Annotated in this window: 56 protein-coding genes and 1 tRNA gene; 40 read left to right on the top strand and 17 right to left on the bottom strand. The window is 64.7% G+C overall.

All coding sequences use genetic code 11. The annotated features are described in order from the left end of the window. The first annotated feature begins 138 nt into the window (after positions 1-138). Genes K414_RS0122280 through K414_RS0122270 form a run of 3 tightly spaced genes read left to right on the top strand, consistent with a single transcriptional unit; the run spans position 139 to position 3,001 of the window. Positions 139-1,257 carry a Re/Si-specific NAD(P)(+) transhydrogenase subunit alpha gene (locus K414_RS0122280; protein ID WP_027497944.1) on the top strand — a complete coding sequence of 373 codons (1,119 nt, stop codon included), beginning with the start codon at positions 139-141 and terminating at the stop codon, positions 1,255-1,257. Next, positions 1,257-1,580 carry an NAD(P) transhydrogenase subunit alpha gene (locus tag K414_RS0122275; protein ID WP_027497943.1) on the top strand — a complete coding sequence of 108 codons (324 nt, stop codon included), beginning with the start codon at positions 1,257-1,259 and terminating at the stop codon, positions 1,578-1,580. Before K414_RS0122280 ends, K414_RS0122275 begins: the two co-directional genes overlap by 1 nt. Next, positions 1,580-3,001, top strand: a complete 1,422-nt coding sequence (locus K414_RS0122270; RefSeq protein WP_027497942.1) for an NAD(P)(+) transhydrogenase (Re/Si-specific) subunit beta — start codon at positions 1,580-1,582, stop codon at positions 2,999-3,001. The genes K414_RS0122275 and K414_RS0122270 overlap by 1 nt, the downstream gene beginning before the upstream one ends. Before the next feature lie 37 nt (positions 3,002-3,038). Here K414_RS0122270 and K414_RS27725 read toward each other — a convergent pair whose 3' ends face one another. Next, on the bottom strand, positions 3,039-3,752 hold the full coding sequence (locus K414_RS27725) for a hypothetical protein (RefSeq protein ID WP_152530465.1): 714 nt from the start codon (positions 3,750-3,752) through the stop codon (positions 3,039-3,041). Positions 3,753-4,339: 587 nt separating this feature from the next. Between K414_RS27725 and K414_RS27720 the strand changes: the two genes are divergently transcribed. Then, positions 4,340-4,654 (top strand): hypothetical protein, encoded by a 315-nt coding sequence (locus tag K414_RS27720; protein ID WP_141214498.1) that lies wholly within the window; start codon positions 4,340-4,342, stop codon positions 4,652-4,654. Positions 4,655-4,761: 107 nt separating this feature from the next. Continuing rightward, positions 4,762-5,787, top strand: coding sequence for a phosphotransferase family protein (locus K414_RS0122255; protein WP_027497941.1), 1,026 nt, complete (start codon positions 4,762-4,764; stop codon positions 5,785-5,787). 2 nt (positions 5,788-5,789) lie between these two features. Here K414_RS0122255 and K414_RS0122250 read toward each other — a convergent pair whose 3' ends face one another. Further along, positions 5,790-6,266, bottom strand: coding sequence for a thioesterase family protein (locus K414_RS0122250; RefSeq protein WP_027497940.1), 477 nt, complete (start codon positions 6,264-6,266; stop codon positions 5,790-5,792). 177 nt (positions 6,267-6,443) lie between these two features. On the opposite strand from K414_RS0122250, the gene K414_RS0122245 reads away from it, so the two are divergent. Then, positions 6,444-7,187: a GntR family transcriptional regulator gene (locus K414_RS0122245; protein ID WP_094732969.1), complete on the top strand. Its 744-nt coding sequence runs from the start codon at positions 6,444-6,446 to the stop codon at positions 7,185-7,187. 2 nt (positions 7,188-7,189) lie between these two features. On the opposite strand, the gene K414_RS0122240 is transcribed toward K414_RS0122245, so the two are convergent. Beyond that, complete coding sequence (locus K414_RS0122240) at positions 7,190-7,654, bottom strand: PTS glucose transporter subunit IIA (protein WP_027497938.1); 465 nt, start codon at positions 7,652-7,654, stop codon at positions 7,190-7,192. Then, positions 7,651-7,881, bottom strand: a complete 231-nt coding sequence (locus tag K414_RS0122235) for a PTS glucose/sucrose transporter subunit IIB (protein ID WP_027497937.1) — start codon at positions 7,879-7,881, stop codon at positions 7,651-7,653. Before K414_RS0122235 ends, K414_RS0122240 begins: the two co-directional genes overlap by 4 nt. A 177-nt stretch (positions 7,882-8,058) precedes the next feature. Here K414_RS0122235 and K414_RS0122230 point away from each other — a divergent pair, with 177 nt between their 5' ends. Genes K414_RS0122230 through nagB form a run of 3 tightly spaced genes read left to right on the top strand, consistent with a single transcriptional unit; the run spans position 8,059 to position 11,282 of the window. Next, positions 8,059-9,306: a PTS transporter subunit EIIC gene (locus tag K414_RS0122230; protein ID WP_032365561.1), complete on the top strand. Its 1,248-nt coding sequence runs from the start codon at positions 8,059-8,061 to the stop codon at positions 9,304-9,306. After that, the gene (locus K414_RS0122225) at positions 9,303-10,487 is read left to right on the top strand and encodes an amidohydrolase family protein (protein WP_027497935.1); all 1,185 of its coding nucleotides are present in this window, start codon (positions 9,303-9,305) and stop codon (positions 10,485-10,487) included. The genes K414_RS0122230 and K414_RS0122225 overlap by 4 nt, the downstream gene beginning before the upstream one ends. Beyond that, positions 10,488-11,282 (top strand): glucosamine-6-phosphate deaminase, encoded by a 795-nt coding sequence (gene nagB / locus K414_RS0122220; protein WP_027497934.1) that lies wholly within the window; start codon positions 10,488-10,490, stop codon positions 11,280-11,282. Position 11,283: 1 nt separating this feature from the next. Here the strand turns inward: nagB and K414_RS0122215 are convergent, their stop codons facing one another. The 3 genes from K414_RS0122215 to K414_RS0122205 form a co-directional block, all read right to left on the bottom strand. Further along, positions 11,284-12,111 (bottom strand): shikimate 5-dehydrogenase, encoded by an 828-nt coding sequence (locus K414_RS0122215; RefSeq protein ID WP_027497933.1) that lies wholly within the window; start codon positions 12,109-12,111, stop codon positions 11,284-11,286. A gap of 36 nt (positions 12,112-12,147) precedes the next feature. Beyond that, positions 12,148-12,816: an HNH endonuclease family protein gene (locus tag K414_RS0122210; RefSeq protein WP_048320686.1), complete on the bottom strand. Its 669-nt coding sequence runs from the start codon at positions 12,814-12,816 to the stop codon at positions 12,148-12,150. Between the two features lie 143 nt (positions 12,817-12,959). Next, the gene (locus K414_RS0122205; protein WP_027497931.1) at positions 12,960-13,859 is read right to left on the bottom strand and encodes an NADP-dependent oxidoreductase; all 900 of its coding nucleotides are present in this window, start codon (positions 13,857-13,859) and stop codon (positions 12,960-12,962) included. Positions 13,860-13,970: 111 nt separating this feature from the next. Between K414_RS0122205 and K414_RS0122200 the strand changes: the two genes are divergently transcribed. The 7 genes from K414_RS0122200 (at position 13,971) to K414_RS0122170 (ending at position 23,027) form a co-directional block, all read left to right on the top strand. After that, complete coding sequence (locus K414_RS0122200; protein WP_027497930.1) at positions 13,971-16,814, top strand: DEAD/DEAH box helicase; 2,844 nt, start codon at positions 13,971-13,973, stop codon at positions 16,812-16,814. Continuing rightward, positions 16,814-17,566, top strand: a complete 753-nt coding sequence (locus K414_RS0122195) for an SWIM zinc finger family protein (protein WP_027497929.1) — start codon at positions 16,814-16,816, stop codon at positions 17,564-17,566. Before K414_RS0122200 ends, K414_RS0122195 begins: the two co-directional genes overlap by 1 nt. A gap of 73 nt (positions 17,567-17,639) precedes the next feature. Further along, entirely contained in the window at positions 17,640-19,148 is a 1,509-nt protein-coding gene (locus K414_RS0122190; protein WP_027497928.1) for a CoA-acylating methylmalonate-semialdehyde dehydrogenase, read from the top strand. A 6-nt stretch (positions 19,149-19,154) separates the two neighbouring features. Then, positions 19,155-20,294 (top strand): isobutyryl-CoA dehydrogenase, encoded by a 1,140-nt coding sequence (locus tag K414_RS0122185; RefSeq protein WP_027497927.1) that lies wholly within the window; start codon positions 19,155-19,157, stop codon positions 20,292-20,294. Further along, the gene (locus tag K414_RS0122180) at positions 20,291-21,349 is read left to right on the top strand and encodes an enoyl-CoA hydratase/isomerase family protein (protein ID WP_027497926.1); all 1,059 of its coding nucleotides are present in this window, start codon (positions 20,291-20,293) and stop codon (positions 21,347-21,349) included. The genes K414_RS0122185 and K414_RS0122180 overlap by 4 nt, the downstream gene beginning before the upstream one ends. Further along, entirely contained in the window at positions 21,346-22,254 is a 909-nt protein-coding gene (gene mmsB, locus K414_RS0122175; protein ID WP_027497925.1) for a 3-hydroxyisobutyrate dehydrogenase, read from the top strand. The genes K414_RS0122180 and mmsB overlap by 4 nt, the downstream gene beginning before the upstream one ends. After that, a complete protein-coding gene (locus K414_RS0122170; protein ID WP_027497924.1) occupies positions 22,251-23,027 on the top strand; it encodes an enoyl-CoA hydratase in 777 nt (258 codons plus the stop codon). Before mmsB ends, K414_RS0122170 begins: the two co-directional genes overlap by 4 nt. 116 nt (positions 23,028-23,143) lie before the next feature. Here K414_RS0122170 and K414_RS0122165 read toward each other — a convergent pair whose 3' ends face one another. The 8 genes from K414_RS0122165 to K414_RS0122130 form a co-directional block, all read right to left on the bottom strand. Further along, positions 23,144-23,968 (bottom strand): hypothetical protein, encoded by an 825-nt coding sequence (locus K414_RS0122165; RefSeq protein ID WP_027497923.1) that lies wholly within the window; start codon positions 23,966-23,968, stop codon positions 23,144-23,146. A 102-nt stretch (positions 23,969-24,070) separates the two neighbouring features. Continuing rightward, positions 24,071-24,604: a MarR family transcriptional regulator gene (locus K414_RS0122160; RefSeq protein WP_027497922.1), complete on the bottom strand. Its 534-nt coding sequence runs from the start codon at positions 24,602-24,604 to the stop codon at positions 24,071-24,073. Positions 24,605-24,639: 35 nt separating this feature from the next. Next, positions 24,640-25,983 (bottom strand): DUF2254 domain-containing protein, encoded by a 1,344-nt coding sequence (locus K414_RS27715; RefSeq protein ID WP_051365411.1) that lies wholly within the window; start codon positions 25,981-25,983, stop codon positions 24,640-24,642. 72 nt (positions 25,984-26,055) lie between these two features. After that, positions 26,056-26,643 (bottom strand): class I SAM-dependent methyltransferase, encoded by a 588-nt coding sequence (locus K414_RS0122150; protein WP_037219488.1) that lies wholly within the window; start codon positions 26,641-26,643, stop codon positions 26,056-26,058. Between the two features lie 14 nt (positions 26,644-26,657). Beyond that, entirely contained in the window at positions 26,658-27,578 is a 921-nt protein-coding gene (locus K414_RS0122145; protein ID WP_027497920.1) for a hypothetical protein, read from the bottom strand. A 60-nt stretch (positions 27,579-27,638) separates the two neighbouring features. Continuing rightward, positions 27,639-27,711: transfer RNA gene (locus tag K414_RS0122140), tRNA-Arg, on the bottom strand. Between the two features lie 69 nt (positions 27,712-27,780). Then, the gene (locus tag K414_RS0122135) at positions 27,781-28,497 is read right to left on the bottom strand and encodes a DUF305 domain-containing protein (RefSeq protein ID WP_027497919.1); all 717 of its coding nucleotides are present in this window, start codon (positions 28,495-28,497) and stop codon (positions 27,781-27,783) included. Continuing rightward, positions 28,497-29,420, bottom strand: a complete 924-nt coding sequence (locus K414_RS0122130; protein WP_027497918.1) for a DUF3105 domain-containing protein — start codon at positions 29,418-29,420, stop codon at positions 28,497-28,499. Before K414_RS0122130 ends, K414_RS0122135 begins: the two co-directional genes overlap by 1 nt. Before the next feature lie 232 nt (positions 29,421-29,652). Here K414_RS0122130 and argS point away from each other — a divergent pair, with 232 nt between their 5' ends. The 22 genes from argS (at position 29,653) to K414_RS0122020 (ending at position 52,367) form a co-directional block, all read left to right on the top strand. Continuing rightward, complete coding sequence (gene argS / locus K414_RS0122125) at positions 29,653-31,305, top strand: arginine--tRNA ligase (protein WP_027497917.1); 1,653 nt, start codon at positions 29,653-29,655, stop codon at positions 31,303-31,305. Continuing rightward, positions 31,302-32,723 carry a diaminopimelate decarboxylase gene (lysA, locus tag K414_RS0122120; protein ID WP_027497916.1) on the top strand — a complete coding sequence of 474 codons (1,422 nt, stop codon included), beginning with the start codon at positions 31,302-31,304 and terminating at the stop codon, positions 32,721-32,723. Before argS ends, lysA begins: the two co-directional genes overlap by 4 nt. After that, on the top strand, positions 32,720-34,021 hold the full coding sequence (locus tag K414_RS0122115) for a homoserine dehydrogenase (RefSeq protein ID WP_027497915.1): 1,302 nt from the start codon (positions 32,720-32,722) through the stop codon (positions 34,019-34,021). The genes lysA and K414_RS0122115 overlap by 4 nt, the downstream gene beginning before the upstream one ends. Continuing rightward, positions 34,018-35,085, top strand: a complete 1,068-nt coding sequence (gene thrC / locus K414_RS0122110; RefSeq protein ID WP_027497914.1) for a threonine synthase — start codon at positions 34,018-34,020, stop codon at positions 35,083-35,085. Before K414_RS0122115 ends, thrC begins: the two co-directional genes overlap by 4 nt. 19 nt (positions 35,086-35,104) lie before the next feature. After that, positions 35,105-36,037: a homoserine kinase gene (thrB, locus tag K414_RS0122105; RefSeq protein WP_027497913.1), complete on the top strand. Its 933-nt coding sequence runs from the start codon at positions 35,105-35,107 to the stop codon at positions 36,035-36,037. Between the two features lie 310 nt (positions 36,038-36,347). Beyond that, positions 36,348-38,495, top strand: coding sequence for a transcription termination factor Rho (gene rho / locus K414_RS0122100; protein ID WP_237606331.1), 2,148 nt, complete (start codon positions 36,348-36,350; stop codon positions 38,493-38,495). Positions 38,496-38,695: 200 nt separating this feature from the next. Then, complete coding sequence (gene rpmE, locus K414_RS0122095; RefSeq protein ID WP_008715081.1) at positions 38,696-38,929, top strand: 50S ribosomal protein L31; 234 nt, start codon at positions 38,696-38,698, stop codon at positions 38,927-38,929. Between the two features lie 96 nt (positions 38,930-39,025). Next, entirely contained in the window at positions 39,026-40,102 is a 1,077-nt protein-coding gene (prfA, locus tag K414_RS0122090; RefSeq protein ID WP_027497911.1) for a peptide chain release factor 1, read from the top strand. A 106-nt stretch (positions 40,103-40,208) separates the two neighbouring features. Next, positions 40,209-41,003, top strand: coding sequence for an SHOCT domain-containing protein (locus K414_RS0122085; RefSeq protein ID WP_027497910.1), 795 nt, complete (start codon positions 40,209-40,211; stop codon positions 41,001-41,003). 34 nt (positions 41,004-41,037) lie between these two features. Further along, a complete protein-coding gene (gene prmC / locus K414_RS0122080) occupies positions 41,038-41,922 on the top strand; it encodes a peptide chain release factor N(5)-glutamine methyltransferase (RefSeq protein WP_027497909.1) in 885 nt (294 codons plus the stop codon). 66 nt (positions 41,923-41,988) lie between these two features. After that, positions 41,989-42,651 (top strand): L-threonylcarbamoyladenylate synthase, encoded by a 663-nt coding sequence (locus K414_RS0122075; protein WP_027497908.1) that lies wholly within the window; start codon positions 41,989-41,991, stop codon positions 42,649-42,651. 18 nt (positions 42,652-42,669) lie between these two features. After that, positions 42,670-43,878: an MraY family glycosyltransferase gene (locus K414_RS0122070; protein ID WP_027497907.1), complete on the top strand. Its 1,209-nt coding sequence runs from the start codon at positions 42,670-42,672 to the stop codon at positions 43,876-43,878. Positions 43,879-43,972: 94 nt separating this feature from the next. Beyond that, positions 43,973-44,404, top strand: a complete 432-nt coding sequence (locus tag K414_RS0122065) for a hypothetical protein (protein WP_045840958.1) — start codon at positions 43,973-43,975, stop codon at positions 44,402-44,404. Positions 44,405-44,794: 390 nt separating this feature from the next. Next, on the top strand, positions 44,795-45,571 hold the full coding sequence (gene atpB / locus K414_RS0122060) for a F0F1 ATP synthase subunit A (RefSeq protein ID WP_141214497.1): 777 nt from the start codon (positions 44,795-44,797) through the stop codon (positions 45,569-45,571). Positions 45,572-45,649: 78 nt separating this feature from the next. Beyond that, positions 45,650-45,889, top strand: coding sequence for an ATP synthase F0 subunit C (locus tag K414_RS0122055; RefSeq protein WP_027497904.1), 240 nt, complete (start codon positions 45,650-45,652; stop codon positions 45,887-45,889). A gap of 7 nt (positions 45,890-45,896) precedes the next feature. Continuing rightward, complete coding sequence (locus K414_RS0122050) at positions 45,897-46,466, top strand: F0F1 ATP synthase subunit B (RefSeq protein WP_027497903.1); 570 nt, start codon at positions 45,897-45,899, stop codon at positions 46,464-46,466. An 8-nt stretch (positions 46,467-46,474) separates the two neighbouring features. Beyond that, positions 46,475-47,302, top strand: a complete 828-nt coding sequence (locus K414_RS0122045; RefSeq protein ID WP_027497902.1) for a F0F1 ATP synthase subunit delta — start codon at positions 46,475-46,477, stop codon at positions 47,300-47,302. A gap of 88 nt (positions 47,303-47,390) precedes the next feature. Then, on the top strand, positions 47,391-49,034 hold the full coding sequence (gene atpA, locus K414_RS0122040; protein WP_027497901.1) for a F0F1 ATP synthase subunit alpha: 1,644 nt from the start codon (positions 47,391-47,393) through the stop codon (positions 49,032-49,034). A gap of 52 nt (positions 49,035-49,086) precedes the next feature. Continuing rightward, complete coding sequence (locus tag K414_RS0122035) at positions 49,087-50,058, top strand: F0F1 ATP synthase subunit gamma (RefSeq protein WP_027497900.1); 972 nt, start codon at positions 49,087-49,089, stop codon at positions 50,056-50,058. 3 nt (positions 50,059-50,061) lie between these two features. Further along, complete coding sequence (atpD, locus tag K414_RS0122030) at positions 50,062-51,510, top strand: F0F1 ATP synthase subunit beta (protein ID WP_027497899.1); 1,449 nt, start codon at positions 50,062-50,064, stop codon at positions 51,508-51,510. A 30-nt stretch (positions 51,511-51,540) separates the two neighbouring features. Continuing rightward, positions 51,541-51,900 (top strand): F0F1 ATP synthase subunit epsilon, encoded by a 360-nt coding sequence (locus K414_RS0122025; protein WP_027497898.1) that lies wholly within the window; start codon positions 51,541-51,543, stop codon positions 51,898-51,900. Positions 51,901-51,929: 29 nt separating this feature from the next. Further along, positions 51,930-52,367, top strand: coding sequence for a DUF2550 domain-containing protein (locus tag K414_RS0122020; RefSeq protein WP_027497897.1), 438 nt, complete (start codon positions 51,930-51,932; stop codon positions 52,365-52,367). Between the two features lie 19 nt (positions 52,368-52,386). On the opposite strand, the gene K414_RS0122015 is transcribed toward K414_RS0122020, so the two are convergent. After that, positions 52,387-52,980: a cob(I)yrinic acid a,c-diamide adenosyltransferase gene (locus K414_RS0122015; protein WP_027497896.1), complete on the bottom strand. Its 594-nt coding sequence runs from the start codon at positions 52,978-52,980 to the stop codon at positions 52,387-52,389. 53 nt (positions 52,981-53,033) lie between these two features. Here K414_RS0122015 and murA point away from each other — a divergent pair, with 53 nt between their 5' ends. After that, positions 53,034-54,287 carry a UDP-N-acetylglucosamine 1-carboxyvinyltransferase gene (gene murA / locus K414_RS0122010; RefSeq protein ID WP_027497895.1) on the top strand — a complete coding sequence of 418 codons (1,254 nt, stop codon included), beginning with the start codon at positions 53,034-53,036 and terminating at the stop codon, positions 54,285-54,287. Here murA and K414_RS0122005 read toward each other — a convergent pair. Beyond that, the gene (locus K414_RS0122005; RefSeq protein WP_237606321.1) at positions 54,280-55,683 is read right to left on the bottom strand and encodes a PLP-dependent aminotransferase family protein; all 1,404 of its coding nucleotides are present in this window, start codon (positions 55,681-55,683) and stop codon (positions 54,280-54,282) included. The genes murA and K414_RS0122005 overlap by 8 nt on opposite strands. A gap of 92 nt (positions 55,684-55,775) precedes the next feature. On the opposite strand from K414_RS0122005, the gene K414_RS0122000 reads away from it, so the two are divergent. Further along, complete coding sequence (locus K414_RS0122000; protein ID WP_027497893.1) at positions 55,776-56,459, top strand: pyridoxamine 5'-phosphate oxidase family protein; 684 nt, start codon at positions 55,776-55,778, stop codon at positions 56,457-56,459. The last annotated feature ends 221 nt before the right edge of the window (positions 56,460-56,680 follow it).

Below are 56,680 nucleotides of genomic sequence, written 5' to 3'. Positions count from 1 at the left end.
GTTCTGGGTTACCCGCGCTCCATTTGCTGTGGCTACTATCAGGAACCTCGTGCCTTGTCGCATGGGTTCGTCCACTCGTCGCAGATTTCGAGCCATTGGCCGATCGGTGGGCACCATTCAACGCAGGAAGACGGAGATTTGGATACATCGCAGAGCACTGAAAAGGGTTCGGGATCCACGACGGTCGTCGGTGTGGTCCGCGAATCGGGGGAAGGTGAGCGACGTGTCGCTCTGGTCCCGAAGATCGTTGCCGCGCTCACGGGCAAGGGCGTCGAGGTCGTCGTGGAATCGGGTGCCGGACTCGGCGCTCTGATCCCGGACGAGCTCTATGTCGCAGCCGGGGCCACGATCGGCGATCCCTGGGGCTCGGAGGTCGTGGTCAAGGTCGCGCCGCCCACCGAAGCAGAGATCTCGAGGCTGAAGTCGGGCTCGACGCTCATCGGTTTCCTCGCCCCACGCAATGCCGAGAACAGCATCGGCGCGCTGAAGGCCGCCGGAGTACAGGCGTTCGCGGTCGAAGCCATTCCGCGTATCTCCCGCGCTCAGGTGATGGACGCCTTGTCTTCTCAGGCGAACGTCGCCGGGTACAAGGCCGTTCTGTTGGCCGCGTCGGAGTCCACGAGGTTCTTCCCGATGCTGACCACCGCCGCCGGAACGGTCAAGCCGGCGACTGTGCTCGTTCTCGGTGTCGGTGTGGCCGGCCTGCAAGCCCTGGCCACCGCGAAGCGTCTCGGTGGTCGACCCACCGGCTACGACGTGCGACCGGAGGTAGCCGACCAGGTCCGTTCCGTCGGCGCGCAGTGGCTCGATCTGGGGATCGATGCTGCCGGCGAAGGCGGCTACGCGCGTGAGCTGACCGAGGACGAACGCGTCCAGCAGCAGCGTGCCCTGGAAGAGGCGATCAAGGGATTCGACGTCGTGATCACCACGGCGTTGGTGCCCGGCCGTCCCGCACCGCGTCTGGTGACGGCCGCGGCAGTCGAGGGCATGAAGCCCGGCAGCGTCGTGGTCGACCTGGCCGGCGAGACCGGCGGAAACTGCGAACTCACCGAGCCCGGCCAGACCGTCGTCAAGCACGACGTCACCATCTGCTCGCCGTTGAACCTGCCTGCCACGATGCCCGAGCACGCCAGCGAGCTGTACTCGAAGAACATCTCGGCTTTGCTCGAGCTCATGCTGGTCGACGGCGCACTCGCTCCGGATTTCTCCGACGAAGTGCTCGCCGGTGCCTGCGTGACACGTGAGAAGGAGAACTGATGTACACCCCGCTTCTCGCGAACATCGCGATCCTGGTGTTGTCCGGGTTCGTCGGTTTCGCGGTGATCTCCAAGGTGCCGAACACCTTGCACACCCCGCTGATGTCGGGAACCAACGCCATCCACGGCATCGTCGTGTTGGGCGCGTTGGTCGTCCTCGGAAAGGTGCACGACCCGTCCATCGGACTGCAGGTCATCCTGTTCGTCGCGCTGGTGTTCGGAACCGTCAACGTCATCGGTGGCTTCGTGGTCACCGACCGCATGCTCGGCATGTTCAAGTCCAAGCCGGTGCCCGCCAAGACCTCGAAGGGTGCTGACTCCTGATGGACAATCTCGTCAACATTCTCTACATCGTCGCCTTCGGCATGTTCATCTACGGTCTGATGGGTCTGACCGGACCGAAGACCGCCGTGCGGGGCAACCAGATCGCCGCCGTCGGCATGTTCATCGCCGTGGTGGCCACGCTGATATCCATTCGTGACACCGGTAACTGGATCCTGATCATCGTCGGACTCGTCGTCGGCGTCGCGCTGGGAATCCCGCCTGCGCGACGGGTGAAGATGACGGCGATGCCGCAGCTGGTGGCTCTGTTCAACGGCGTCGGCGGTGGCACGGTCGCACTGATCGCGTGGGCCGAGTTCCTCGACACGTCCGGATTCTCGAACTTCAACCACGGAGAGTCGCCGACGGTGCATATCGTCATCGGCTCACTCTTCGCGGCGATCATCGGTTCCATCTCGTTCTGGGGCTCGCTCATCGCCTTCTTGAAGCTGCAGGAAACTCTGCCCGGCTCGCCCATCACCATCGGTAAGTTGCAGCAGCCGCTCAACGCTCTGCTGCTGATCGGCGCTGTGGCCGCTGCAGTGGTCATCGGCATCAACGCCACTCCGGGCGGCGGCGTGTCGCAGTGGTGGATCGTCGCGGTTCTCGTACTGGCAGGCATCCTCGGTCTCACGGTGGTACTGCCCATCGGCGGCGCGGACATGCCGGTCGTCATTTCGCTGCTCAATGCTCTGACCGGTCTGTCTGCTGCGGCTGCGGGTCTGGCGCTCAACAACACCGCGATGATCGTGGCGGGCATGATCGTCGGTGCGTCCGGCACGATCTTGACCAACCTGATGGCCAAGGCCATGAACAGGTCCATTCCGGCGATCGTCGCAGGTGGATTCGGCGGCGGCGACGCGGCTGCAGGCCCGGCCGGTGCAGGCGGGGGAACCGCCAAGGCGACCTCGGCGGCAGACGCAGCGATCCAGATGGCCTACGCCAACCAGGTCATCGTCGTGCCCGGCTATGGCCTTGCCGTCGCTCAGGCACAGCATGCCGTCAAGGACATGGCCAAGTTGCTGGAGTCCAAGGGTGTCGAGGTCAAGTACGCCATTCACCCCGTCGCCGGTCGCATGCCGGGACATATGAACGTGCTGCTCGCCGAGGCCGACGTCGCGTACGACGCGATGAAGGAAATGGACGACATCAACGACGAGTTCTCACGCACCGACGTCACGTTGGTCATCGGAGCGAACGACGTGACCAACCCGGCGGCGCGCAACGATCCGTCGAGCCCGATTCACGGGATGCCGATTCTCAACGTCGATCAGTCGAAGTCGGTCATCGTCCTCAAGCGGTCGATGTCGTCCGGCTTCGCCGGAATCGAGAACCCACTGTTCTTCGCGGAAGGCACGTCGATGCTGTTCGGCGACGCAAAGAAGTCGGTGTCCGAGGTGACCGAGGAGCTCAAGGCCCTCTAGTCGGTCGCCATCTCGGCCCGGATGGGACGCTTCCGTGTCAACGGAAGCGTCCCATTCTGCGTTGGGCTACGAGGGCAGCGGTATCGAACGGGTTTCGAGCCTCGCGGGCAGCGGCTGCGGGTGAGAAGAGCATCACCACCGAGCACGCCGGCCACCACACGCCCGTGATCAGCAGTGCGCTGACAATCCCGACGGGGGAGACGGACCCGACGGCCAGTTGTGCCACTCCGACAGCGAGGGCGGCGACGGTCCCGAGCCCGAGGATCATCGGCCGCCACGTGGCCGATGCCACCATCGACGCGGCCCCCACCAGCGCTGTGACAGCGACGAGCTGCCCGCTCGGAAGGTCGGTGGCCGTTGTCGACGACGCCGCGAGGTGACGCACCAGAGCTGTGGTCACTTCCGCGCCGACGACGCAGGCAATCACCACTCCGATGCCGTAAGGCAGTTTTCGGACCAGGGCGACAACGGTGAGGGCGGCGAGGACGGTCAGCACGGCGGTGACGTCGATCGTGCTCAGCGCTCGCGAGGCCAGGGCGGCGGCCGGGCTCGTGGAGACGGGCCACACCGGTGCCATGTTCGGCACCCACATCAGTAGTACCGACAACAGCACCGCGCAGAGGCCCGACACCGTCAGCCGGGTACGGATCGCCCGTCGGTGCGCTCGCTCGCTTCTGTTCGCCGAACGGCTCTCGTTGCCGGCTCCACGGGGTGACCGGATCGGTCCGCTGTCGAGACTCGGTGATCGCATGGACGCCAGACTGCCGCAGTCGGCTGAGCGTGAGGTGTGAGCATCGTGGGAGCCGGCTGAGCATCTGCGGTAACGGTCGGATCACGACGAAGAAGCGTCGATTCCTTGTTGTAGCCGCAACCTAGTAATGGTGATCTGTCAAATTCCTGGAGTCTGCAAACAGCCGAAAAACCGAACCAGAAGTAGAATTTGACCCTGCAACCAACCGATCGGTCGGAGTGTGTGGTCCAGTGCGGTGTAGAGGAGGCTACTCGACTGCGGCTCCGGGTAGTTGCTCTCGAGTGTCGCACTTCGCCTACCTGGACTTTTGTGCGGAGTTTGTCTTCTGTCACAGTATTTTGAAATGCGAACTATGAATTCGTTGCAAGTCGTTGATCGGATGGGACGATCTGTGTGACTATGGTCACATAGTCCAGTTCACCCTGGGCGAGACCGTCGAAAAGGGCGTAGTTTCAGCCGCATCGGAAAACCGTATTCCCCCGTTACGGCCAAGTTGGTAACGATCTGAACACGGTCTGGTCGGCTCATCGCAACTCGTGAACGGGCATTCGGCACCAACAGAAGTCGGAAACTCGAAGGAGAAGAACATGACCACAATGTCGCAGGGGCAGCTCGATATGGTCCGCGCGTTCTTTTGCAACGAGTTCCAAGCGGACTCGCTGGACCGTACGGTGATGCCGGAGCCCACGGCCGATGCCGTTGCCGAATGGATCGACGCGCTGTCCACCAGTGGACTGTTCGCACCCGCGGAGGTGCACAACATCTCGTCCGTCTGGTGTGCCGAGCCCGAGTCGATGACCGCACTGCTCGTCGGCGAAATCGACGAAATCGCTGTCAAGCGGCACGAGGCCGCTGCCGTTGCTACTCCGGCGCTGATCTCCGCGTTCGGTCGCGCCAGCTGACCGTCTGTGCTCGTGCCACCGGCATCCGTTGGCACCGCTTCGTTACGATCACCCGAACCGGTGATGTCCGTCGGCAACGGTGCCGCACAACGAAGTGAGGGTTTTGTATGGGCGTGGTGGGCTTGGACGAAGACGCAGTGTCGACGTGGATCGCGGAGCTGGGGATAGGCGCGACATCGCCGCTCTCGTTTCAGCGCATCGGTAACGGCCAGTCCAACCTCACGTATGCGGTTCGCGACGCCGGCGGCAGTGCGTGGGTCCTTCGCCGGCCGCCGTTGGGCAAATTGTTGGCGTCGGCTCACGACGTCGTGCGCGAGCACCGGATTCTCTCCGGTCTGCAGAATTCGCCGGTCCCTGTGCCGAAAATGATTGCGATCACGCAGGATCCAGCCATTTCCGAGGTCCCGTTGGTCCTGATGAGTTTCGTCGACGGGGTCGTCGTCGACTCGGTGTCGGCTGCCGAACAGTTGGCCCCCGATCAGCGTCGACGTGTCGGACTCGGTCTGACCGCGGCGTTGTCCGGCATACACCGTGTCGACCTCGAGTCGTCGGGTCTTGCCGACCTCGCCGGCCGCAAGCCCTACGCTGCGCGTCAGATCGCGCGGTGGACCACGCAGTGGGACTCCTCCCGAACCCGGGAGGTTCCTGGAATCGACTCGCTCGCAGCACGATTGACGGCCAAGATCCCCGAGCAGCACGAGGTGACGCTGGTTCACGGCGACTTCCATCTGAGCAACGTCATCACCGCTCGAAACGACGGCCGCGTGGTTGCCGTCGTCGACTGGGAGTTGTGCACGCTCGGAGACCCGTTGGCGGATCTGGGTGGTCTGCTCGCCTATTGGCCTCAGGCGGACGACGGGGTTGCCGGTCCTTTCATGGCATCGACTCTGCCCGGTTTCCCTACCCGGGCGGAGCTGGTCGAGTCCTACGCGCACAACACGGGCCGCGATGTGACCGATGCCGGATTCTGGGAAGTGCTGGCGCTGTGGAAGTTGTCGATCATCGCCGAAGGCGTCATGCGCCGGATGGAAGCCGATTCACGCAACCGCGCCGTGGGCGGCGCGCCGACCACCACGCTGATCGACGACATCGTCACCCGAGCGCTGCAGCGCGCCGACGAAATCGGGCTCTAGATTCAGGCGTCTACTGACGTTCCGATCACCAAAGTGCGTGCCGCAGTTTCGATTTCGGAGGGAATGGGGACGGGGCGACGGGAGTTCGCGTCGACGTAGACGTGAACGAACCGTCCCCGAGCGGCCAATGTCAGTGCGTCGTCCTCGGCTTCTCGGAACAAGGCCAGCGAGTAGACGATGCTGCGGGTGCCCAGCTTCTCCACCGCAAGACCGACCTGAAGGCGATCGGGAAAACTGAGCTCGGACAGGTAGCGGCACGAGGTTTCGGCCACGACGCCGATCGCGGGCAGAGTCCTGATGTCCACACCCGTCGTTTCCATGAGCCACCCGTTCACTGCGGTGTCGAAGTATGCGTAATACGTCACGTTGTTGACGTGGCCGTAGTGGTCGTTGTCGTCCCATCGGGTCGACACCGGCCATAGCGCCGGGAAATCCGACGCATTCGACAATTCCACGCTGTCCTTCGGCGACTCCGTCATGGCACGACGCTAACCCGTCGCCACGTCGGCAACAAACGCGACCGGATTCGAGGCATCGGAGAGGCTGAGTCCGGGCGAATGCTTCCTCGGTATCGCCGTTGTGACGTAGTCTTTGGTTGGACCGGACCAGTCCGTACCGCTGGTTCTGCGAGTGATCGAAAGGCCGGCGCAGTGGTGATGCCCGTACACCTGAGGGACAGTCAGATCCCGAAGCACGAACAGCTACGCGCAATACTGTTGCACCGCTGCACCAAGGAGCTTTCGCCGGGGGATCTGATGCCGAGCGAGCGTCGGTTGATGGAGGACTACGGCGTCAGTCGCATCACGGTACGCGAGGCGATAGGACAGCTCGTCAACGACGGACATCTGGTTCGGGTACGTGGGAAAGGGACGTTCGTTGCTTCTCGTACCGTGCAGTCGCGGTTGCACCTGGCGTCGTTCTCCGAGGAGATGCGTGCCCAGGGGCTGACGCCGACGACGGTGGTCCTGTTCGCGCGACTCGAAAAGCCCTCGGCAGCAACGATTCGTGCTCTGGGCCTGGTCGACGGTGATCGGACGTACCACATCAAACGGCTACGGCTGGCCGATGCCGAGCCGGTCAGTGTCGACGACGGGTGGTACCGGGCCGAACTCCTTCCGGGGCTGATCGACCACGATCTGAGTCAGTCGGTGTACGAGGCCGTGCGCAACCACTACGGCCTGACCATCGATCGAGCCGAGCAGACCGTCAAAGCGACAGCCGCCGACAGTGACACCTCCACGCTGCTGGGGACCAAACGCGGCGCACCGGTGCTGTACTTCGACCGAGTGTCGTTCAGCGGCGACGAGCCGATCGAGCACACGGAGAGTTGGTACCGGTGCGACCGGTACCAACTCTCGATGGAGGTGCAGGGGGAGCGGCGCACCACGCAGCGCCGCTAGGCTCAGGGCAACACGAACAGCGAGTCACCCTGTGCCACCGACGTTCCGACGGCCGCGCTCGTGACGGCATCGGGCTCGGAGTCCATCAGGACCACGGGAATCAGGTCGGAGTATCCGGCCTCCGCGATCGCCGCAGGGTCGTAGGTGATCACGAGATCGCCGGATTGAACCCGATCGCCCTCTGCTGCAACGAGTTCGAAACCCTGGCCCTTCATCTTCACGGTGTCGATGCCGATGTGCACCAGCACTCCCGCCTTGTCGTCGGTGAACACGACGAACGCATGTGGGTGGAGTTTGAGGATCTTGCCGGCTATCGGAGACCGCACCTCGACGGGCCCGCTACCGGCCGCTGGGCGCACGGCGACCCCGGAGCCCACCATCTGCGAAGAGAAGACCGGGTCGGGGACGTCGGCGAGCGAGATGACCTGACCGGCAACAGGACTGAAGATCGTCGAGGTCCCGCTCACAGAATGTCGCCGATGTCCTCGGCGAGGGTGTCGGCCTCCGGGCCGACGATGACCTGCACGGCTGTCCCCTTGTGGAACACTCCGTGCGCACCGGCTGCCTTGAGCGCAGCCTCGTCCACCAGCGACCCGTCCTTGACCTCGGTACGGAGCCGGGTGATGCACGCTTCGATCTCTACGATGTTGTCGGCACCGCCGAGGCCCTTCACGATCGCGTCCGCCTTGGCCATGTTCTGTTCCCGCTTCCTTCTCGTGTGCAGTGGTGTCGGCGAGGTCACATCTCCGGGTTGACATGTGGTCGTCACCTGGCCAAACTACAACTGGTAATGACCGGACAGTACCCCTGATGTCATCCGGTCACAACAGTAGAACTCCCTTGCCGGACCAGCCTCGAAGAGAAGGTCGCCATGACCCTGAAGAAGACGGACTCGGCCGAAGCCGAACCGAAGAAGGAATCCAGATCTCTCGCCGGGTTGCAGCGATTCGGGCGCAGTCTCATGCTGCCCATCGCGGTTCTTCCTGCGGCGGGAATCCTGTTGCGGCTGGGCCAGGACGACCTCCTCGGCAGATTCAGTGCTCTGGGCACCGCGGCGGCCGTCATCTCCGCTGCAGGACAGGCGGTGTTCACCTGGTTGCCCTTGATATTTGCCGTGGGCATCGCCATCGGCTGGGCCAAGAAATCGGACGGCTCGACCGCCCTCGCCGCCGTCGTCGGCTACATGGTGATGAACGGTGTCTTCACCGCGATGTCACCGGTGGTACTGGAAGGCAAAGTCGACGCGAACGGCGATCCGGCCGTGATCGACTACGGCGTGTTGGCCGGCATCGTCATCGGCTTGCTCTCCGCCATTCTGTGGCAGCGGTTCTACCGCCAGAAACTGCCGGATTACCTCGGCTTCTTCAGCGGACGACGTCTGGTTCCCATCCTGACCGCTGTCACCGGCCTCGTCGTCGCCGTCGTCATGTCGTTCGTCTATCCGCTCTTCTACAGCGCACTGAACTGGGTCGGAAACACCGTTGCCGATCACAGTGTGGTGGGTAGCGGGATCTACGGTTTCGCCAATCGCATGCTGATTCCGACGGGACTGCACCACATTCTCAATTCGGTCGTCTGGTTCCTCGTCGGTGATTATCAGGACGCGAGTGGTCAATTGGTGCGTGGCGATCTCAACCGATTCTTCGCGGGAGATCCGTCCGCGGGAGTCTTCATGACCGGCTTCTTCCCCATCATGATGTTCGCTCTGCCTGCCGCTGCATTCGCGATCTATCGCAACGCCAAGCCGTCGCAGAAGAAGATCGTCGGCGGAATCATGTTGTCCACCGGTCTGACTGCGTTCGTCACCGGCATCACCGAACCGCTCGAGTACTCGTTCATGTTCGTCGCCTGGCCGCTCTACATCATCCACGCCGTGCTGACCGGAACCTCCATGGCACTGACCAATGCCCTGGGAATCCATGACGGCTTTTTCTTCTCTGCCGGCGGTATCGACTATCTGTTGAACTACGGAATCGCTACGAAGGCATGGCTTCTCATTCCTATCGGCCTGGTGTATGCGGTGATCTACTACTTCCTGTTCAGCTTCGTCATCAAGAAGTGGAACCTGCGCACCCCCGGCCGCGAGGACGACGCGGTGCTCGAACCCGACCGGGCATGAGCGAATCCATCACGACGGCGCTCAGGGGGCGGGTCGTCACACCCGATGCGGTCATCGAGGATGCCGTCGTGGCGTTGTCCGGCGATCGAATCTCCTGGGTGGGTCCGGTGTCGGCGTGGCCCGACGAGGCCCCACCGCAATCGAACTCGACCATCCTGCCGGGGCTGGTCGACGTGCACTGCCACGGCGGCGGCGGGGCGTCGTTCCCGGATTCTGCCCGTGCCGATCTGATGACCGCGGTACGGCACCACCGCGGCCGCGGCACCACCACGATGCTCGCATCGCTGGTGTCGGCATCCCCTGTGCGACTGGTCGAGCAGACGTCGATGCTCGCCGATCTGTACGAGTCGGGGGACATCGCCGGGGTCCACCTCGAAGGGCCGTTCCTGTCTGTTGCCCGCTGCGGAGCGCAGGACCCCGCGTCACTCCGTGGCGGCGACACCGGTCTGCTGGCAGACATCATCGACGCCGGGCGTGGATCGGTACGGTCGATGACACTTGCTCCCGAAGTCGACGGCTTCACGGCCGTCGGACACATGTTGCGAGAGAACGGCATCGTCCCCAGCATCGGGCACACCGACGCCGACGCACGCACCACTCGCAGCGCAATCGACGCCCTCGGAGAGGGTGCCATCGGTGCCACGCACCTGTTCAACGGGATGCCCACCTGGCACCATCGGTCGCCGGGGCCGGTCAGCGAGTGCTTGGCCGCCGCGGCGCGAGGGTCGATGGTGCTCGAATTGATCGGCGACGGAGTACATCTCGCCGACGAGACCGTGCGAGCGGTGTTCGATCTCGTCGGCGGTGGGAACATCGCGTTGGTGTCCGACGCGATGGCCGCGGCGGGAATGGCCGACGGCCGCTACCGGCTCGGGCCGCTGGATGTCACCGTGCACGATTCGGTCGCCCGCCTGTCGCGGGAGAACGATCCCGAGTCGGCCCCGATCGCGGGCGGCACGTCGAGTGTGCTCGACCTGGTACGCCGCGCAGTGCTCGACGCCGGCGTGCCATTGCTCGACGCAGTGCGTGCCGGGGCAACCACCCCGGCAGCATTGATCGGGATCGGGGCCGAAACCGGTTCTCTCGTCGCCGGATCGAGAGCGGACGTGCTGGTGGTCGACGCATCCTTCGAGCCGGTGCAGGTCATTCGCGGCGGACGCGCGATCGAGGAGGAAAGTTAGATGGAGATCGTCGTACTCCCTACAGCTACCGACGTGGACCGAACCGCGGCCGACGTCGTCGAGCGCGTCGTGCGAACCGAATCGGTCCCGGGATCGGGCCCCGTCCTCGGGTTGGCGACCGGGTCGAGTCCCGTCGGCACGTATCGCGAGCTGGCCCGCCGACATCGCGAGGAAGGGCTGTCCTTCGCTGGGTGTCGAGCGTTTCTGCTCGACGAATACATAGGTCTACCCAGAACTGCTGAGCAGTCGTATTTTTCGTTCATTCGCGAGAACTTCGTGGACCTCGTCGATCTGGACGATTCCGCGGTGTTCTCGCCGGACGGTGAAGCCGTCGACATCGCTGCCGAAGCGCGACGATACGACGCCGCGATCGCGGAGGCCGGTGGTATCGATGTGCAGATTCTCGGCATCGGCACCGACGGACACATCGGCTTCAACGAGCCCGGATCGTCACTTCGGTCGAGAACCCGGGTCAAGACGCTCACCGAACAGACTCGGGTCGACAATGCGCGCTTCTTCCCCTCGCCGGAGGAGGTGCCGCACCACGTGCTGACGCAAGGCCTCGGCACCATCGACGAGGCGCGTCATCTCGTGCTCATCGCTACCGGAGAATCCAAGGCAGACGCGGTGGCCGCGGCCGTCGAGGGGCCGTTGTCGGCACACTGTCCTGGGTCCGCGATTCAGTGGCATCCGCACGTGACGGTACTGGTGGACGAGGCGGCTGCTGCGTCCCTCGCTCTCACGGAATACTACCGCCACGCCTACGCGAACAAGCCCGCGTGGCAACGCCTGTGAGTCAGCGACGGGAGAATTCCGACGCCCGCTGGATCTGATCGTCGGACGGGCGAACTCCGGTGTAGAGAACGAACTGTTCTGCTGCCTGCAAGGCAATGACCTGAGCGCCGGTGATCACCGGTTTGTTCGCCGCACGCGCCGCGGTGATCAGCGGTGTCTCCGACGGCATCGCGACCACGTCGAACACTGCCTGTGCCGCATGGATCTGCGACTCGGTGAAGGGAGTCGAATCGGCAGCGGGGCCGCCCGCCATTCCCACCGGGGTGACGTTCACCAGCAAGTCGGCTCCGACGGACTCGGCCGACCAGTCGTATCCGTACGCCTCGGCGAGAGCCGGACCGGTCGACGTGTTGCGAGCAACCACGGTGCCGCGGGTGAAACCCGAATCCCGCAGTGCGGCAACGACTGCCTTGGCCATACCGCCGCTGCCGGTCACGGTCACCGAACATTCGGTCGAGATATCGCTCGACGCGAGCAGATCGGCCACAGCCTGGTAATCGGTGTTGTAGGCGTGCAGCACGCCCGCCTCGTTGACGATGGTGTTGACCGATGCGATCGCGCTCGCAGATTCGTGCATGACGTCGACCAGCTCGATCACGTCTTCCTTGAACGGCATGGAGACCGCGCATCCCCTGATACCGAGTGCACGGACTCCACCGACCGCGGCCGCGAGATCGGTGGTGGTGAACGCCTTGTAGACGAAATTCAATCCCAGTTCGTCGTACAGGTAGTTGTGGAAGCGGGTTCCGATATTGCTCGGCCTTCCAGACAGAGACATGCAGAGCTGGGTGTCACGGTCGAGGAAGCTGCGCGACGACGTCGTTGCCATTGGCCAGACTTTACCGCCCGCGTTCGCATCGCTGGATCAGCAGCTGGGGGCCACCGAAGCGAGGGCGCGGCGGTCGGCCTCGGTGATCGGCAGCTCGTACTGGGCCGCCACCGACAGATACTTGCCCGCGTAGAAACAGTGGTACGCCGCGTTCGGCGGCATCCACTGCGACGGCGTCTTGTCGCTCTTGCTCTGGTTGTCCGGCCCGTTGACCGCCAGCAGATTGAACGCGATGTCGTTCGCGAAACGAATGCGCTTGTCCGCTGCCCATCCGTCGGCACCCATGTCCCAGGCGGCAGACAACGGATAGACGTGATCGATCTGAATCTTGCCGGCGTCGGACTTGATGAACTGCAACCGTTCACCGGAGTAGGGGTCGTCCAGGGAGCCCGAGAGCACCACGCAGTCTCGGGTGCCGGCCTTGAACTCGACTTCGGTCATCGACAGTGCCAGAACGTTGTCGCGAGTTCCACACCCGTCGTGCCCGCCCGGTCCGTCGTAGTCGTCCGTCCACGCCGGTCCGAACACGCACCCTTCACCGCTCTTGCATCCGCGCTCGTACCCACGGGGATCGGGTCGTGCGGCGACGACGGCCACCCGATCCAACAGCGTTTCGATCTGGGCGCGGGTGGGGCTGCCCGGAGCCGGGGGTGGGGGAGCCAATCCCGGTATGTCGGACCGGTCACAGGATTCGAACGTCGCCATGACGATCGCGGCGATCACCAACGCCGCCGCTACCCACAGCTTCTTCACACACGCCCCATCGTGAAACTTCGATCTTGCCGACTCTCGTACCTCGCGACAGCAGTGTGCCGGACGGTACCGACACCGCCCGACACGGTCGGGTGTCAGCGGACCTCGATGACGACCTTGCCGAGTGCGTGCCCGTTCTCCACGAGCGCAAGAGCCTCGCCTGCGCGGTCGAGTGGAAACGTGTGATCGATGCGTGGGCGAAGGACGCCCGTCACGACCAGATCGGCCAATCGGGTGAACGCCGCAGTGGTGCGCTCGCGCACTGCTCCAGACCCACCCCACTGGGCGGCGAGCACCGGGTCGGCCACGCTGACGATCGGAGCGCCGGTCTTCACAGCGGTCGCGCGAAGAGTGTCCCCGCCGACCAGGTCGACGATGCCGTGCACCGGCCGCGATATCGAACCGACGTACTCGGGTCCGGACTCGACGAACTCCGCACCGAGGCTCTCGATCCACTCCCGCTTGCCCGAGCTCGCCACCCCGAGAACGTCGATACCGTCGGCACGCGCCAGCTGCAGAACCGAAGAACCCACACCGCCGCCTGCGCCGAGAACGAGAACCGTGTTGCCTGCAGTCAGCGCCAACCCTCGCAGTGCGTCGAAGGCGGTCCCGGCCGCCACCGGCAGTGTCGCCGCGACCGACCAGGACACGGACTCGGGCTTGTGTGCCGTGCCGGCCGCGTTGAGCAGCGTGTATTGCGCATAGCCGCCGTGACCCGACGCCGTCGCCCCGAAGACCTCGTCACCGACCGAGAACCCGTCCACTCCTGCGCCGACGCCTACAACAGTGCCCGACACCTCCCGCCCCAGCACCGCAGGCAAGGTGATCTGCACGGTGTCCTTGCGATTACCCGCCCGCACCTTCCAATCTGCGGGATTCACCCCCGCGGCATGTACCGCCACGAGAAGCTGACCCGATCCCGGTTCCGTCACGGGGAAGTCCAGAAATGTCTCGGTGTCGGGGCCGCCGTATTCGTCGAAGCCGTACGCGATCATGGGACCACTGTGCCTCATCGATGACACATCAGCGCCCATCGATGACACATCAGCGCCCATCGATGAGACATCGGCGCCGGGTATGTCGGTGCGTGCTGGTTGGATGGACCGATGCTGCACGGTCTCTGGTCTCCCGGTGCCGGATTGCTGCTCTGGGACGACGAGATCAGCACCGGAGACGAACCCGACCTACCGGCGACACACTCGCACGTGCTCACCCGCACGTTCCGGCATCGCGCCCGAGTGACGTTTCCCGACTCCACTCGACGCGCCACCCCTCGGGATCCGGTCGAACTCCCGGCGATCGCGCTGGCCCCGCACGATGCGGCCGACCTGTTGCTCCGCACCCCGTCGACCCACGCCCTGATCTCCGGCGACCTCCGGTTCCTGGGCCACGTCGCCCAGGGCATCGAACGGTGGGTCCGGGCCGGACGAGTGGTGCCGGCACTGAAATTGATGGACGGCCAGTGGTGGCCGCGTTGGCGGCTGGTCGGCGGCGAGCGTCAACGCGCCTGGCTCAGCGAGCTCGCTGTTGCGATGCCGTCGGTGCAGCGAGCGAACGAACGACCGAAGAAGCTTCTGGACGACATGGTCGAGGAGCTCACCGACCCGATCGTCAGATCGGTGCTCGGCAAGCCCGATTCCGAGCACCCGTTGCTGTCGGCCCTCGTGCGTGATGATCCGTATCTCGATGGGACGCAGAAGATCTCGACGCTGTTCGACAATTGGCGCGCCAGCCTCACCGTCGACGAACCGGCGCTGGTGCTGCGCCTGCTCGAACCGGACGACCAGGACGGCGAGACGGGTGATGCCGACGGTGCCCCGGACGATGCCGTCGAGTCGTTCTGGACACTTCAGGTGTGCCTGCGCGCGGACGGGGAGGCGCCGCGTCCGGTCCCGATGAGCCGCAAGGTCGACGCGACCTTGCTGTCGACGGCAGTGCGCAAACTCGGCGAGGCCGTGGCTGCCTACCCGAGGCTGCGTGATCTGCCCACCCAGGAGGGCACCCTCGACCTGTTGTTGCCGACGTCGGTGGTCATCGATCTCGTCGAACACGGTGCCACTGCGCTGCAGGCCACCGGCACGACGGTCCTGCTGCCGAGGGCCTGGACCAGGTTGGATCCGTCGATGCGATTGCGGGTCGAGTCACCCGCGGTGACCAAAGCTGCGGCCGATCGTGCCGTCGGTATGGACGAGCTGGTGTCGTACGACTGGCAACTGCAGCTGGGCGACATGGTGCTCACCGAGGCGGAGATGAACCGGCTTGCCGTCTCGAAGGGCGACCTCGTCCGGCTGCGCGGGCAATGGGTGCTCGCCGACGGGGGACAGCTGGCGCGGGCTGCGAAGTACGTCGCCGAGCATCACGGTGACGGGACTGCGCTCAGCACGTTGATGCGTGAGATGACGTTGGCCGATCCGCCTCCGGCTCCGGTCCAGGACATCCGCGCCACCGGCTGGGCGGCAACGTTGCTCGAACCCGGGGCGGTTCCGGAAACCATCCCGGTGCCCGAGGGCGTCCGCGCGACTCTGCGGCCTTATCAGCAACGCGGACTCGACTGGCTCGCGTTCATGAGCCGGCTCGGTCTCGGTGCCGTGCTCGCCGACGACATGGGTCTGGGCAAGACACTGCAGGTGCTCACGCTGCTCGCCCACGAGAACAGCGCGACTCCGACGCTGTTGGTGGCCCCGATGTCGGTGGTCGGTAACTGGCAACGTGAGGCCGCGAAATTCACTCCTGCACTGCGTGTTCTGGTGCACCACGGTCCGACGCGGTTACGCGACGAGGCGCTCGATCGAGCGATCGCGGAGCACGACCTGATCGTCACCACGTACGCATTGATGGCCAAGGACCGCGCGCAGTTGGCCGCACAGACGTGGCGTCGCGTGGTTCTCGACGAGGCGCAGCACATCAAGAATGCAGGCACCGTGCAGGCGAAGGCGGCGCTGGCCATTCCGGCCGATCACAAACTGGCGCTCACCGGGACGCCGGTGGAGAACCGGCTGGACGAGCTGAGGTCCATTCTGGATTTCGCGAACCCGGGCATGCTGGGGCGGCCGTCGGACTTCAGGAAGCGGTTCTCGGTGCCGATCGAGCGGGAGAACGACGAGAACGCGGTCTCGCGGCTGCGTGCCATCACGTCTCCGTTCATTCTGCGTCGCGTCAAGACCGATCCCACGGTCATCTCTGATCTGCCGGAGAAGAACGAAATGACCGTGCGCGCCAACCTCACTGCCGAGCAGGCGGCGTTGTACAAGGCGGTCGTCGACGAGATGATGGCGCAGATCGCCGACGCGAAGGGCATGAAACGCAAGGGCGCGGTGCTCTCGGCCCTCACTCGCCTCAAACAGGTGTGCAATCACCCCGCGCATTTCCTGTCCGACGGCTCGTCGGTACTCAAGCGAGGTCAGCACCGTTCCGGAAAGATCGGATTGGTGGAGGACATGCTCGATTCCGTTCTCGGTGACAACGAGAAGGCGTTGTTGTTCACGCAGTTTCGAGAGTTCGGTGAGCTCGTGGCACCGTACTTCGCCGAGCGTTTCGGAGTTCAGGTGCCGTTCCTGCACGGCGGCGTGAGCAAGGGCAAGCGCGATGAGATGGTCGAGAAGTTCCAGAGCGACGACGGTCCGCCGATCATGATGCTCTCGCTCAAGGCCGGTGGTACCGGGCTCAATCTCACTGCCGCCAATCATGTTGTGCACCTCGATCGTTGGTGGAATCCGGCGGTGGAGAACCAGGCGACCGACCGCGCTTTCCGTATCGGCCAGCGCAAGAATGTGATGGTGCGCAAGCTGCTGTGTGTGGGCACCGTGGAGGAACGCATCGATTCGATGCTGGTGTCGAAGCAGGATCTGGCGGATCTGGCGGTGGGCACCGGTGAGAGCTGGGTGACCGAGATGGACACTGCGGAACTGCAGGAACTGTTTCGTCTCAGCGAAGACGCGGTGGGGGAGTGATGGCCGACTTCTCGCAGTACGGCAAGCGTCGACAAGCCAAGGGAGGCATCGAGTCTCGTAACAAGCGGGGTGCCTTCGGGCAGACGTGGTGGGGCAGGCACTTCGTCGCCGCGATGGAAGATCTCGCCGACCCGGGCCGGATCGCACGGGGCCGAACCTATGCCCGCCAGGGTCAGGTGCTTACTCTCGGCGTCGAACGCGGGCAGATCTACGGTGAGGTGCAGGGCAGTCAGCTCGAGCCGTTCTCGGCGTCGGTCAGCGTCGAGCCGCTCACCGAAGGCGAGGTGGCCGCGCTCGTCGACCGAGTGCGATCCAACCCCGGCATGCTGGCGGAACTCGCGTCCAACGCGATTCCTCAGGCGCTGGCGTCGGTGCTGCTTCCCCACGCCAAGGGGCAACTGGATTTCGACTGTTCGTGCCCCGACGACGGGTGGCCGTGCAAACACGCGGCAGCGCTGATGTACATCGCCGCCGAGCACATCGACGCGTCCGCGGGGACGATCCTGACACTGCGAGGGGTCGATCTGGATCAGTTGATCGAGGGGGTCGGCGACAGCGACGAGGAGTTCGACCCGGACGACTGGTTCGGCGATCGTGCGGCGTTCCCCGAACTCCCCAAGGTGTCGTTCGCTCCGGCGACGGACGATCTCGATCCGCTGATCCTGCGCAGAATCTTTCGCGCCGACGGTTCGACGGAGGCGGAAGTCAGCCGGGCCTGCGCTGATCTGCGCGCGTTCTACGACCGAATGTAACCGCTCCTGGACTTACATGGACATCCGACTATAGGATGAGCGTACTTAATTCCACGCTCGAGGACGGACACCCATGGCTCGCGAACTCACGCACTTCATCGGCGGCAAGCATGTCGCCGGCACCTCCGGACAGTTCGGGGACGTGTTCGATCCCAATACCGGTGAGGTGCAGGCCCGGGTGCCCCTGGCCGACGTATCCGAGGTCGAGGCCGCCATCGCCGACGCCGAGCAGGCGCAGAGTGAGTGGGCGAAGTGGAACCCGCAGCGGCGCGCTCGGGTGCTGATGAAGTTCCTCGCGCTCGTCACCCGCGACACCGAAGAGCTCGCGCGGCTGCTCTCGTCGGAGCACGGCAAGACCATCGCCGACGCCAAGGGCGACATCCAGCGTGGCGTCGAGGTCGTCGAGTTCGCCGTCGGTGTTCCCCACCTGCTCAAGGGTGAGTACACCGAGGGTGCGGGTGGCGGTATCGACGTCTACTCGATGCGTCAGCCGCTCGGTGTCGTTGCCGGCATCACCCCGTTCAACTTCCCGGCCATGATTCCGCTGTGGAAGGCCGGCCCGGCCATCGCCTGCGGTAACGCCTTCATTCTCAAGCCGTCCGAGCGAGATCCGTCCGTGCCCCTCAAGCTCGCCGAGCTGTTCCTCGAGGCAGGTCTGCCGCCGGGCGTCTTCAACGTGGTCAACGGCGGCAAGGACGCCGTCGACGTGCTGCTGACCGACGATCGCGTCAAGGCGATCGGCTTCGTCGGATCGACGCCCATCGCGCAGTACATCTACGAGACGGCGGCGCAGCACGGCAAGCGCGCACAGTGCTTCGGTGGAGCGAAGAACCACGCATTGGTGATGCCCGATGCCGATCTCGACGAGGTCGCCGACGCTCTGCTCGGAGCCGCATACGGTTCGGCCGGCGAGCGATGCATGGCGATTTCCGTCGCGGTTCCCGTCGGTGAGGAGACCGCCGACGCGTTGGTCGCCAAACTGACCGAGCGAGTGGCGAAACTGAAGATCGGCCGCAGCGACGACGAGAACGCGGACTTCGGCCCGCTCGTCGGTAGCGATGCGTTGAAGCGCGTCAACGACTACACCCAGATCGGTGTGGACGAGGGTGCCGAGTTGGTCGTCGATGGACGCGGATTCAGTCTCGAGGGCCACGAGGGCGGATTCTTCGCCGGCGCAACGCTGTTCGACAAGGTGACCACCGACATGCGCATCTACAAGGAAGAGATCTTCGGTCCGGTCCTGATCGTCGTGCGCGCGAAGGACTACGAGGACGCACTGCGTCTGCCGTCCGAACACGAGTACGGCAACGGCGTCTCGATCTTCACCCGCGACGGCGACACCGCTCGCGACTTCTGCTCCCGCGTCCAGGTGGGCATGGTGGGAGTCAACGTGCCGATTCCGGTGCCGATCGCGTACCACACGTTCGGTGGCTGGAAGCGTTCGGGATTCGGCGATCTCAACCAGCACGGACCGGATTCCATCCGCTTCTACACCAAGACCAAGACCGTCACTCAGCGTTGGCCGTCGGGCACCAAGGAAGCAGCTGCGCAGAATCACTTCGTCATTCCGAACATGGACTGATCGACGATGTTCACGTTGAACGAGGACGAGCGTGCCATCAACGACACTGCTCGTGATTTCGCGGACGAGTTCCTCGCACCGAACGCCGTCGAATGGGATCAGCAGAAGCACTTTCCGGTGGACGTGCTGCGCAAGGCTGCTGCTCTCGGGATGGGCGGCATCTACATTCGTGAAGACGTGGGCGGATCGGGCCTGACCCGCGTCGACGCGGTGCGCATCTTCGAGCAACTCGCCACCGGTGACCCGTCCATCGCGGCCTACATCTCGATCCACAACATGGTCGCCTGGATGATCGACACGTACGGCGACGACGAGCAACGGCAGCGCTGGCTTCCGGGGCTGTGCTCGATGGACCAGCTCGGTAGCTACTGCCTCACCGAACCCGGCGCTGGATCCGATGCGGCAAAGCTCGGTACCAAGGCCGTCCGCGACGGTGACGAGTACGTGCTGGACGGCGTCAAGCAGTTCATCTCCGGCGCAGGCACTTCCGAGGTGTACGTCGTCATGGCCCGCACCGGAGCGCCGGGTCCCCGCGGCATCTCGGCGTTCATCGTGCCGAAGGACACGGCGGGACTGTCGTTCGGAGCGAACGAGAAGAAGATGGGATGGAACGCTCAACCCACCCGCCAGGTGATCTTCGAAGGTGCCCGCGTTCCTGCTGCCAACCTGCTCGGCGGCGACGGCGACGGATTTCGGATCGCGATGAACGGGCTCAACGGCGGACGCATCAACATCGCCGCGTGCTCGATCGGCGGCGCACAGTCCGCTCTCGACAAGGCCGTGTCCTACCTCGCCGACCGCAACGCATTCGGCGCCAGGTTGCTCGACTCGCAGGCCCTGCAGTTTCGACTGGCAGATTTCAAGACCGAGCTCGAAGCTGCGCGAACTCTGCTGTGGCGAGCAGCGGACGGGTTGCAGAACAATGCAGCCGACAAGGTCGAGATGTGCGCGATGGCCAAGCGTTTCGGTACCGATACCGGCTTCGAGGTCGCCAACGGGGCGCTGCAGTTGCTCGGCGGATACGGTTATCTCGCCGAGTACGGTGTCGAGAAAATCGTTCGCGACCTTCGGGTCCACCAGATTCTGGAAGGTACCAACGAGATCATGCGCGTGGTCGTAGCTCGCTCCATCGTGGGTGCAGCATGAGCGATGTCCTACTGGAGGTTTCGGGCGGGATCGGTCGCATCACTCTGAACCGCCCCAAAGCCATCAATGCACTCTCGCATGCGATGGTGCAGCAGATAGCTCCGGCGTTGACGCAGTGGGCAACCGACGACAGCGTCGACGTCGTCCTGTTGACCGGAGCCGGCGAGCGCGGATTGTGCGCGGGCGGCGACATAGTCTCGATCTACCACGACGCCAAGGACGGCGGCAGCGGGAGCAAGGACTTCTGGCGCGACGAGTACGTGCTCAACGCCGCGATCGCCCGCTTCCCCAAGCCCTTCGTCGCGATCATGGACGGCATCGTCATGGGCGGTGGCGTCGGGCTCTCGGCCCACGCGAACACCCGCATCGTGACCGAACGTTCGAAGATTGCGATGCCCGAGGTCGGCATCGGATTCATCCCCGATGTCGGTGGCACCTACCTTCTTTCGCGTGCGCCCGGCGAAACCGGTACCCACTTCGCGCTTACCACGGCACGGATGAATGCGGCCGACGCCATCGCGGTCGGATTCGCCGATCACTACATTCCGTCGGACAAGCTCGAGGAGTTCTACACCGCCCTCGAGACGGTCAGCGTCGGGGAAGCCGTCGATACGTTCAGCGAGTCAGCTCCGGAATCCACCGTCGCGGCTCAGCAGGAATGGATCGACGAGTGCTACGCCGGTGACGACATTCAGGGCATCGTCGGCGCTCTGGCTGCATCGCCGGTGTCGGAGGCGCAGCAGGCGGCACAGGACATCGCGTCCAAATCGCCGGTGTCTCTTGCGGTGACGCTGCGGTCGCTGCGACGGGCGGCGACGCTGCCCTCCCTCGAGGCCGTGCTCGACGAGGAGTACCGCGTGTCGGTCGCGTCGTTGAGCAGTCACGATCTGGTCGAGGGAATTCGGGCGCAGGTCGTCGACAAGGATCGCAATCCCCAGTGGCAGCCGGCCACGTCGGCGGATGTCACTGCAGAGGACGTCGACCGATACTTCACGCCCCTGGGCGACGCCGAACTCGGTCTGTCGAAAGCACTTACAGAAGGTGAGCAGTCATGAGCGAGAAGACGATCGGATTCATCGGCCTCGGGCACATGGGTGGGCCGATGGCCGCCAACCTGGCTGCGGCCGGGTACACGGTGCAGGGCTTCGATCTTGTTCCCGCGGCGCTGGAGCAGGCCACGAAGGACGGCGTCACAGTGGTGGAGTCCGCGGTTGCGGCCGTCGCTGGAGCCGACATCGTGATCACGATGTTGCCGAACGGAAAACTGGTACTCGGGCTGTACGGGGACCTGCTTCCGGCCGCGGCTCCGGGGACGTTGTTCATCGATTCGTCGACCATCGATGTCGCCGACGCGCATGCCGCGCACCGGCTGGTGCACGAGGCCGGACACCGTAGCCTCGACGCTCCGGTCTCGGGCGGTGTCGGGGGAGCGGCCGCAGGCACGCTCACGTTCATGGTCGGTGGTTCGGAGGACGATTTCGCCTCCGCTGCTGCCGTTCTCGACGTCATGGGCCGCAAGGTCGTGCACTGCGGACCGGCGGGCAACGGTCAGGCCGCCAAGATCTGCAACAACATGATTCTCGGCGTATCGATGATCGCCATCAGCGAGGCCTTCGTGTTGGGCGAGAAGCTCGGTCTGAGCAATCAGGCGCTCTTCGACGTGGCATCGACCGCGTCCGGCCAATGCTGGGCGTTGACGACCAATTGCCCGGTGCCCGGTCCGGTTCCGACGAGCCCGGCGAACAACGAGTACAAGCCCGGATTCGCGGCGGCCCTCATGGACAAGGATCTGGGTCTGGCTGCGAATGCACTGCGCGACAACGGGGTCGAGGGAGTACTCGGTCTGCGCGCAGCCGAGCTCTACGCTCGGTTCAAGGAAACGTCCGGCGGCGGAACCGACGTGGACTTCTCCGGCATCATCAACGACATCCGCGAACGCTCGAACGGAGCTGCTCAGTGACCGACTACGAAACCATCCTGCTCGAACGCCGGGGACGCGTCGGCATCATCACGCTGAACCGTCCGAAAGCATTGAACGCGCTCAACTCTCAGTTGATGCGTGAGGTCGTCTCGGTGGTCGAGGAACTCGATGCAGATTCCGAGATCGGTGCCATTCTGATCACCGGATCCGAACGGGCCTTCGCGGCCGGGGCCGACATCAAGGAAATGCAGCCCAAGTCGTACATGGACGTGTACCTCGACGACTTCTTCGCGGCGTGGGATCGACTGGCCGCGGCGCGGACGCCCCTCATCGCGGCGGTCTCCGGTTATGCACTCGGTGGCGGCTGCGAACTCGCGATGCTGTGTGATGTGCTGATCGCCTCCGACACCGCGGTATTCGGACAACCCGAGATCAAGCTCGGCGTCATTCCGGGAATCGGTGGCTCGCAGCGCCTGACGCGTGCGGTGGGCAAGGCCAAGGCCATGGAGATGTGCCTGACCGGCCGGAACATGAAGGTCGAGGAAGCCGAGCGAGCAGGATTGGTCTCGCGCATCGTGCCGGTCGCCGATCTTCTCGACGACGCCATCGCAACCGCGACCACGATCGCCGAGATGTCGCTACCGGTTGCCATGATGGCGAAGGAAGCAGTGAACCGATCGTTCGAGTCGAGCCTTCGTGAGGGAGTTCTGTTCGAGCGCCGCGTGTTTCATTCGACGTTCGCCACGGAGGATCAGAAGGAAGGCATGTCGGCTTTCATCGAGAAGCGCACGCCCAACTTCCAGCACCGGTAGTGCTGGCCGCTCTTTCGGGTCGTTCCGCGGGTTCCACTCGCGTGCTTTCGGGTCGTTCCGCGGGCTCCACTCCCACCCCGACCGGTTGTTCCGCAGGCTCCACTCCCGGGGCCGTCCTACCTGTCGGGGGACAGGAGGGCGGCCCCGCGGGCCGAGACCAGCTCGGGCATCGTCGGCACCAGGGTCGTCAGGCCGGTCCGCAGTTCGAGAGACCGCGCTATCGAGGTGATGTTCGCGCCGCCGCCGACCACGACGATGGACTGCGGTCTGGCGCCGGACAATTCGATGGTCTGCTCCACCAGCATGCCTGCGTAACGGACGGGTCCCGCGATCAGATCGTCGAAGTCGCGCCGTGTCAGCACATGCCGTGCAGTGCCGGCTGGGTCCGTGGTGCTGACGACGGAATCGACACTCAGTTGCTCCTTGATGGACCGGCTGGCGTCGATTCCGACGCGAACGCCGTTGGACGAGAGCAGCCGGCGCACCGAGTGATCGAGATCGTCGCCGCAGAACGTGGCAGTGCGCCGCGTCATGAGGGTGCGAGTGGACGCGAGATCGATGACGGTGACCGTGGTCCCGGTACTACCGATGTCGCACAGCACGGTGACGCCGTGATTGGGGACCAGCCCGATGAACCGTAGAAACCTCACTTGCGCAGCGGTTTCCGGAACGAGTGAGGCCGTGCGAGCGGTACCTCGGGTGGCGACAGTGCCGGGATCGGTGGCCACCCGGTAGGCAATGGCAGAGAACTGGACCGGGAGCGACATCGTCGCGGCGATGGAATGGATGGCGTCGACGCCGGTGGCGATCGTGGTGGCCAGCGACTGCCCGGGAGCGCGGCGCACCGTCCGCGACACGATGGGTGTGCGGTGGGGGCTGTCCAGATACGTCAGAATTGCGCGTGCACCGTGCGCACCCGCTCCGACCCCCAACACCAGCACCCCGCCCCGCCCTTCAGCAGACCGACTCCGACCTGTTCCCGGAGCAATTGGACCACGAACGGTACGGCTGTGCCATTGTCTTGTGACGAGTCACCATCGAACTCAGAACGAGGTGGTGATGTAATCACTGTCGAAATCGCCTGCATCCGAACGCAGTTCCGCAAGGATGCGCACCAGCGACATCAGCTTGTCGCGCGCGAGCCCGGGCTTGGCGAACACCAGCGTGTTCAGGCGCTCGGTGGCTTCGACCGCCAACGTGCGCCCCTGCTCGGTGATTTCGACCAGGGTTGTCCGTCGATCGCTGGGATGGGGAATGCGGCGCACGTAGCCGACCGATTCGAGGCGGTCCACCGCGTTGGTCACACTGGTGGGGTGCACTTGCAGTCGGGCACTGGCCTTCGCCATCGGTAACGCGCCGTTCTTGGTGAACGTCAACAACGTCAGCAACTCGTAGCGCGAAAACGTCAGTCCCGTCGGCTTGAGCGCTTCCTCGACCCGGGCCAGCATGATCTGCTGCGCGCGCATCAGCGAGGTGACCGCGGCCATACCGTCGGCGGCATCGGACCACCCGTGCTTGGTCCACTGACGGTGGGCCTCTGCAATGGGGTCGAGGGGAAGCGGCGACGGTGCTGGCATACACACCATCCTCCCACGGTGCCCGGTTCGAGCGTCTACCGAATGACGGTGCGAAGTACCGCGAGTGGTACCCGATCGGTGATCGCTGCTCGAGTCCGCGAAATCTGCTCGCGGGCATCGGCTGTGCGCGCGCTGTCGGTCTCGTCGACGGTCAGGGCGGCGTCCAACAGGCTCAATTGCGCCAGCACGGCGTCGACATCGTCGGTGGAGCGCGCCGCGCGGCCGACCCTCTCGGCGAGACGAATTCCGGCCTGGACCACCATGGGACTGCCGGTCCCGTAGATGCGCACCGCATCGAGCGCATGGTCGATCAAGATCGAGACGGGCACCCGCCGCACGATCAGTCGCACCTCTCCGTCGGTTCCACGCCGTCCGCGTGACGGTGCAGGCCGTTGGACCAGTGCAACGAGTCCGACGGAGAGATCGGCGATGGCGTTACGGGCCGTGTAGGGGTCGTTGACCCCGGTGGACAGCGCCCGGACCGCCATCTCCGTCATCTGCTCGACGGCGAACGCGATGTCGTGGCGTGGCGTCCTACTGGTACCGATGTCGACAGAAGAGCGGACTCGGTCGATCGATGCGTCGGATATGTCGGCCGAGCGGTCGGCGAGAATGTCGACGAGCGGTTCGCCGGAGACGATGTGCTCGCCCGGGACCCGATGAATTTCGATCAGCGTGCCGTTGTCGGTCGCGATGCCCAGCAGTGCGTCCTCGTCGATGTCGATGATCACCCCGGATGTCTCGGCCAGGACTGTCACGTAGACAGGTGGTTTCGAGATGCCGTCGATCGATGCGGCGTCGTCGGGAAGATCGGTCGGGTAGAGAGAGTCGACGGATTCCGACAACTCGTCGCGGACTCTCGCGGACAGGGTGGCCACCTGAATCGACTGCGCGATGTGGTGGATGAAGTAGACGAGCACGCCCACGTCGACCACAGCGAGCGCGACGGCGACGTTGACGGCGATGTCCGGGACGAACACCGAACCATCGGATTCGATCGAACGAATCGACCGCAGCACCATCAGCGAGTACAGGAACGTCGCCCCGAAGATGCCCAGTACCACTTGATTTCCGCGGTCCGCCATGAAGTTTCGCACCAGGCGGGGGCCGTACGAGGAACTGGCCGTGGCGAGGACGGAGATGGTGATGGAGAACGACGTGGCGGCCACCCCCAGCATCGAGCCACCGATCGCCCCGAGGATGTCCCGGCTGCCACTCGCTCCGACGTGATAGAGCAACGAGCCAGTCAGGTCCACGCGGGTGTCGAGCACGTAGCGATCGAGGCTGACGAGCGCCTGCGCCAGTAGGAGTGCGAGAACTCCGAGGACGGCGGGAATGAACCAGAACGACTCCCGCAACCGCGCTATGTGTTCCTTCATGAGCGACAGTCTTCCCGCCCAGGAACCGATCGACACCCGCACGTGGAATCCCGTCGCTCGCCCCGGTTCGTCTCAAGCGAGCAGAGCAGGCTTTCGTGCCACGGTGACGGCCCAGTCCGCGTCGGCGCGCCAGGGCCGCAGGTCCCAGGTGGAGAATCGATGTTCGACGAAAAATCCGACGGCAGTGAGATCCTCGTGGAGTTCGTCGGCTGTGTATGCCCGGTCGGTGGCGAAGCCGGTGACGAACACTCCGCCGTCGTTAAGATGTGCCCAGATGCGTTCGAGCGCAGCACGTTCGGTGCCGGGCTCCAGAAAAACCAACACGTTGCCGGCCGCGACGACCGCGTCGAACGTGCGATTCAACTCGAGCGTGGTCAGATCCGCGAGATGCACGTCGAGTTCGGGGTGACTACGCGCCTTCTCGACCAGAATCGGATCGAGATCCACGGCGGTGACGTGGTGGCCACGTCGCGCCAGTTCGGCACCGAGTCTGCCCGTACCGCAGCCGGCGTCGAGAATGTCCGACGCGGGGGAGACCGCCGCGTCGACCATGCGTGCCTCACCGTGCAGATCCACGCCGCGTTCGGCCAGACGATCGAATCGCTCGATGTACCGGGCGGAGTCGTCGGCGGAGTTCTCGGCTTGCCAGCGCGTGGTCATACCGCCAGGGTAGGTCAGCTCGGTTCGTCGAGGGCCGACCGGGCTTCGGCCACGCGTGCCCGGGCCGCCTCGAGCGCCTCCGCCGTCGACTCTGCCTGTTCGACGCTTTTTCTCTCCGCGGCCCGCGCTGCCTTCGCTGTGGCTCTCGCGGCCTCCAGCTCGGCTTCGAGTCTCTCGACTTCTGCTGTCGCGCTGCGTCGTTCGGACGCAGCGCGCTCCGTGCCCTGGTCGGCAGCGTCGGCCGCATCACGTGCGGCATCGAATGCGGTTTCGGCAGAGTCGAGTTCGGCAACCAGGCGATCGTGTTCCGCCTGGCGCAGCAACTCGGCTTCGTTCTCGGCATCGGATTCCGCTGCGGACTCGGGCGCGTCATCGGCAATGTCCGGTTCGCCGTCGTCCTCGGTCTCGGTCTCGGTCTCAGGAGGATCCGGAACGAGCGAGAGCAGCGCGGGGCCGAAGCCGCTGTATGTCTCGGCCACCACCGTTCGGCCCGCACGAACCCGGTCGCGGATCTCCGGATCGGCCATTGCGGCATTGAGGGTGTTGGAAACCTCGCGCGCCGCGTTGTCGCCGACGGTCACGCCACGTTCGCGACCCAATACCACGGCTCGATCGGTGAGCGCGCGTATCGAAGCGCTTCGAGCGGTGGACAACTCACGCAGTCGATGACCGTCGCCGCGTTGCTGAGCCCGTTCGAGTTCGGCACCGAGGTCGAACAACTCGGCGACCGCGGATTCGTCCTGACGAGCGAGTGTGTTCACCAACCAGGCCACGACAGTGGGTTTACGGAGTCCGCCGATACGAGTGGCACCGGACTTGTCTCCGGCCTTCTTGAACCGGGTCACATACGCCGATCGGTGCGACACGAAGTCGGCGGGTGCCAGTGAATACAGCTCGTCGATGACGGTGTCGATATCGGGGAGATCCTCGGACATGTGAACAGTCCGTCTCGTTCGAGCAGTCACCTCGGAGAAGTGACATGCGTGAAAGATGTGTGCCCCCGGCAGGATTCGAACCTGCGGCCTTTCGCTCCGGAGGCGAACGCTCTATCCCCTGAGCTACGGGGGCGCACCGGCTTCAGCCGGCGTGCCTGTTGGGCTGTACGAAAGACTAGCGCATGTGCGACGCGAGTCGAAATCACCCCTCGGGCAGCGGCTGCGCACCCTTCGCCGCGAGCATCTGCTTCATCAGAGTCGACTCACTCGTCTGCGTTGCCACCATGGACTTTGCCAGGTTGATCACCGCAGGAGACTGCGCGTGTGTCTGGGCGTACTCCATCATCGCCAGGCCGCCCTCGTGGTGACGCAGCATCAGCTGCAAGAACATGACGTCGACGTCGGTTCCGGTCGCTTGGCGTAGTGCGGCGAGCTCGGTGGAGCTGGCCATGCCGGGCATGGCTCTGGTGGGATCGGAGGATCCCGGTTCCATCGACATGCCGCCCATCGAATGGCCGTGAGAGTCGTCGGCCGTCATCCAGGTCATGTAGCCGTCGGTCGAGATCGGCGCGCGGTCCCACAATGCGAGCCAGCCCTGCATCTGGCCCACCTGATTCTGTTGCGAGGTGAGCATGTCGAACGCCAGGCTCTTGACGGCCTGATCGGGCGCGTTGGTCAACGCGACCGCGGCCATTTCGATGGCCTGGTTGTGGTGCACCGTCATGTCCTGGGCAAATCCGACGTCGACCGAATCTGCTGCGGGGGAGTTGTCACCGCTGCGGAACGGATTCTGCGCCAGGAAGCCCAGCGCGAATCCGATCGCCAGTACGGCGATCACGGCCAAGGCGACCAGCGCAGTGCGCTGGCTCCGCTTGGTCTCGGGGACGCCGTCGACCGAGTCGACTGTCGATTCGGTCATCAGCTCGCGGGCACCTGGAGATCGCTGGGCAGCTGTGCTCCGCCGGGCAACTGTGCTCCGCCGGGCAGGCCGCTCGGCATTCCGCCTGCGCCGCTGGTCTCGCTGGCGTCGGGAGTGATGCCTGCGCCGTCCATCGGAACGGCGTCCGCACCCGGGGCCGAAGCGTCGAACAGCGGCGGGTTGTCGGGATCGAACGCGTTGTCACCGACTCCGGGCACGGATGCGCAGCTGGCACCGACCTCCGGGTAGGCGAATCGGTTGAGGCGCAGAGCCGAGATGAACTGACCGATGCGCTCGTCGTCGACGCTGTCGAGCTTGAGCTGGTGACCCCAGGACTGCAGCGAGACGGGAGTGTCGAGGCCCGGGTACGGCGACATCATCATCTGCGTTTCCCCGTCGACGCGGTCGGCGAGGGACTGAATCTGGTCTTCGTTGAGGTCGTCGGGGTTGTACGTCACCCAGACCGCTCCGTGTTCGAGGGAGTGCACAGCGTTCTCGGTGCGGATGGCCTCGGGGTAGACGATGCCGGTGCAAGTGGCCCACACGGCATCGTGCGGTCCACCGAACGGCGGCGTCTGGTCGTAGGCGACGCGTTGCGCGCGCCCGACGTGCAGGGCTGCCGGGTATTCCTTGATGGTGACGCCGTCGATTCCCGTCGACGGATCCTGATTGCTCTCGCTGGGCGCGAATTTCTGCGCCTCGGCGCGGTCCTGGTACTTGGGGTAGAGGTTGACCCCGAGGCCCACGACGAGTCCGACGACCACAACGACACCGGCAACCGTCAGCCAGGGAATCTGTCTGCCCTTGGCGGCGGGGACACCGCCCTGCTTCTTGCGAGCTGACTTCTTGTTGGCTGCACTGATGGCTTTGTCTGCCTTCGCAGCCGACTTGTTCTGACTGCCTTTGTCGGGACCCGTTGGCATCGCTGTGGTTGCTCTCTCAGTCGAGGAAAAGTGGGTGGTCGGTAGCGCTGGTGGTACGTATCTGCTGGTGACGGCCGTGCTCGACGGTCGTCCGCGCAGAGCGCCCCTACTGTACGTTCTCTGTCTGAGAGCGTGCTCAGAGCCCGTGTGGACCGCATCGGCCAGGTGGCCCCGCGCTCGGACGGGCAGTGGATGCGAGTATGCCGCACACCAGCCAATAGGATGGCTACCTGTGACTCCCGCCGATCTTGCCGAATTGCTTCACGCGACCGCCGCCAAGGTGCTTGCCGACCGCGGCCTGGACGCATCCGTTCTCCCTGCGAAGCTCACGGTCGAGCGTCCCCGCAATCCCGAGCACGGTGACTATGCCACCAATGTGGCGCTGCAGGTGGCGAAGAAGGCCGGAGCCAATCCCCGTGATTTCGCCGGCTGGCTCGCCGAGGCGCTCGCGGCCGACGCCGCGATCGCCAGTGCCGACGTCGCAGGCCCCGGCTTTCTGAACATCAGGCTGGCTGCCGCAGCGCAGGGCGAGATCGTTGCCCGCGTGCTGGCCGCCGGTGCCGAGTTCGGCAACGGATCCTCGATGGCAGGCAAGAAGGTCAACCTCGAGTTCGTCTCGGCCAACCCCACCGGACCGGTGCACCTCGGTGGAACCCGATGGGCTGCGGTCGGCGATGCCCTCGGACGCATCCTGACCGCGCACGGAGCCGAGGTCACTCGCGAGTACTACTTCAACGATCACGGCGCTCAGATCGATCGCTTCAGCCGGTCGCTCATCGCCGCGGCCAAGGGAGAGCCGGCACCGGAGAACGGGTATGCGGGCGAGTACATCGCCGAGATCGCACAGCAGGTGCTGGCGAAGGAGCCAGAAGCGCTGGCGCTGGCACCCGAGGCGCAGGACGAGACCTTCCGGTCGATCGGTACCCAGCTGATGTTCGACCGCATCAAGGCCAACCTGCACGAATTCGGTGTCGATTTCGACGTCTACTTCCACGAGAACTCACTCTTCGAGTCCGGTGCCGTCGAAAAATCGGTCGACTACCTCAAGAGCTCGGGGAGCCTGTACGAGGAAGACGGTGCATGGTGGCTTCGGTCCACCGAGTACGGCGACGACAAGGATCGCGTCGTCATCAAGAGCGACGGTAATGCTGCCTACATTGCAGGCGACATCGCGTACTTCCAGAACAAGCGTCAGCGCGGATTCGACCTGTGCATCTACATGCTCGGAGCAGACCACCACGGTTACATCGGTCGACTCAAGGCCGCCGCCGCTGCATTCGGCGACGACCCCGAGACCGTCGAGGTGCTGATCGGGCAGATGGTCAACCTCGTTCGCGACGGCGTCGCGGTGAAGATGAGCAAGCGGGCAGGCACCGTCATCACGCTCGACGATCTGGTCGAAGCCATCGGCGTCGACGCGTCGCGCTACGTCATGATCCGGTCGTCCGTCGACTCGAGCATCGACATCGACCTCGCCCTGTGGGCCAGCGCCAGCAACGAGAACCCGGTGTACTACGTCCAGTACGCCCACGCCCGGTTGGCATCGCTCGCGCGCAATGCCGCCGAACTGGGGATCTCGGGCGACGATCCCGATCTGAGCCTGCTGACGCACGAGCAGGAGGGCGAGTTGATCAGGACGATCGGCGAGTACCCGCGGGTGGTGGCCAGTGCCGCCGAACTACGCGAACCACATCGGATCGCCCGCTACCTCGAAGAACTGGCGGGGGCCTACCACCGGTTCTACGGCGCGTGTCGAGTACTTCCCCAAGGAGACGAGGAGCCCGGACCTGTGAACACCGCACGACTGGCATTGGGCAACGCAACCCGACAGGTTCTGGCCAACGGCCTCGAACTGCTCGGTGTCAGCGCACCGGAGCGCATGTGAGCGCACATCCGGCAGGGCCCAAGCACGCCGATGCCCCAGCCAAGCAGTCGATGTCCGAGCGTCCGAGCGCCGCGTCGGACATGACGACGCTTCCCGAACAGGTGTGGCCACGCAACGCGGCACGCGGCGACGACGGCACGGTTCGGCTCGCGGGGGTGTCGGTCACCGACCTCGCGGCGCAGTACGGCACCCCACTGTTCGTCGTGGACGAGGACGACTTCCGCGCACGCTGCCGCGAGATGGCCGCTGCGTTCGGAGCACCCGAACGAGTTCACTACGCCTCCAAGGCATTTCTGTGTGGCGAGATCGCTCGTTGGGTGGCCGACGAGGGTCTCTCGCTCGACATCTGCTCGGGCGGTGAGCTGGCCATCGCCCTGGCTGCCGGATTCCCGGCGGATCGAATTGCGATGCACGGCAACAACAAATCCGTGGCCGAGCTCGAGGCCGGAGTGAGTGCCGGAGTCGAGCACGTCGTACTCGACTCCAATATCGAGATCGACCGTCTCGACGCCGTGGCCGGTTCGGCCGGTGTGGTGCAGGACGTGCTGATTCGTATCACCGTCGGCGTCGAGGCACACACGCACGAGTTCATCGCGACCGCCCACGAGGATCAGAAGTTCGGCTTCTCGCTCGCCGACGGCTCGGCGATCGAAGCCGTCCGTCGGGTGTTCGCCGCAGACAACCTTCGTCTCGTGGGGCTGCACAGTCACATCGGCTCGCAGATCTTCGAGGTCGACGGTTTCGAGCTGGCTGCGCACAAGGTCATCGGGCTGCTGCGCGACATCGTCGCCGAGTTCGGCGTGGACAAGACCTCGCAGATCTCGACGCTCGATCTCGGTGGCGGCATGGGTATTTCGTACGTACCGAGTGACGATCCGCCGCCCGTCGACCAATTGGCGGCCAAGCTGGCGAGCATCGTCGAGACGGAGTCGGCCGCGGCCGGTTTGCCGGTTCCGACCATTGCCGTCGAGCCGGGTCGGGCCATCGCCGGTCCGGGCACCGTGACGCTCTACGAGGTGGGCACCGTCAAGGACGTCACCGTCGACAACGCCACCCGCAGGCGGTACATCAGTGTCGACGGCGGTATGAGCGACAACATTCGTACGTCGCTGTATCAGGCCGAGTACGACTGCCGCTTGGTCTCGCGTACCAGCGACGCCGACGCCGTGATGGCTCGCGTGGTCGGAAAGCACTGTGAGAGCGGCGATATCGTCATCAAGAACACGTGGATGCCGGCCGACGTCGGGCCCGGTGATCTGCTCGCCGTCGCAGCCACCGGTGCTTACTGCTACTCCATGTCCAGCCGCTACAACCTGCTGACGCGGCCCGCTGTGGTCGCGGTCAAGGACGGGCGTTCGCGCCTGATCCTGCGGCGGGAAACCATCGAAGATCTGCTCAGCTTGGAGGTTCAGCCATGACATCGAAGCCGATAGGCGTCGCCGTACTCGGACTCGGAAACGTCGGTAGCGAGGTCGTCCGGATCATCACCGAGAATGCAGCGGACTTCGAGGCCAGAATCGGTGCGCCACTGGAGATTCGGGGAATCGCGGTACGTCGGATCGACGGCGATCGAGGAGTACCGGCCGAACTGCTCACCGACGACCCGGCCGAATTGGTCGGTCGCGACGACGTCGACATCGTCGTCGAGGTGCTCGGCGGTATCGACATCCCACGCAAGCTGGTGTTGTCGGCGCTCGAGAACGGCAAGTCCGTCATCACTGCGAACAAGGCCCTGCTCGCCGAATACACCGGAGAGTTGGCCGACGCGGCCGAGAAATCGCGCGCCGATCTGTATTTCGAGGCAGCTGTCGCCGGAGCCATTCCGGTGGTGCGGCCGTTGATGCAGTCGTTGGCAGGCGACCGCGTGAACAAGGTCGCGGGCATCGTCAACGGCACCACCAACTTCATCCTGTCGGCCATGGACGAGACCGGTGCGGACTACGCCGAAACCCTCGCCGAGGCAGGGCGACTGGGATACGCCGAGGCCGATCCGACCGCCGATGTCGAGGGCTACGACGCCGCGTCCAAGGCGGCCATCCTCGCCTCGATCGCGTTCCACACTCGGGTCACGGCCGGCGACGTCTACCGCGAGGGCATCAGCAAGATCACTGCAGACGACCTCGAGACCGCGAAGTCTCTGGACTGCACCATCAAGTTGCTGGCCATCTGCGAGCGCATCACCACGCCCAAGGGCAAGGAGCGCATCTCGGCCCGCGTCTACCCGGCACTCGTTCCGCTCGATCACCCGTTGGCATCGGTGAACGGCGCATTCAACGCCGTCGTCGTCGAGGCCGAGGCCGCAGGCCGGTTGATGTTCTACGGCCAGGGTGCGGGCGGCGCGCCGACGGCGTCCGCCGTGCTCGGCGACCTGGTGATGGCCGCGCGCAACAAGTTCTACGGTGGCCGCGGCCCACTCGAGTCCAAGTACGCCAAGCTCAAGGTGGCCCCGATGGGTGACATCCTCACCCGGTACTACGTCAGCATGCAGGTGGCCGACAAGCCCGGTGTTCTCGCTACCGTGGCCGCCGAATTCTCCAAGCGCGACGTCAGCATCTCCACCGTGCGCCAGCACGGCGCGGGTGACGGGGCCAGGCTCGTCGTGGTCACGCACCTCGCGGCCGATTCCGCACTGTCCGACACCGTTGCATCCCTCGAGCAGTTGGACGTGGTCGTCCACGTCGCCAGCGTTCTCAGATTGGAAGGCACCACAGTATGAGCGTCCACACCCCCTGGCCCGGTCTGATCGAGGCGTACCGCTCGCGTCTGGCGATCGGTCCCGACTGGAAGACCGTCACCCTGCGCGAGGGCGGCACCCCGCTGCTGCCCGCCGGGCACCTGTCCGAATTGACCGGCTGCACAGTGCACCTGAAGGTCGAGGGACTCAACCCGACCGGCTCGTTCAAGGACCGCGGCATGACCATGGCCGTCACCGACGCGCTCGCCCGTGGGCAAGAAGCAGTGCTGTGCGCGTCCACCGGCAACACCTCGGCGTCCGCTGCGGCCTACGCGGCCAAGGCCGGCATGTCCTGTGCCGTACTGGTTCCGCAGGGCAAGATCGCGATGGGCAAGCTGGCTCAGGCAGTCATGCACGGCGCGAAGATCATTCAAGTCCAGGGCAACTTCGACGACTGCCTCGAACTGGCGCGCAAGACCACGGCCGAGTTCCCGACGATCGGTCTGGTCAACTCCGTCAACCCCGTGCGTATCGAGGGGCAGAAGACCGCGGCGTTCGAGATCTGCGACGCCCTCGGCGATGCACCCGACATCCATGCTCTACCGGTCGGCAACGCGGGCAACATCACCGCGTACTGGCGCGGGTACTCCGAGTACTTCCGCGACGGCCTCACCACCCGCAAGCCGCGCATGCTCGGCGTGCAGGCCGCGGGTGCCGCTCCTCTGGTTCACGGTGCGCCCGTGAAGGACCCGGAAACGATCGCGACCGCAATCCGGATCGGCTCACCCGCATCCTGGAACGGTGCCGTCAATGCCAAGGAAGAATCGAACGGAGCATTCCGGGCCGCGACCGACGAGGAGATCCTCGAGGCGTACCGGTTGATCGCGAAGACCGAGGGCGTGTTCGTCGAACCGGCCTCCGCGGCCAGCGTCGCCGGACTGTTGGCGGCTCGAAAGGAAGGCTGGCTGGAGCCGGGCCTGACCGTTGTCTGCACGGTGACCGGCAACGGTCTCAAGGATCCCGACACTGCACTGTCGGGAATGCCTGTCGTGGAACCGATTTCGGTCGATCCCGTCGCTGTTGCGGCTGCGCTCGAGCTGGCCTGAGTTGACGGAATCTCCGGCAATGACGAAGACGCTTCCCATCGGGCTCACGGTGACCGCGCGTGTGCCGGCCTCCAGTGCCAACATCGGCCCCGGATTCGACAGTCTCGGAATGGCTTTGGGCTTGTACGACGAGATCGAGGTCACGACCACGGCGTCGGGCCTGTCGATCCACGTCGACGGTGAGGGTTCGGCGGACGTTCCGTGGGGACCGACGCACCTGGTCGTGCGGGCCATCGAACGGGGTCTGGAAGCGGCCGGAGTGTGGGCCGATGGATTGAATGTCCACTGCCGCAACGTCATTCCGCATTCGAGAGGTCTCGGATCCTCGGCCTCGGCAGTGGTCGGCGGGCTCGCCGCGGCCAATGCACTTGCGTCGAAGGTGGACCCCGCGCTGTCGCTGTCGGACAGTCAGTTGGTGCAGTTGTCGTCCGAGTTCGAGGGGCACCCCGACAACGCGTCGGCGAGTTGCCTCGGCGGTGCCGTCGTGTCGTGGAGCGAACCGCCCAATGCCAGTGTGACGGCACGCAAGTACGCCGCCGTGCGCCTGGACGTCCATCCCAGCATCAAGGTCGTCGTGCTCGTGCCGTCCGAGCGCTCCTCGACCTCGCACACGCGGGGATTGCTGCCGGAGTTGGTGCCGCACCGCGACGCCGCCTTCAACGTCAGTCGCAGTGCGCTCGCCGTCGTCGCATTGACCGAGCGTCCGGATCTGCTGATGGCTGCCACCGAGGATCTACTGCATCAGGGCCAGCGGGCACAGGCGCTGCCCGACACCACCCGGTGGATCGCGACGTTGCGCGCCCGCTCGATCGCCGCAGTGGTGTCGGGAGCAGGCCCTACCGTCATGGCCCTGTGCACCGAAGAATTCCCGGCCGATCTGCGCGACGCTGCGGTGGCCGAGGGATGGCGAGTTCTCGACCTCGAGGTGGCCGACGGAGTCACGGTCGCATGACCGACACCGAATAGGGTTCTTGCCGAGCGAGGACAACGACGCTATGGTGAACCCTGTCCGTACATCGTGCGCTTCAGACGCCGGTTTCGTCAGGGCAATCAGGTCACTGTATTCGGGGGAGTTCAGAACGTCCGAGTGATGTGACGCTCCTGGCTCGGTCCTTCCCGTAGTTCGCTGCGGTCTCGGACCGATGGTGTCGTCGGCGGAGTGCGTCGAACATGAACGGCAATATCCGAGTTCGGCAGAAAGCCGAGCTGCGGAACGAACCCTCGGCTGCGCATCGAGCGAGCGAGGGAAGGAAAGGACCTCCGTGACCGATACGGAACTCATCTCTGCGCCCGAAACGTCACGCCGTCGCGCCGGCCTGTCCGGAATGGTTCTCACCGAGCTACGCAGCCTCGCTGGCGAACTCGGCATCAAGAGCATCTCCGGCATGCGCAAGGGCGATCTGATCGCGGCCATCACCGAGCGTCAATCGGGCACCGCGCCGGCCAAGTCCGCTGCGCCGAAGTCCGATGCACCGAAGAGCGACGCACCGAAGGCCGACGCTCCCAAGGCTCGACGCGCTGCTGCGTCGGCACCGGTTGCCGACGAACGACCCGCAATCGACACTGCTCCCGAGCCTGCGACGGCTGCCGACACGTCGGACGCAGCACCCGAGGCCGGACGTCGCACCCGGGGCCGCCGCGCCGCGGGTCGCCGCGCAGGTGCGCCCGACCAGTTGCCACTGGACGGCAGCGGCGACACGGCCGCATCGGCCCCCGCTACCGCGGAGTCGACCGCTGCAGCGGAGACCACCGACAAGCAGGACGATTCCGGCGAGAACGCCGCAGCGGACCGCCCACGTCGTAGCCGCGGCGAGCGCAACCGCCAGGACGGTGCCGAGCGCGAACCGCGTGACACCGACAACGGCAACCGCAACCAGGGCGATCGCAATCAGGGCGACCGCAACCAGGGCGATCGCAACCAGGGGGACCGGGACGGCGGCAATCGCGACAATGCGGGTCGCAACCAGGGCGACCGGGACAACTCGAACCGCGACTCCAACCGTGAGAACGGCAACCGCAATCAGAACGACCGTGGCGGACGCAATCGCAATCAAGGCGACGGCCGGAACGACAACCGGAACGACAATCGCAACGAGGACCGCAACAACGGCCCGCGCGACAACCGTGACAACAACCAGGACGACGACGGCGAAGGCCGCGGTCGCAGGGGTCGACGGTTCCGTGAGCGTCGTCGTGGACGCGATCGCGGCGAGGGCAACGAGGGCGGCGGCGGTCGCGAGCGCGACACCGAGATCCGCGAGGACGATGTTCTCCAGCCGGTAGCCGGCATTCTCGACGTTCTCGACAACTACGCGTTCGTTCGGACCTCGGGTTACCTGGCCGGACCGAACGACGTCTACGTGTCGATGAACCTGGTGCGCAAGAACGGTCTTCGCCGCGGCGACGCCGTCACCGGTGCCGTTCGGGTGGCACGTGAGGGTGAGCAGTCGGGTCAGCGTCAGAAGTTCAACCCGCTGGTGCGTCTGGATACCGTCAACGGGGGAGAGGTCGAGGCCGCGCGCAAGCGTCCGGAGTTCGGCAAGCTCACCCCGCTGTACCCCAACCAGCGGCTGCGCCTCGAGACCCAGCAGAACATCCTGACCACGCGCATCATCGACCTGGTGATGCCCATCGGTAAGGGTCAGCGCGCGTTGATCGTCAGCCCCCCGAAGGCCGGTAAGACGAGCGTTCTGCAGGCCATCGCCAACGCGATCGCCATCAACAACCCCGAGTGCTACCTGATGGTCATCCTCGTCGACGAGCGTCCCGAGGAAGTGACCGACATGCAGCGCTCGGTCAAGGGCGAGGTTATCGCCTCGACCTTCGACCGTCCGCCGGGTGACCACACGGCAGTCGCCGAGCTGGCGATCGAGCGTGCCAAGCGTCTGGTCGAGGCCGGCCAGGACGTGGTTGTCCTGCTCGACTCGATCACCCGTCTGGGCCGCGCGTACAACAACAGCTCGCCTGCTTCGGGCCGCATCCTCTCCGGTGGTGTCGACTCGACCGCGCTGTACCCGCCCAAGCGATTCCTCGGCGCGGCACGAAACATCGAGCACGGTGGTTCGCTGACGATCATCGCCACGGCCATGGTCGAGACCGGATCCACCGGCGACACCGTGATCTTCGAGGAGTTCAAGGGCACCGGTAACGCCGAGCTCAAGCTCGATCGCAAGATCGCCGAGCGTCGGGTGTTCCCCGCGGTGGACATCAACCCGTCCAGCACCCGTCACGACGAGCTTCTTCTCGCTCCGGACGAGGCGGCCGTGGTGCACAAGCTGCGTCGCGTGTTGTCCGGTCTCGACTCGCATCAGGCCATCGACCTGCTGGTCGATCGCCTGAAGAAGAGCAAGAACAACCTCGAATTCCTGATGGAAGTTTCGAAGACCGCTCCCGGCGGCATCAACGATTGATCCCTTGTTCCCCGGGTCCGAGGGTCCGGGGAACAAGAGGGCAGGTGCCCGCGTTGTAAGCATCTGTCGGCACAGAAGTACCGACGATTAGCAGGGCAGATACACGCTCTGGCATAATCAACGGCCGAGTCCGGTTCCGGTTCACGTCTTCGATCAGCGAAGGCGACCCGGCGACCATTACAAAGAACGGTAAGGACACCATGAAGGCAGGAATTCACCCCGACTACACACTGACGACAGTCGTCTGTGGTTGCGGCAATACTTTCGAGACCCGAAGCACCACCGACAAAGAGCGCATCAGCGTCGAGGTCTGCTCGCAGTGCCACCCCTTCTACACCGGCAAGCAGAAGATTCTCGACACCGGCGGTCGCGTCGCTCGCTTCGAGGCTCGCTACGGCAAGCGCGCCGGCAAGAAGGCCGACGCAGACAGCTAGCTGTTTCGCCGACGCCCGTCCTGTGAACTACAGGGCGGGCGTCGGCTTTTTTGTGTCCACACCCGGTTTCACCCGTTCGGAGAGTGAGTCGTCACCATGGCGAGAACAGACAAGCCTTCGGCCATCGACGACATCCTCGCCGAACACTCCGGCCTCGAGCAGCAACTGGCCGACCCCGCCCTGCACAACGACCCGTCCGCAGCGCGCAGGGCAGGCAAGAGGTTCGCCGAGCTGGCACCGATCATGTCGGCGCACACCAAGTTGACCGCCGCTCAGGACGACCTCGAAGCCGCACGTGAACTCGCCGCCGACGATTCGTCGTTCGCCGCAGAGATTCCCGAGCTCGAGGCAACGGTTCTGCACCTGGAACAGACGCTGACCGATCTGCTGGCACCACGCGACCCGCACGACGGCGACGACATCGTGATGGAGGTCAAGTCGGGTGAGGGCGGCGAGGAATCGGCGCTCTTCGCGGCCGATCTGGCGCGGATGTACGTGCGCTACGCCGAACGCCGCGGCTGGCGAGTCGAGGTTCTCGACGCGAACGTCTCGGACCTGGGTGGCTACAAGGACGCGACGTTGTCGATCAAGACCAAGGATCCGCTCGACGGCGTCTGGGCGCGGCTGAAGTTCGAGGGTGGCGTCCATCGCGTGCAGCGGGTGCCGGTCACCGAATCGCAGGGACGCGTGCATACCTCCGCGGCCGGCATTCTGGTGTATCCGGAACCCGACGAGGTCGAGGAAGTGCAGATCGACGAAACCGATCTGCGCATCGACGTCTACCGCTCGTCCGGCAAGGGCGGTCAGGGTGTCAACACCACCGACTCCGCTGTCCGCATCACCCATTTGCCCACCGGCATCGTCGTCACCTGTCAGAACGAGCGATCGCAGTTGCAGAACAAGGCACGTGCGATGCAGGTGCTGGCGGCGCGTCTGCAGGCGGCCGCTGAGGAAGCAGCCAACGAAGAGGCCTCGGCCGGCCGAGCCAGCCAGGTGCGTACCGTCGACCGCTCGGAGCGGATCAGGACGTACAACTACCCTGAGAATCGCATCACCGATCACCGCATCGGATTCAAAGCGCACAACCTCGACGCTCTGCTCGACGGCGACATGGATGCACTGCTCGACGCGCTCGCCAAGGCCGACCGCGACGCACGTATGCAAGCAGAATAACTGCGCGCCAACCGTTTTCGGTTCTCGCGCTGCTGATCGAACGAATCTCGAGATACCCTGGCGATCGGATTCGACCCGCCCGCGCGCCATGAAAGGCACACCCGAGATGAACCAGGCCTTGACCCCCGCAGCCGAGAACGCCGTCACCGAACTCGCTTCCCGCTACGGGGTGTCCACCGACGCGGTCCGCACCATGCTCGACGCCGTCAACAACGGCCGCGGCACCATGGCGCAGTTCAACATTCCCGAGCTCGGCGGCAGTGGGCAGTGGATGCGCGGCGGTATGACGATGGTGGGCAACATGTTCGATCACGGCCTCAAGAGTCGGGTCGACGGTTTGTGCCGCGATCTGTCCGCCGTGTTGGCGCAGCATCAGGTCTATCCACCGAGAGATGCCGGTACGGGATCGTTCGGTGGCACTTCGTTCGGCGGGGGATCGTGGTGGCCGTCGGATCTGGGTTCGCCGAGTTCGAGCGGTGGCCAGAACGGATCGCAGTACGCGGTGTTTCCAGGATCTCGTCGCCTCGCTGTCCTCGTGGGAGGGGAATTGGCGGTGTACGACACCCTCGATCACTCCATCGGCGGAGTGCAACAGCAGCAAGGTGGGGGTCCGGGTTCGGTGGAGTTCACCAGCCAGTACGGCACGTTCACCGCGGCAAGTCTGCCGCGCGTCGACCAGCGGTCCGCCGACGCGCCACCGCAGAACATGCCCTCCTCGCAGCAGCCGCAGCCGGCGGCACAGAACTTCGCGTCTGCGCAGTCGGGTTCACCTGCTCACACCGGTGTCGACATCTCGGACATCACCGCTGCGATCGAGGCGCTCGCCGGTCTGCATGCGAAGGGATTTCTGACCGACGACGAGTTCTTCGCAAAGAAGTCGGAGCTGCTGGGGCGGCTGTGAGTCCGGTGTCGGACCGCCGTGGCAGTCTGTAGAAGTGAGCCGCAAGCCGTTACGCCTAGCCATCCTCGAAGCGACGTCGATGCTCGAGGCCGCCGGTGTGCCGAGCCCTCGGGTGGATGCGGAGCTACTCGCCGCGCACCTCGTCGGAGTCGATCGCGGTCGGCTGGGGTTGGTGCCGTTGGTGGAGCCCGAGCTCGTCGAGGCGTACTTCCGAACAGTCGAGCAGCGCGCGAAACGTATTCCCCTGCAATACATCACGGGAACGACGTCATTGGGAAACATCGATGTCGAGGTGGGTCCCGGGGTGTTCGTTCCACGTCCCGAAACCGAATTGCTGTTGGCGTGGGCGCTCGCTTTTCTCGAGAACGTCGGCCATCACCCGCCCGTGGTGCTCGACCTGTGCACGGGGTCGGGCGCGCTGGCGCTGGCCATCGCGAACGCACGCCCGGATGCCGTCGTGCACGCCGTCGAGCTCGATCCGTCGGCGTTGGCGTGGGCCCGGCGCAACGCGGATCTGCGTGCCGAGCAGGGTGATTCGCCGATCACGTTGCATCACGGAGACGTCACTTCTCGGGAGCTGTTGACCGACCTCGACGGCTCGGTGGACATGATCGTCGCGAACCCGCCGTACATTCCGGACGGGGCCGAGCTCGATCCGGAGGTACTCGACCACGATCCGCACATCGCGCTCTTCGGCGGCGAGGACGGGTTGTCGGTCATCGAGCCGATGATCGGCAACATCGCGCGGTGGCTGCGTGTCGGCGGCGGAGTCGCCATCGAACACGACGACTCGAACGGGGAGGGCGTCGCTGCCCTGTTGTCTCGGCGACGAGTCTTCACCCAGGTCACCGAGCATCCGGACCTGGCCGGCCGACCCCGCTTCGTCGTGGCGGCACGGGCGACGCCGCCCTCTGCCTGAGCGGCAAGGCGGCAAGCCGGCGGCACCTGACATCACTTCGTTACCGAAGGTGGAAGGATAGGCGGAGTGAGTACCGTCTACGACTGCCGTGAAGCCGATGCGCGGGCTGCCGGATTGACCGCAGCGCGCGGTGCCCTCAAATCCGGTCGACTCGTCGTGATGCCCACCGACACGCTCTACGGGATCGCCGCCGATGCGTTCGACGGCAGCGCGGTCACCGACCTGCTGCGCGCCAAGGGGCGGGGACGCGACATGCCGGTCCCGGTCCTTGTCGGTTCGTGGAACACGATCGACGGCCTGGTGCAGAGCGTCCGGCCGCGGACCCGAGATCTGATTCGAGCCTTCTGGCCCGGCGCATTGAGCATCGTGGTCCAGCAGGCACCGTCGCTGGCGTGGGATCTGGGTGATGCTCAGGGAACCGTCATGCTGCGGATGCCGCTGCACCCGGTCGCGCTCGAGCTCCTTCGTGAAGTAGGTCCGCTGGCGGTGTCCAGTGCAAATATTTCGGGAAGTCCGCCCGCCACCACGGTGACGCAGGCGCGAGAACAACTCGGTGGATCTGCAGCGGTTTATCTCGACGGGGGGCCGGCCGACCACGCGGTGGCCTCCACCATCGTGGACCTGACCGGTGAGCACGCACGAATCTTGCGGGTCGGTGCCATTCCCACGGAGCAGATTGCCGAGGTTCTCGGTGTCACCGCCGAAAGCCTGGTCCCAGGAGCGTCCTGACATGCCCGTCCGTTCCGCATGAGCGTCGAGGTGCTTGCCCAGTCGAATCTGGGCGCAGGCGTTCCGATCCGCGAGCTGCTGCTTGTTTTCCTGACGGCCGCTGTCGTCACGTTCTTCGCCACCGGCGGCGTTCGAGTGGCCGCGATCAAGTTCGGTGCCGTCGCCATTCCTCGTGATCGTGACGTCCACGTGCAGGCCACCCCGCGACTCGGGGGAGTGGGCATCTACGCCGGCATGCTCGCCGCGCTGCTGTTCGCCTCGCAGCTGCCCGCGTTGGCCCGCGGATTCGATGTCGCCTACAACCGCGACATTCCGGCTGCGCTGGTCGCAGGCTTCGTGATCGTGCTGGTCGGCGTCATCGACGACCGTTGGGGTCTGGACGCATTGACGAAGTTCGTCGGCCAGGTGACGGCGGCCGGCGTCCTGGTCATCATGGGTGTGAGCTGGGTCGTGCTCTACCAGCCCTGGGGCGGCGAGCCCGGCCAACCGGGCAGCACCCTGGTGCTCGACCAGCTTCAGGCCGGACTGGTGACCGTTCTGATCACCGTCGTCATCGTCAACGCGATGAACTTCGTCGACGGCCTCGACGGGCTCGCAGCCGGACTCGGCCTCATTTCGTCGGTCGCGATCTGCATCTTTTCGGTGGGCCTGCTGCAGGAACAGGGAGGCGACGTCGGCGTCTACCCTCCTGCTTTGATCGCGGCGGCGCTGGCCGGTGCCTGCCTGGGATTTCTGCCGCACAATTTCCAACCGGCGCGCATTTTCATGGGCGATTCGGGGTCCATGTTGATCGGGCTGACGCTGGCCACGATCTCGACGAGTGCCTCGGGGCGCATTCCGTTGACGGCCTACGGTCCACGTGATCTGCTGGGCCTGTTGTCGCCGCTCCTGCTGGTCGGGGCCGTGATGCTCATTCCGATACTCGATCTGTTGCTCGCCGTCGTTCGCCGCACTCGGGCCGGGCGAAGTCCGTTCAGCCCCGACAAGATGCATCTCCATCACCGACTCCTGCAGATCGGCCACTCGCATCGACGGGTGGTCCTGGTGATCTACCTCTGGGTCGGTGTGCTCGCGTTCGGTGCGGTCGGATCCTCGCTTCTCGACCGTCGCATCGTGGTGCTCCTCGTCGCTGCCGGTCTGGTGTTCGCGCTCGTCGTCACGGCTGTGCCCACTCTGCGGGTGGATCGATCACCCGGATCCGAACGTCGGGGTGTACGACGCCGCTGATCGGCTCGGTGGTTCTTCGGTCGTGTCCCGGCTGGTGCCGGCCACCGGGTGCGACTGGGTACTCTCGACAACTGTGACCTTCACCCCGCAGCCCATGCCCGACCAATTCGCACCGCTTCGTGCCGCGGTCCGCTACGGCCTCATCGGCCTGGTGGTACTGACGGTGGTGAGCGTGGGGATTTCGGTTGCTGCTGCGGGAACTCCAGGATTGTGGGGGTCGATCATCGGAGTGGCCATCGGGGGTGGGTTCGTCATCACGACCGCGCTGTCGGTGGCTCTGACCACGCGTTTTCCCGCGTCGGCGGTCGGAGCGCTGTTGCTCGGTGGGTGGTTGGTCAAGATGGTCATCGCGCTGATCGTGCTCGTGGCACTCAAGGATGCGGACTTCTACAACCGGTATTCGCTCGGGCTGACCATTCTGGGGGCTCTGGTGGTGGTCCTGGGCGCGGAGGTGTTCGGTGTCGTCAAGACGAAGGTGGGCTACGTCGACAGCGTTCCTGCCGACGGGAACCCCGACAAGTCGTAGTACGACAAGCTGTCGTAATCGGTTAAGCTGAGGGCCGCCTACACAACGTCGTAGTTCTGTTGATAAAGTTTGCATCAAGCGATGGGCAAGACCGGGACGAAAGAGACTTTTTCCCCGGACTGGACCCCCGCAGGTAACCATCAGCGTGAGCTTCCTTACAGTAGGCCCGGAGTCACAGACTTCGGCAACGTAGGGTTTCGCCCTGAGAGTTGCCGAGTCGACGTGAGTCGCCGACACCCGACAGACGCTTGGCCGATGAAGACCGGGCCTCAGCCTCTGACGATTGCGAGCCGATTTTCGTCGACTTGATAGATCGTCATTGTCCGATCGAACCGCAGCCGTTACTCGGTTGCGGCCCGAACACGGGAGAGACCGCTGAGCGTCACCACTCTGGCTGCGGAGTTCCATCCGCCGTCACTATCCGATTTCTTTCCTCCCGCGGTGCTGTTCGAGGGAACCCCGTTCGAGCTCGACCGGCTGATGCTCATCCGCATCCTGATGTCGGCTCTGCTGATCGTCTTCATGCTGATCGCTCTGCGCAGCCCCAAGATCGTTCCTCGCGGAATCCAGAACGTCGCCGAGATCGCTCTCGACTTCGTCCGGATCCACGTGGCCGAGGATGTCCTCGGCAAGGAACAGGGACGCCGCTTCCTGCCCGTCATCATGACGATCTTCTTCACGGTCTTCGCGGTGAATCTCAGCGCGGTCATACCGTTCCTGAACATCTCTGCCAACGCCCGCATCGGTCTGCCGATCGTGTTGGCCGCAGTCGCGTACATCGCGTTCGTGTACGCCGGTGTGAAGAAGTTCGGTGCAGCCAAGTTCGTCAAGGGCACGATCGTGATCCCGGGCATTCCGAAGGCCATGCACGTGCTGCTGATCCCGCTCGAGTTCATCTCGAACTTCGTGCTTCGCCCGTTCACGTTGACGGTGCGTCTGCTGGCCAACATGCTCGCCGGTCACATCATGCTCGTGCTGTTCTTCAGCGCCACGCAGTTCTTCCTCTTCGAGGCCTCTGCCGGCCTGAAGATCTTCGCCGCACCCTCGCTGATCATGGGCTTCCTGTTCACGATGTTCGAGATGCTCGTGATCTTCCTGCAGGCATACATCTTCGCGCTGCTGACGGCGATCTACATCGATCTGTCGCTGCACGCCGACTCGCACTGACCGACCAACAGACCGAACTAGCTACACCGCCACCTCCGACACCCGGATGTGGACCGAAGAAAGGGAACGGAAAACCGAATGAGCCTTGAAGTTCTGGCCCAGGCGCAGGAAATCACCGCAAACGGATACGGCGCCATCGGCTACGGCCTCGCAGCGATCGGTGGTGGCATCGGCCTCGGCCTCGTCGTCGCCAAGAACATGGAAGCAACCGCTCGCCAGCCCGAGCTGGCCGGTCAGCTCCGTACGACCATGTTCCTCGGCATTGCATTCACCGAGTCCCTCGCCCTGATCGGCCTCGTCGCCGGCTTCATTCTCTGAGAGCGCGATGACAAACGCGATAACGCTGCTCGCAGCCGGGGCGGAGGGGGAGGAATCCCAGAACCCGCTGCTGCCCGCAACATACGACATCGTTTGGTCGATCGTCTGTGTCGTGATCATCGGCTTCCTGTTCTGGAAGTACGTCGTACCGCGTTTCCAGACGGTCCTCTCCGAGCGTTCCGAGCTCATCGAAGGCGGAATCAAGAAGGCCGAGCAGGCACAGGCAGAGGCGAAGGCTGCTCTCGAGCAGTACCACGCTCAGCTCGCCGACGCCCGTTCCGAAGCTGCGCAGATCCGCGAGGAAGCGCGCACCCAGGGACAGGCGATTCTCGCCGAGATGAAGGAAAAGGCGCAGGAAGAGAGCGATCGGATCGTGGCCGCAGGCCACAGTCAGCTCGTTGCTCAGCGTCAGCAGATCGTCACCGAACTTCGTGGCGACCTCGGACGTACGGCCGTCGAACTCGCCGAGAAGGTCATCGGAGAGCAGCTCTCCGATGACGCGAAGCGTTCCAGTTCGATCGATCGCTTCCTCAACGAGCTGGATTCCGTCACCGCGGACTCCGCATCAGGAAAGTGAGTCGAACCATGTACGCAACTTCTCGTGAGGCGCTCGCCCGCACACGGTCGGTCGCCCACGAAGCTCTGGGGTCCGCGTCGGGCGGCGAGGCAACGGCCGTCGCCGCTCAGACCGGTGCCGAGTTGTTCGCCGTCGTCGAGACTCTCGACGCGCAGCGCACGTTGCGTACCGCTCTCGCCGACTCCTCGGTCGAGGGCGATCGACGAAGCGCTCTGGCCGGAGAGGTCTTCTCCGGCCAGGTGTCGAGCGCAACGGCGACCATCGTCAAGGCTGCGGCCGGCGAAAGCTGGTCCACCGCCCGTGACCTGCTGAACTCGCTGGTCGAGCTGGGACGCGAAGCTCTGCTCCGCGCTGCTGCCGATCAGGACCAGCTGGACACGGTCGAGGACGAGCTGTTCCGGCTCGGCCGCATCGTTGCTGCCAACCCGCAGCTCGAGCAGGCATTGTCGGATCGCTCCAAGCCGGCGCAGGCCAAGCGCGAACTGCTGGGTCGTCTGCTCTACGGCAAGGTCACCGCGGTCACCGAGGCGCTCGCGGTGCAGGCCGTCACGCGTCCACGGAAGGCGGCACCCGCCGACGTTCTGAACGGACTGGCAGATCTGGCCGCCGAACAGCGCGACCGCGCAGTTGCACACGTACGCAGCGCAGCCCCACTGAGCGACAGTCAGCTCGAAAAGCTGACCGCAACCTTGACCCGCACGTACGGCAAGCAGGTCACGGTGCACGTAGAGGTCGATACCGAACTGCTCAGCGGACTTGTCGTTCGTATCGGCGACGAGGTCATCGACGGTAGCGGGGCAGGCCGCCTCGCTGCATTGCGAAAGACGCTCAAATAGTCCGACACGGACACAGTAACGAGAAGAATTGCCTCGGCATTCGAGGCTTTTCATACCGCGATCATTCGAAGGAAGAGCAGGAAACACTATGGCGGAGCTGACGATCTCCTCCGACGAGATCCGTAGCGCGATCGATAACTTCACCGCGAGCTACTCACCGGAGTCTTCCCGCGAGGAGGTCGGCACGGTTACGGACACGAGCGACGGAATCGCTCACGTGTCCGGATTGCCGTCGGCGATGTCCAACGAACTCCTGGAGTTCCCGGGCGGAGTCCTCGGTGTCGCGTTGAACCTGGATGCCACCGAAATCGGTGCCGTCATCCTCGGTGACTACGAGCACATCGAAGAAGGCCAGGAAGTCAAGCGCACCGGAGACGTGCTGTCGGTCCCCGTGGGCGACGGCTACCTCGGTCGCGTCGTGGACCCGCTGGGCAAGCCCATCGACGGCCTCGGCGACATCGAGTCCTCCGAGACCCGCGCCCTCGAATTGCAGGCTGCCTCGGTGCTCGAGCGCCAGCCCGTCGAGGAGCCGCTGCAGACCGGCATCAAGGCGATCGACGCCATGACCCCGATCGGCCGCGGCCAGCGTCAGCTCATCATCGGCGACCGCAAGACCGGCAAGACTGCGGTCTGCATCGACGCGATCCTGAACCAGAAGGCCAACTGGGAGAGCGGCGACGACAAGAAGCAGGTTCGCTGCATCTACGTCGCCATCGGCCAGAAGGGCTCCACGATCGCAGGCGTCAAGGCTGCACTCGAAGAGCAGGGCGCACTCGAATACACCACCATCGTCGCCGCACCCGCGTCCGACTCGGCTGGCTTCAAGTGGCTCGCTCCGTACACCGGCTCGGCCATCGGCCAGCACTGGATGTACCAGGGCAAGCACGTCCTCATCGTGTTCGACGACCTGACCAAGCAGGCCGAGGCCTACCGCGCGATTTCGCTGCTGCTGCGTCGCCCGCCGGGCCGCGAGGCATACCCCGGTGACGTCTTCTACTTGCACTCCCGCCTGCTGGAGCGTTCGGCGAAGCTGTCCGACGAGCTCGGTGGCGGATCGTTGACGGCACTGCCGATCATCGAGACCAAGGCCAACGACGTCTCCGCGTACATCCCGACCAACGTCATCTCCATCACCGACGGCCAGGTCTTCCTGGAATCGGACCTCTTCAACAAGGGCGTCCGTCCCGCCATCAACGTCGGTATCTCGGTTTCCCGAGTCGGCGGCGCTGCGCAGACCAAGGGCATGAAGAAGGTCTCCGGATCCCTTCGTCTCGAGCTTGCTCAGTTCCGTGAGCTCGAAGCCTTCTCGGCGTTCGCGTCCGACCTCGATGCAGCGTCCAAGGCGCAGCTCGAGCGCGGCGCTCGTCTGGTGGAGCTGCTCAAGCAGGATCAGTACGCACCGGTGGCCGTCGAAGACCAGATCGTCTCGATCTGGCTCGCAGGACAGGGCACGTACGACTCCGTTCCGGTCGGCGATGTTCGCCGCTTCGAGACCGAGCTGCTCGAAGATCTACACCGCAACGCAAGCGGCGTCTACGACAGCATTGCCGGTGGCAAGGCTCTCGACGAGGACAACCAGAAGGCACTGACCGAAGCGACCGAGAAGTTCAAGGCCGGCTTCGTGGACTCGGACGGCAACCGCGTCGTCAACGAGGCCGAGGCAGACACTCTGAACGCCGACGAGGTCAGCCAGGAGCAGGTCAACGTCACCCGCAAGACAGTCAGCAAGTAGGCCGGCGATGATAGGTGACATGACGAGCACAGAAGGGAGCGTGAACAGCTAGATGGCAAGCATTCTCGAGCTTCGCTCCCGTATCAAGTCGGTCAACTCGACGAAGAAGATCACCAAAGCGCAAGAGTTGATCGCAACTTCGCGAATCACCAAGGCGCAGGCCCGCGTTGCCGCATCGAAGCCGTACGCGGAAGAGATCACGAAGGTGCTCTCCGCACTGGCGAGTGCATCGAGCTCGCTCGATCACCCGCTGCTCAACGAGCGACCCGAGCCCAAGCGTGCTGCAGTCCTGGTCGTGACCAGTGACCGCGGTATGTGCGGTGGCTACAACTCCAACGTCCTCAAGGAAACGGAGGAGCTCTTCCAGCTCCTGCGCTCCGAGGGCAAGGACCCGGTCATCTACGTGCTCGGCGCAAAAGGCCTGGGCTACTACACGTTCCGTGAGCGGGACGTGAAGGGTGCCTGGACGGGCTTCTCGCAGGAACCCGGATACGCCGATGCAGCGAAGGCCAGTAGGCATCTGGTCGAGCTGTTCATGGCGGGTTCGGGCACCGAGGTGGAGGCTCCCAACGGTGAAGGCACCGTCGAGGGCGTGGACGAGTTGCACATCGTCTACACCCGCTTCGTGTCGATGCTCACGCAGAAGCCCGAAGTTCGCCGGATGGCACCACTCGAAATCTCGTATACCGACGAGGAATTCGAGATGGGTGCGGACGCGTTGACCGACTCACCGACCGCGGACGTGCAGGCACAGTACGAGTTCGAGCCGGAGGCAGGCACTCTGCTCTCGGCGCTGCTGCCCAAGTACATCAGCACCAGGATCTACGCGTCGTTGCTCGATGCAGCAGCGTCGGAGTCCGCGGCGCGTCGTACCGCCATGAAGGCAGCGACGGACAACGCGAACGAATTGGTCGAGACCTTGAGCCGTCAGGCCAACCAGGCTCGGCAGGCCCAGATCACCCAGGAAATCAGCGAAATCGTCGGTGGCGCCAACGCGTTGGCCGACAGCGCAGGAAGTGACTAAGCAATGACCGCAGCAGTAGCCCAAGAGAACGCGAGCGGAGCGGACACACAGTCCGGCCGTGTCGTTCGGGTCATCGGCCCCGTTGTGGACGTCGAGTTCCCGCGCGGCTCGATTCCCGCACTGTTCAACGCCCTCAACGCAGAGATCACTCTGCCGACCGTGGCCAAGACCCTGACGCTCGAGGTTGCACAGCACCTCGGTGACAACTTGGTTCGCACCATCTCGATGCAGCCCACCGACGGCCTCGTCCGTGGCACGGCTGTCGTCGACTCCGGCAAGCCGATCTCGGTTCCCGTCGGTGACGTCGTCAAGGGCCACGTGTTCAACGCCCTCGGTGACTGCCTGGACACCCCCGGACTCGGCCGCGACGGCGAGCAGTGGGGCATCCACCGCAAGCCACCAGCCTTCGATCAGCTCGAGGGCAAGACCGAGATCCTCGAGACCGGCATCAAGGTCATCGACCTGCTGACGCCGTACGTCAAGGGCGGAAAGATCGGTCTGTTCGGTGGTGCCGGCGTCGGCAAGACCGTGCTGATCCAGGAAATGATCACCCGTATCGCACGCGAGTTCTCGGGCACCTCGGTGTTCGCAGGAGTCGGCGAGCGTACTCGTGAGGGCACCGACCTTCACCTCGAGATGGAAGAGATGGGCGTCCTCCAGGACACCGCCCTCGTCTTCGGACAGATGGACGAGCCGCCCGGCACGCGTATGCGCGTGGCGTTGTCGGCACTGACCATGGCGGAGTACTTCCGCGATGTGCAGGGCCAGGACGTGCTGCTGTTCATCGACAACATCTTCCGCTTCACGCAGGCAGGTTCGGAGGTGTCGACCCTTCTCGGTCGTATGCCGTCGGCCGTCGGTTACCAGCCCACGCTGGCAGACGAGATGGGTGAGCTCCAGGAGCGCATCACCTCGACCCGTGGCCGCTCGATCACCTCGCTGCAGGCGATCTACGTCCCCGCCGACGACTACACCGACCCGGCTCCGGCCACGACGTTCGCGCACCTCGATGCGACGACCGAACTGTCGCGTCCGATTTCGCAGATGGGTATCTACCCCGCTGTGGACCCGCTGAGCTCGACCTCGCGCATCCTCGAGCCCGGCATCGTCGGTGCCGAGCACTTCCGCGTCGCCAACGAGGTCAAGCGCATCCTGCAGAAGTACAAGGAGCTGCAGGACATCATCGCCATCCTCGGTATGGACGAGCTTCAGGAAGAGGACAAGGTTCTGGTCGGCCGCGCACGCCGTCTCCAGAAGTTCCTCGGCCAGAACTTCATCGTTGCCGAGAAGTTCACCGGCGAGGCCGGTTCGGTCGTGTCCCTCTCGGACACCATCGAGGCGTTCGACAAGGTCACCAAGGGTGAGTACGACCACCTTCCCGAGCAGGCCTTCAACAGCTGTGGTGGTCTCGACGACGTCGAGGCAGCCGCGAAGAAGATGGCCGGAAAGTAGACCGACGTGACTTCTTCCGAGAAGAGCGGCATGGAGGTCTCCCTGGTCGCTGTGGAGCAGAAGCTGTGGTCCGGTACTGCGACCATCGTCAGTGCTCAGACCACCGAAGGTGAGATCGGCATCATGGCCGGCCACGAGCCTGTCCTCGGCCAGCTGGTCGAGGCGGGCACGGTGTCGATCACGACGACCGACGGCGAGAAGATCATCGCTGCGGTGCACGGTGGCTTCCTGTCGGTGACGGGTAAGACCGTCACAGTGCTGGCGGAGTCCGCCGATTTCGCCGACGACATCGATGTCGAATCGGCACGGGCTGTAGTGGCAGAGAACGGCGACGACCTCGAGGCCATTGCGGTGGCCAAGGGACGTATCCGCGCTGTCGAGCGGTCCTAGGTTCACGAGAAGCCGCGACGAGACCTGCGATGCACTCCGGATTGATTGCTCTGATCATTCTGGTTGTGCTGCTCGCAGGGCTCGTCGCGGCTTTTGCGTATCGTCTGGCCGTGCTGCGGCGAGGTGGTACGGCAGCGATCATGCGTGTGCTGCCGTCCGAGGGCGGTGCCGGTTGGCGGCACGGCATCATTCGGTACGGCGACAACACGTTGGTGTTCTTCAAGCTGTCCAGTCTGCGGCCCGGGCCCGATCATCGGCTCGGTAGACAGGACGTTCAGGTGGGGGACCGACGGGCCCCACGCGACACCGAGTTCGACATCATGACTCCGGACATCGCTGTGTTGGAGTTGTCGGACAACGGCAAGAAGTACGAAATGGCACTGGACAGAAGTGCGTTGACCGCTTTCCTGTCCTGGGTGGAGTCACGCCCGTCGGGGCGCTCTCGCCGCCGTCGGCCGGCGGCCTGAACGGGTCGCTTGCCGGAAATCAGTCGGTATCGGTACCTGTCGAGCGGCTCGCTCCGGGTACCCACTGCACGTCGCCCTCCGGGTTTGCGTACCTGCTCAGGATGAACAGCAGGTCCGAGAGCCTGTTGAGGTACTTGGCCGGCAGATCGCTCGTCGTTTCCGGGGAGGCGTGAACCGCTGCCCAGGCCGACCGCTCAGCGCGCCGAGCCACGGTGCGCGCAACGTGCAGCAACGCTCCCAGAGGTGTTCCGCCGGGCAGGATGAACGACGTCAACGCCGGTAGCTCGTCGTTGAATTCGTCGCACCAGGCTTCGAGGCGGTCGACATAACTCTGATCGATCCTCAGCGGTGGGTATTCCGGATTGTCGACGACAGGCGTCGACAGATCGGCACCGGCGTCGAACAGATCGCTCTGAACGGTCCGGATGACGGTCCGCACGGATTCTCTCGGATTTCCCAGTGCCAGTGCGACTCCGAGGCTCGCATTGGTCTCGTCGCAATCTGCATAGGCGATCAGCCGCTCGTCGTTCTTGGAGACCCTCGAGAAATCGCTCAATCCCGTGGTCCCGTCGTCGCCGGTCCGAGTGTAGATGCGCGTGAGGTGAACGGCCATGCGGCTACGGTACCGCGCGGGTGCCGGTCGGTACCGCTGGCTACGCTGTCGAAGTGAGTGAACGCTTTTTGGTCAACGGTGGTAATCGCCTCGTGGGTGAGGTGGCGGTCGGTGGTGCGAAGAACAGCGTCCTCAAGCTGATGGCCGCGGCCCTGCTCGCCGAGGGAACCAGCACGATCACCAACTGTCCCGACATCCTGGATGTTCCGCTGATGGCGGAGGTGCTGCGCGGACTCGGGTGCGAGGTGGAGCTCGACGGCTCGGTCGTCCACATCACGACCCCGGCCATGCCGAAATACCACGCCGATTTCGCGGCTGTTCGCCAGTTCCGAGCGTCGGTCTGTGTCCTCGGCCCTCTCGTCGCGCGGTGCAAGCGAGCGGTGGTGGCATTGCCGGGCGGTGACGCCATCGGGTCGCGTCCGCTGGATATGCACCAGTCCGGACTGCAGTTGCTGGGGGCGCGCAGCGAAATTCAACACGGATGCGTCGTTGCGGAAGCCGACGAGTTGCGCGGCGCGAACATCAGGTTGGCTTTCCCCTCTGTGGGAGCGACGGAAAACATCCTGATGGCGGCTGTGCTCGCTACCGGTGAGACCGTGATCGACAACGCGGCACGCGAACCGGACATCGTCGACGTGTGCAACATGCTCAACGAGATGGGTGCCGATGTCCGGGGCGCAGGCACCTCGACCCTCACCATCCGGGGTGTCAGCGCGTTGAAGCCGACGACTCATCGCGTCATCGGCGACCGAATTGTCGCTGCTACGTGGGGAATCGCGGCCGCGATGACGCGCGGGGACGTTCGCGTGCGTGGGGTCAACCCAAAGCACCTGTCGCTCGTGCTGGACAAGCTGCGGTCTGCGGGTGCCGAGGTGACCAGCGAACCGGACGGCTTCCGCGTCGTTCAGCACGAACGGCCGCGAGCAGTGAACTTTGCGACGCTGCCGTACCCCGGGTTCCCGACGGATCTGCAACCGATGGCTATCGGGCTCGCAACCGTCGCCGACGGGACGTCGATGATCACCGAGAACGTGTTCGAGGCACGCTTCCGGTTCGTCGAGGAGATGATCCGACTGGGCGCTGATGCGCGTACCGATGGCCACCATGCTGTGGTTCGCGGTGTTCCCCAACTTTCCAGTGCGCCGGTGTGGTCTTCGGACATTCGAGCTGGGGCCGGGCTGGTCCTGGCCGGGCTGGTGGCGGACGGTACGACCGAAGTGCACGACGTGTTCCACATCGACAGGGGCTATCCGCGATTCGTGGAAAACCTGACCGCTCTCGGCGGGAGCATCGAGCGGGTCAGCTGACCGACCTCTTCTCGAGAGCGTCGACCAGCACCCGGAGCGCGCGCTCGAATCGATCGTCCGCCACCGACCCGTAGCCGATTACGATGCCACCATCGGTGGTCGGCGATCGCGTCGAATGTGCGAGTGTCGGCAGATCGACCCCGCTGTCCGCGCAGTCGGCTGCAATATCGCGTGCAACGTCTGCGTCGAGCTTGAGCACCGTGTGCAGCCCGGCACCGACGCCCCGAAGTTCGCCGAATGGCGCCAGCGCAGCGGCGACGACGCGGTCACGTGCCCGATAGATCCGACGTGCCGTGCGTACGGACCGGTCCCATTCGCCGTCGCGCAACAGCGAGGTCATGGCCTGCTGGACGGGAACCGACGGGAAGTCGCCGATGGCGCGACGTGTGTCGGTGATGCGCTCGACCATCGACGGGGGAGCCACCATCCATCCGAGGCGTACGCCGGCACCCAGCGTCTTCGATACCGTTCCCAGGTAGACGGCACGGTCCGGAACGAGCTCGGTGACGGTGGTCAAAGGTGCTATGCCATAACGGAATTCGGAATCGTAGTCGTCCTCGATGATGGTGGTTCCGGTACTTCGCGCCCAGTCCGCCAGGGCCCGCCGACGACCGATGGGCATGAGTCCGCCGGTGGGGTACTGGTGTGAGGGGGTGACGTAAACGGCCGGGGTGCCGTGAGGAACCGATTCGAGCTCGTCGACGACAAGGCCCTCGCGGTCGACGGGGATGTCGTGAACGGACCACCCGCGGTGTGTAGCGAGGGCAGCAGCAGCCCGGTATCCCGGATTCTCCAGTGCGAGAACATGTTCGACGCCGACGTTTGCAGAGAGGGCACCCAGTGCCAGGTCCAGACCGTGAATGCTGCCCGTGGTGATGACGATCGAATCCGCGGTGGTGTGCAGCCCGCGTGCACGGCCGAGCAAGTCTGCAATGCGCTTGCGCAAGTCGAGTGAGCCGGCCGGATCGGGATAGTCGCCCGGTGGGGGAGAGCCACCGACGTCTCGCCATGCCCGCTTCCACGCATCGGATGCGCGAGGCGGAGTCCACGGTATTCCGGGGCGCAGCGAAATGCGCTGAGTAGTGGGTGGGCCTTCCTGTGCTCGGTGCAGCCTGTGGTCCGACCGAACGGCATGCGGAACATCTCGGACGTAGTTGCCGGATCCGCGACGTGCCTCGAGCCATCCTTCGGCGACGAGCTGCTCGTACGCCTTCTCCACCACCGCACGAGCCAGGCCCATTTCGACGGAAAGTGCTCTGGTACTGGGCAATCGGACGCCCGGCTCGAGCTCGCCGCGATCGATGGCCGCCCGGATACCGTCGGCCACCTGAACGGGCAACGTGCGGCGGTCGGCTCGATCGATCGCGATCGACAGGGCATTCGGCGGCAAGGTCATCGTGCGTCACCTGTCCATGGCAGAAAGTGGCCTAGCATTATTGCTCCCTATTGGACCATGACAGTGAGCCAGCGGGGCGGCACTCTGGTGGCATGACGGCCGACGAAACACTTCTGTCCCCAACATCCAGAACCACCGTGGTCCGAGGTCGGCAGCGGGCACAGTCGGAGCGGACGGCGTTGCTCGACGTGCTCCGATCGGCTCGCCTCTGTCATATGGGGGTGCTGGTGGGGAACGTGCCACGCGTGCTCCCAACCGTGTTCGGCCTGGATCCGGAGGGGCCGGACAGGGCGGGAACCCTGTACCTCCACGGTTCGGTCGCCTCTCGAAGCCTGGTGGAGGCACCTGGTCAGGACATCTGCGTGACGGTCACGGTCGTCGACGGGTTGGTCCTGGCCCGGTCCGCGTTCCATCACTCGATGAACTATCGAAGCGCCGTCATCGTGGGACGGCCACGTCGAGTGGAGGACGAGGACGAACGGGCACGGGCATTGGACGCCATAGTCGATCAGGTCGTTCCGGGTAGAAGCACGCATCTGCGAGCGCATACGAGGAAAGAGCTTGCGGCGACGAGTGTGTTGGCGCTTCCGTTGTACGAAGCATCGGTGAAAGCGCGTACCGGCGGACCGATCGACGACGAGGCCGACATTGCAGCAGGTGACGTGTGGGCGGGTGTGATTCCGATCGGTGAATACGTCGGCACTGCAGAGCGTGGGGAAGATGTGGAACCGAACCTCGATGTGCCCGACCATGTTCTGGCGTTGTCCCGCTCGTGAAACCCGTTTCTGTCGACTGTTCGCAAGATATGGCTGGCGTCACATGCGGGGATGTGCCGGCCGAATGCGAGGCCTTCTTGCGCACAGGTTCTCCGACCTGCGCGGATGCCGGCGGTAACTCGATCCACCTGCCGATTTGCGTGTGTGGGGTTGGTGGCGTAGCTTTTGTCGAGTCAGAGCGACGGACACCGACCCGGTCTTCACGGACTGGGTGAACGAGG

Origin of the sequence: Rhodococcus sp. JG-3, from assembly GCF_000482405.1 — a bacterium.
In the GTDB taxonomy this organism is placed as follows: Bacteria; Actinomycetota; Actinomycetes; order Mycobacteriales; family Mycobacteriaceae; genus Rhodococcoides; species Rhodococcoides fascians.
This window is presented reverse-complemented; position numbering and strand designations above follow the sequence as displayed.

What these genes read in the sequence shown, in the direction of transcription:
- K414_RS0122115 (WP_027497915.1), top strand. Translation starts at nt 32,720, where the DNA reads ATGACATCGAAGCCGATAGGCGTCGCCGTACTCGGACTCGGAAACGTC.
- K414_RS0122275 (WP_027497943.1), top strand. Translation starts at nt 1,257, where the DNA reads ATGTACACCCCGCTTCTCGCGAACATCGCGATCCTGGTGTTGTCCGGG.
- K414_RS0122085 (WP_027497910.1), top strand. Translation starts at nt 40,209, where the DNA reads ATGAACCAGGCCTTGACCCCCGCAGCCGAGAACGCCGTCACCGAACTC.
- K414_RS0122035 (WP_027497900.1), top strand. Translation starts at nt 49,087, where the DNA reads ATGGCAAGCATTCTCGAGCTTCGCTCCCGTATCAAGTCGGTCAACTCG.
- K414_RS0122015 (WP_027497896.1), bottom strand. Translation starts at nt 52,980, where the DNA reads ATGGCCGTTCACCTCACGCGCATCTACACTCGGACCGGCGACGACGGG.
- nagB (WP_027497934.1), top strand. Translation starts at nt 10,488, where the DNA reads ATGGAGATCGTCGTACTCCCTACAGCTACCGACGTGGACCGAACCGCG.
- K414_RS0122210 (WP_048320686.1), bottom strand. Translation starts at nt 12,816, where the DNA reads ATGGCGACGTTCGAATCCTGTGACCGGTCCGACATACCGGGATTGGCT.
- K414_RS0122020 (WP_027497897.1), top strand. Translation starts at nt 51,930, where the DNA reads ATGCACTCCGGATTGATTGCTCTGATCATTCTGGTTGTGCTGCTCGCA.
- K414_RS0122135 (WP_027497919.1), bottom strand. Translation starts at nt 28,497, where the DNA reads ATGACCGAATCGACAGTCGACTCGGTCGACGGCGTCCCCGAGACCAAG.
- atpD (WP_027497899.1), top strand. Translation starts at nt 50,062, where the DNA reads ATGACCGCAGCAGTAGCCCAAGAGAACGCGAGCGGAGCGGACACACAG.
- K414_RS0122195 (WP_027497929.1), top strand. Translation starts at nt 16,814, where the DNA reads ATGGCCGACTTCTCGCAGTACGGCAAGCGTCGACAAGCCAAGGGAGGC.
- K414_RS0122245 (WP_094732969.1), top strand. Translation starts at nt 6,444, where the DNA reads ATGCCCGTACACCTGAGGGACAGTCAGATCCCGAAGCACGAACAGCTA.
- K414_RS0122000 (WP_027497893.1), top strand. Translation starts at nt 55,776, where the DNA reads ATGACGGCCGACGAAACACTTCTGTCCCCAACATCCAGAACCACCGTG.
- K414_RS0122055 (WP_027497904.1), top strand. Translation starts at nt 45,650, where the DNA reads ATGAGCCTTGAAGTTCTGGCCCAGGCGCAGGAAATCACCGCAAACGGA.
- rpmE (WP_008715081.1), top strand. Translation starts at nt 38,696, where the DNA reads ATGAAGGCAGGAATTCACCCCGACTACACACTGACGACAGTCGTCTGT.
- mmsB (WP_027497925.1), top strand. Translation starts at nt 21,346, where the DNA reads ATGAGCGAGAAGACGATCGGATTCATCGGCCTCGGGCACATGGGTGGG.
- K414_RS0122050 (WP_027497903.1), top strand. Translation starts at nt 45,897, where the DNA reads ATGACAAACGCGATAACGCTGCTCGCAGCCGGGGCGGAGGGGGAGGAA.
- K414_RS0122185 (WP_027497927.1), top strand. Translation starts at nt 19,155, where the DNA reads ATGTTCACGTTGAACGAGGACGAGCGTGCCATCAACGACACTGCTCGT.
- K414_RS0122180 (WP_027497926.1), top strand. Translation starts at nt 20,291, where the DNA reads ATGAGCGATGTCCTACTGGAGGTTTCGGGCGGGATCGGTCGCATCACT.
- thrC (WP_027497914.1), top strand. Translation starts at nt 34,018, where the DNA reads ATGAGCGTCCACACCCCCTGGCCCGGTCTGATCGAGGCGTACCGCTCG.
- K414_RS0122235 (WP_027497937.1), bottom strand. Translation starts at nt 7,881, where the DNA reads ATGGCCAAGGCGGACGCGATCGTGAAGGGCCTCGGCGGTGCCGACAAC.
- thrB (WP_027497913.1), top strand. Translation starts at nt 35,105, where the DNA reads ATGACGAAGACGCTTCCCATCGGGCTCACGGTGACCGCGCGTGTGCCG.
- K414_RS27720 (WP_141214498.1), top strand. Translation starts at nt 4,340, where the DNA reads ATGACCACAATGTCGCAGGGGCAGCTCGATATGGTCCGCGCGTTCTTT.
- K414_RS0122145 (WP_027497920.1), bottom strand. Translation starts at nt 27,578, where the DNA reads ATGTCCGAGGATCTCCCCGATATCGACACCGTCATCGACGAGCTGTAT.
- K414_RS27715 (WP_051365411.1), bottom strand. Translation starts at nt 25,983, where the DNA reads ATGAAGGAACACATAGCGCGGTTGCGGGAGTCGTTCTGGTTCATTCCC.
- K414_RS0122200 (WP_027497930.1), top strand. Translation starts at nt 13,971, where the DNA reads ATGCTGCACGGTCTCTGGTCTCCCGGTGCCGGATTGCTGCTCTGGGAC.
- prfA (WP_027497911.1), top strand. Translation starts at nt 39,026, where the DNA reads ATGGCGAGAACAGACAAGCCTTCGGCCATCGACGACATCCTCGCCGAA.
- K414_RS0122230 (WP_032365561.1), top strand. Translation starts at nt 8,059, where the DNA reads ATGACCCTGAAGAAGACGGACTCGGCCGAAGCCGAACCGAAGAAGGAA.
- K414_RS0122160 (WP_027497922.1), bottom strand. Translation starts at nt 24,604, where the DNA reads ATGCCAGCACCGTCGCCGCTTCCCCTCGACCCCATTGCAGAGGCCCAC.
- K414_RS0122025 (WP_027497898.1), top strand. Translation starts at nt 51,541, where the DNA reads ATGGAGGTCTCCCTGGTCGCTGTGGAGCAGAAGCTGTGGTCCGGTACT.
- K414_RS0122205 (WP_027497931.1), bottom strand. Translation starts at nt 13,859, where the DNA reads ATGATCGCGTACGGCTTCGACGAATACGGCGGCCCCGACACCGAGACA.
- K414_RS0122270 (WP_027497942.1), top strand. Translation starts at nt 1,580, where the DNA reads ATGGACAATCTCGTCAACATTCTCTACATCGTCGCCTTCGGCATGTTC.
- K414_RS0122215 (WP_027497933.1), bottom strand. Translation starts at nt 12,111, where the DNA reads ATGGCAACGACGTCGTCGCGCAGCTTCCTCGACCGTGACACCCAGCTC.
- K414_RS0122065 (WP_045840958.1), top strand. Translation starts at nt 43,973, where the DNA reads ATGCCCGACCAATTCGCACCGCTTCGTGCCGCGGTCCGCTACGGCCTC.
- atpA (WP_027497901.1), top strand. Translation starts at nt 47,391, where the DNA reads ATGGCGGAGCTGACGATCTCCTCCGACGAGATCCGTAGCGCGATCGAT.
- K414_RS0122005 (WP_237606321.1), bottom strand. Translation starts at nt 55,683, where the DNA reads ATGACCTTGCCGCCGAATGCCCTGTCGATCGCGATCGATCGAGCCGAC.
- K414_RS0122250 (WP_027497940.1), bottom strand. Translation starts at nt 6,266, where the DNA reads ATGACGGAGTCGCCGAAGGACAGCGTGGAATTGTCGAATGCGTCGGAT.
- K414_RS0122150 (WP_037219488.1), bottom strand. Translation starts at nt 26,643, where the DNA reads ATGACCACGCGCTGGCAAGCCGAGAACTCCGCCGACGACTCCGCCCGG.
- K414_RS27725 (WP_152530465.1), bottom strand. Translation starts at nt 3,752, where the DNA reads ATGCGATCACCGAGTCTCGACAGCGGACCGATCCGGTCACCCCGTGGA.
- K414_RS0122045 (WP_027497902.1), top strand. Translation starts at nt 46,475, where the DNA reads ATGTACGCAACTTCTCGTGAGGCGCTCGCCCGCACACGGTCGGTCGCC.
- K414_RS0122225 (WP_027497935.1), top strand. Translation starts at nt 9,303, where the DNA reads ATGAGCGAATCCATCACGACGGCGCTCAGGGGGCGGGTCGTCACACCC.
- K414_RS0122070 (WP_027497907.1), top strand. Translation starts at nt 42,670, where the DNA reads ATGAGCGTCGAGGTGCTTGCCCAGTCGAATCTGGGCGCAGGCGTTCCG.
- K414_RS0122130 (WP_027497918.1), bottom strand. Translation starts at nt 29,420, where the DNA reads ATGCCAACGGGTCCCGACAAAGGCAGTCAGAACAAGTCGGCTGCGAAG.
- K414_RS0122255 (WP_027497941.1), top strand. Translation starts at nt 4,762, where the DNA reads ATGGGCGTGGTGGGCTTGGACGAAGACGCAGTGTCGACGTGGATCGCG.
- K414_RS0122190 (WP_027497928.1), top strand. Translation starts at nt 17,640, where the DNA reads ATGGCTCGCGAACTCACGCACTTCATCGGCGGCAAGCATGTCGCCGGC.